General features: G+C 59.8%; 47 protein-coding genes and 4 pseudogenes. 32 read left to right on the plus strand and 19 right to left on the minus strand.

Going from position 1 to position 52,233, the window contains the following annotated elements; translation table 11 throughout:
• Nucleotides 1-168: pseudogene (locus tag GGI60_RS29535) on the plus strand (sugar ABC transporter ATP-binding protein); the annotation flags it as partial.
• Between the two features lie 28 nt (nt 169-196).
• On the opposite strand, the gene GGI60_RS29540 reads toward GGI60_RS29535, so the two are convergent.
• From GGI60_RS29540 to GGI60_RS29560, 5 genes are all read right to left on the minus strand, one after another.
• Nucleotides 197-1,024 (minus strand): glycoside hydrolase family 16 protein, encoded by an 828-nt coding sequence (locus GGI60_RS29540; RefSeq protein WP_183920019.1) that lies wholly within the window; start codon nt 1,022-1,024, stop codon nt 197-199.
• A 52-nt stretch (nt 1,025-1,076) separates the two neighbouring features.
• Nucleotides 1,077-2,558, minus strand: coding sequence for a lipopolysaccharide biosynthesis protein (locus tag GGI60_RS29545; protein WP_077994884.1), 1,482 nt, complete (start codon nt 2,556-2,558; stop codon nt 1,077-1,079).
• A gap of 78 nt (nt 2,559-2,636) precedes the next feature.
• Complete coding sequence (locus GGI60_RS29550) at nt 2,637-3,881, minus strand: glycosyltransferase family 4 protein (protein WP_183920021.1); 1,245 nt, start codon at nt 3,879-3,881, stop codon at nt 2,637-2,639.
• Nucleotides 3,878-5,224 (minus strand): glycosyltransferase family 4 protein, encoded by a 1,347-nt coding sequence (locus GGI60_RS29555; RefSeq protein WP_183920023.1) that lies wholly within the window; start codon nt 5,222-5,224, stop codon nt 3,878-3,880. The genes GGI60_RS29550 and GGI60_RS29555 overlap by 4 nt, the downstream gene beginning before the upstream one ends.
• Entirely contained in the window at nt 5,224-5,961 is a 738-nt protein-coding gene (locus tag GGI60_RS29560; RefSeq protein ID WP_183920025.1) for a Crp/Fnr family transcriptional regulator, read from the minus strand. The genes GGI60_RS29555 and GGI60_RS29560 overlap by 1 nt, the downstream gene beginning before the upstream one ends.
• A 473-nt stretch (nt 5,962-6,434) precedes the next feature.
• Between GGI60_RS29560 and GGI60_RS29565 the strand changes: the two genes are divergently transcribed.
• The 5 genes from GGI60_RS29565 (at nt 6,435) to GGI60_RS29585 (ending at nt 12,956) form a co-directional block, all read left to right on the plus strand.
• On the plus strand, nt 6,435-7,136 hold the full coding sequence (locus tag GGI60_RS29565) for a sugar transferase (RefSeq protein WP_009995030.1): 702 nt from the start codon (nt 6,435-6,437) through the stop codon (nt 7,134-7,136).
• Between the two features lie 114 nt (nt 7,137-7,250).
• On the plus strand, nt 7,251-9,017 hold the full coding sequence (locus tag GGI60_RS29570; RefSeq protein WP_183920027.1) for a tyrosine-protein kinase domain-containing protein: 1,767 nt from the start codon (nt 7,251-7,253) through the stop codon (nt 9,015-9,017).
• A complete protein-coding gene (locus GGI60_RS29575; protein WP_183920029.1) occupies nt 9,014-9,976 on the plus strand; it encodes a glycosyltransferase family 2 protein in 963 nt (320 codons plus the stop codon). The genes GGI60_RS29570 and GGI60_RS29575 overlap by 4 nt, the downstream gene beginning before the upstream one ends.
• 4 nt (nt 9,977-9,980) lie before the next feature.
• Nucleotides 9,981-11,360, plus strand: coding sequence for a polysaccharide biosynthesis/export family protein (locus GGI60_RS29580; RefSeq protein ID WP_183920031.1), 1,380 nt, complete (start codon nt 9,981-9,983; stop codon nt 11,358-11,360).
• A gap of 126 nt (nt 11,361-11,486) precedes the next feature.
• Nucleotides 11,487-12,956, plus strand: coding sequence for a hypothetical protein (locus GGI60_RS29585; protein ID WP_106796557.1), 1,470 nt, complete (start codon nt 11,487-11,489; stop codon nt 12,954-12,956).
• 188 nt (nt 12,957-13,144) lie between these two features.
• On the opposite strand, the gene GGI60_RS29590 is transcribed toward GGI60_RS29585, so the two are convergent.
• Nucleotides 13,145-13,441 (minus strand): hypothetical protein, encoded by a 297-nt coding sequence (locus tag GGI60_RS29590; protein ID WP_077994891.1) that lies wholly within the window; start codon nt 13,439-13,441, stop codon nt 13,145-13,147.
• On the minus strand, nt 13,435-13,680 hold the full coding sequence (locus GGI60_RS29595) for a hypothetical protein (RefSeq protein ID WP_183920033.1): 246 nt from the start codon (nt 13,678-13,680) through the stop codon (nt 13,435-13,437). Before GGI60_RS29595 ends, GGI60_RS29590 begins: the two co-directional genes overlap by 7 nt.
• A 69-nt stretch (nt 13,681-13,749) precedes the next feature.
• Here GGI60_RS29595 and GGI60_RS29600 point away from each other — a divergent pair, with 69 nt between their 5' ends.
• Together GGI60_RS29600 and GGI60_RS29605 are read left to right on the plus strand one after the other, a co-directional pair.
• Nucleotides 13,750-14,661 carry a glycosyltransferase gene (locus GGI60_RS29600; protein ID WP_183920034.1) on the plus strand — a complete coding sequence of 304 codons (912 nt, stop codon included), beginning with the start codon at nt 13,750-13,752 and terminating at the stop codon, nt 14,659-14,661.
• Nucleotides 14,662-14,791: 130 nt separating this feature from the next.
• Nucleotides 14,792-15,814 (plus strand): glycosyltransferase family 2 protein, encoded by a 1,023-nt coding sequence (locus GGI60_RS29605; protein WP_183920036.1) that lies wholly within the window; start codon nt 14,792-14,794, stop codon nt 15,812-15,814.
• 109 nt (nt 15,815-15,923) lie between these two features.
• On the opposite strand, the pseudogene GGI60_RS29610 reads toward GGI60_RS29605, so the two are convergent.
• Nucleotides 15,924-16,612 (minus strand): annotated as a pseudogene (locus GGI60_RS29610) (Crp/Fnr family transcriptional regulator); the annotation flags it as partial.
• Nucleotides 16,613-17,221: 609 nt separating this feature from the next.
• On the opposite strand from GGI60_RS29610, the gene GGI60_RS29615 reads away from it, so the two are divergent.
• Nucleotides 17,222-17,872 (plus strand): sugar transferase, encoded by a 651-nt coding sequence (locus tag GGI60_RS29615; RefSeq protein WP_183920038.1) that lies wholly within the window; start codon nt 17,222-17,224, stop codon nt 17,870-17,872.
• Between the two features lie 31 nt (nt 17,873-17,903).
• Here GGI60_RS29615 and GGI60_RS29620 read toward each other — a convergent pair whose 3' ends face one another.
• Together GGI60_RS29620 and GGI60_RS29625 are read right to left on the minus strand one after the other, a co-directional pair.
• A complete protein-coding gene (locus GGI60_RS29620) occupies nt 17,904-18,203 on the minus strand; it encodes a hypothetical protein (protein ID WP_183920041.1) in 300 nt (99 codons plus the stop codon).
• A gap of 370 nt (nt 18,204-18,573) precedes the next feature.
• Entirely contained in the window at nt 18,574-19,683 is a 1,110-nt protein-coding gene (locus GGI60_RS29625; protein WP_183920091.1) for an acyltransferase family protein, read from the minus strand.
• 204 nt (nt 19,684-19,887) lie between these two features.
• Here GGI60_RS29625 and GGI60_RS29630 point away from each other — a divergent pair, with 204 nt between their 5' ends.
• The 17 genes and pseudogenes from GGI60_RS29630 (at nt 19,888) to nuoG (ending at nt 37,907) form a co-directional block, all read left to right on the plus strand.
• Nucleotides 19,888-22,206, plus strand: a complete 2,319-nt coding sequence (locus GGI60_RS29630; RefSeq protein ID WP_183920043.1) for a membrane-bound PQQ-dependent dehydrogenase, glucose/quinate/shikimate family — start codon at nt 19,888-19,890, stop codon at nt 22,204-22,206.
• A gap of 57 nt (nt 22,207-22,263) precedes the next feature.
• Nucleotides 22,264-22,854, plus strand: a pseudogene (locus GGI60_RS29635) (adenylate/guanylate cyclase domain-containing protein); the annotation flags it as partial.
• A pseudogene (locus GGI60_RS29640) lies at nt 22,851-23,224 on the plus strand (TOBE domain-containing protein); the annotation flags it as partial. The pseudogenes GGI60_RS29635 and GGI60_RS29640, both read left to right, overlap by 4 nt.
• 337 nt (nt 23,225-23,561) lie before the next feature.
• Nucleotides 23,562-24,062 carry an NADH-quinone oxidoreductase subunit J gene (locus tag GGI60_RS29645; protein WP_183920045.1) on the plus strand — a complete coding sequence of 167 codons (501 nt, stop codon included), beginning with the start codon at nt 23,562-23,564 and terminating at the stop codon, nt 24,060-24,062.
• Nucleotides 24,062-24,364 carry an NADH-quinone oxidoreductase subunit NuoK gene (gene nuoK / locus GGI60_RS29650; protein WP_183920047.1) on the plus strand — a complete coding sequence of 101 codons (303 nt, stop codon included), beginning with the start codon at nt 24,062-24,064 and terminating at the stop codon, nt 24,362-24,364. The genes GGI60_RS29645 and nuoK overlap by 1 nt, the downstream gene beginning before the upstream one ends.
• 4 nt (nt 24,365-24,368) lie before the next feature.
• A complete protein-coding gene (locus GGI60_RS29655) occupies nt 24,369-25,832 on the plus strand; it encodes a monovalent cation/H+ antiporter subunit D family protein (protein WP_183920049.1) in 1,464 nt (487 codons plus the stop codon).
• Nucleotides 25,829-26,083, plus strand: a complete 255-nt coding sequence (locus GGI60_RS29660; protein ID WP_183920051.1) for a hypothetical protein — start codon at nt 25,829-25,831, stop codon at nt 26,081-26,083. Before GGI60_RS29655 ends, GGI60_RS29660 begins: the two co-directional genes overlap by 4 nt.
• Nucleotides 26,076-27,836: a Na(+)/H(+) antiporter subunit D gene (locus GGI60_RS29665; RefSeq protein ID WP_183920053.1), complete on the plus strand. Its 1,761-nt coding sequence runs from the start codon at nt 26,076-26,078 to the stop codon at nt 27,834-27,836. The genes GGI60_RS29660 and GGI60_RS29665 overlap by 8 nt, the downstream gene beginning before the upstream one ends.
• Before the next feature lie 8 nt (nt 27,837-27,844).
• Nucleotides 27,845-29,320 (plus strand): NADH-quinone oxidoreductase subunit M, encoded by a 1,476-nt coding sequence (locus tag GGI60_RS29670; RefSeq protein ID WP_183920055.1) that lies wholly within the window; start codon nt 27,845-27,847, stop codon nt 29,318-29,320.
• On the plus strand, nt 29,317-30,756 hold the full coding sequence (locus GGI60_RS29675; RefSeq protein ID WP_183920057.1) for an NADH-quinone oxidoreductase subunit N: 1,440 nt from the start codon (nt 29,317-29,319) through the stop codon (nt 30,754-30,756). Before GGI60_RS29670 ends, GGI60_RS29675 begins: the two co-directional genes overlap by 4 nt.
• Before the next feature lie 105 nt (nt 30,757-30,861).
• The gene (locus GGI60_RS29680) at nt 30,862-31,227 is read left to right on the plus strand and encodes an NADH-quinone oxidoreductase subunit A (protein WP_097582071.1); all 366 of its coding nucleotides are present in this window, start codon (nt 30,862-30,864) and stop codon (nt 31,225-31,227) included.
• Nucleotides 31,215-31,718: an NADH-quinone oxidoreductase subunit B family protein gene (locus GGI60_RS29685; RefSeq protein WP_183920059.1), complete on the plus strand. Its 504-nt coding sequence runs from the start codon at nt 31,215-31,217 to the stop codon at nt 31,716-31,718. The genes GGI60_RS29680 and GGI60_RS29685 overlap by 13 nt, the downstream gene beginning before the upstream one ends.
• Complete coding sequence (locus tag GGI60_RS29690; protein WP_183920061.1) at nt 31,715-32,251, plus strand: NADH-quinone oxidoreductase subunit C; 537 nt, start codon at nt 31,715-31,717, stop codon at nt 32,249-32,251. Before GGI60_RS29685 ends, GGI60_RS29690 begins: the two co-directional genes overlap by 4 nt.
• 29 nt (nt 32,252-32,280) lie before the next feature.
• Nucleotides 32,281-33,495, plus strand: coding sequence for an NADH dehydrogenase (quinone) subunit D (gene nuoD / locus GGI60_RS29695; protein ID WP_183920063.1), 1,215 nt, complete (start codon nt 32,281-32,283; stop codon nt 33,493-33,495).
• Between the two features lie 17 nt (nt 33,496-33,512).
• Nucleotides 33,513-34,025, plus strand: a complete 513-nt coding sequence (nuoE, locus tag GGI60_RS29700) for an NADH-quinone oxidoreductase subunit NuoE (protein WP_183920093.1) — start codon at nt 33,513-33,515, stop codon at nt 34,023-34,025.
• 4 nt (nt 34,026-34,029) lie between these two features.
• A complete protein-coding gene (gene nuoF, locus GGI60_RS29705) occupies nt 34,030-35,295 on the plus strand; it encodes an NADH-quinone oxidoreductase subunit NuoF (RefSeq protein ID WP_183920065.1) in 1,266 nt (421 codons plus the stop codon).
• 32 nt (nt 35,296-35,327) lie between these two features.
• Nucleotides 35,328-37,907 (plus strand): NADH-quinone oxidoreductase subunit NuoG, encoded by a 2,580-nt coding sequence (nuoG, locus tag GGI60_RS29710; RefSeq protein WP_183920095.1) that lies wholly within the window; start codon nt 35,328-35,330, stop codon nt 37,905-37,907.
• A gap of 186 nt (nt 37,908-38,093) precedes the next feature.
• On the opposite strand, the gene GGI60_RS29715 is transcribed toward nuoG, so the two are convergent.
• The 9 genes from GGI60_RS29715 to GGI60_RS29755 all read right to left on the minus strand — a co-directional run bounded on the left by GGI60_RS29715 (nt 38,094) and on the right by GGI60_RS29755 (nt 46,416).
• The gene (locus GGI60_RS29715) at nt 38,094-38,534 is read right to left on the minus strand and encodes a CBS domain-containing protein (protein ID WP_183920067.1); all 441 of its coding nucleotides are present in this window, start codon (nt 38,532-38,534) and stop codon (nt 38,094-38,096) included.
• A gap of 45 nt (nt 38,535-38,579) precedes the next feature.
• Nucleotides 38,580-39,146 (minus strand): NADH-quinone oxidoreductase subunit I, encoded by a 567-nt coding sequence (locus GGI60_RS29720; RefSeq protein ID WP_183920069.1) that lies wholly within the window; start codon nt 39,144-39,146, stop codon nt 38,580-38,582.
• A 10-nt stretch (nt 39,147-39,156) separates the two neighbouring features.
• A complete protein-coding gene (gene nuoH / locus GGI60_RS29725) occupies nt 39,157-40,158 on the minus strand; it encodes an NADH-quinone oxidoreductase subunit NuoH (protein WP_183920071.1) in 1,002 nt (333 codons plus the stop codon).
• Nucleotides 40,159-40,417: 259 nt separating this feature from the next.
• Nucleotides 40,418-41,191, minus strand: coding sequence for an SDR family NAD(P)-dependent oxidoreductase (locus GGI60_RS29730; protein WP_183920073.1), 774 nt, complete (start codon nt 41,189-41,191; stop codon nt 40,418-40,420).
• Nucleotides 41,192-41,202: 11 nt separating this feature from the next.
• Entirely contained in the window at nt 41,203-41,928 is a 726-nt protein-coding gene (locus tag GGI60_RS29735) for an SDR family oxidoreductase (RefSeq protein ID WP_183920075.1), read from the minus strand.
• A 30-nt stretch (nt 41,929-41,958) separates the two neighbouring features.
• The gene (locus GGI60_RS29740; protein ID WP_183920077.1) at nt 41,959-43,236 is read right to left on the minus strand and encodes a D-tagatose-bisphosphate aldolase, class II, non-catalytic subunit; all 1,278 of its coding nucleotides are present in this window, start codon (nt 43,234-43,236) and stop codon (nt 41,959-41,961) included.
• The gene (locus GGI60_RS29745; RefSeq protein ID WP_183920078.1) at nt 43,236-44,213 is read right to left on the minus strand and encodes a sugar kinase; all 978 of its coding nucleotides are present in this window, start codon (nt 44,211-44,213) and stop codon (nt 43,236-43,238) included. The genes GGI60_RS29740 and GGI60_RS29745 overlap by 1 nt, the downstream gene beginning before the upstream one ends.
• 30 nt (nt 44,214-44,243) lie before the next feature.
• Nucleotides 44,244-45,470 (minus strand): ROK family transcriptional regulator, encoded by a 1,227-nt coding sequence (locus GGI60_RS29750; RefSeq protein WP_183920080.1) that lies wholly within the window; start codon nt 45,468-45,470, stop codon nt 44,244-44,246.
• A 61-nt stretch (nt 45,471-45,531) separates the two neighbouring features.
• A complete protein-coding gene (locus GGI60_RS29755) occupies nt 45,532-46,416 on the minus strand; it encodes a sugar phosphate isomerase/epimerase family protein (protein WP_183920097.1) in 885 nt (294 codons plus the stop codon).
• Between the two features lie 296 nt (nt 46,417-46,712).
• Between GGI60_RS29755 and GGI60_RS29760 the strand changes: the two genes are divergently transcribed.
• From GGI60_RS29760 to GGI60_RS29785, 6 genes are all read left to right on the plus strand, one after another.
• The gene (locus GGI60_RS29760) at nt 46,713-48,146 is read left to right on the plus strand and encodes an extracellular solute-binding protein (protein WP_183920082.1); all 1,434 of its coding nucleotides are present in this window, start codon (nt 46,713-46,715) and stop codon (nt 48,144-48,146) included.
• A gap of 96 nt (nt 48,147-48,242) precedes the next feature.
• On the plus strand, nt 48,243-49,118 hold the full coding sequence (locus GGI60_RS29765) for a carbohydrate ABC transporter permease (RefSeq protein WP_183920084.1): 876 nt from the start codon (nt 48,243-48,245) through the stop codon (nt 49,116-49,118).
• Between the two features lie 4 nt (nt 49,119-49,122).
• Complete coding sequence (locus tag GGI60_RS29770) at nt 49,123-49,959, plus strand: carbohydrate ABC transporter permease (protein ID WP_183920086.1); 837 nt, start codon at nt 49,123-49,125, stop codon at nt 49,957-49,959.
• Nucleotides 49,960-49,963: 4 nt separating this feature from the next.
• Complete coding sequence (locus GGI60_RS29775) at nt 49,964-50,170, plus strand: DUF2160 family membrane protein (RefSeq protein ID WP_097583474.1); 207 nt, start codon at nt 49,964-49,966, stop codon at nt 50,168-50,170.
• Nucleotides 50,171-50,278: 108 nt separating this feature from the next.
• Complete coding sequence (locus GGI60_RS29780; protein WP_183920087.1) at nt 50,279-51,340, plus strand: ABC transporter ATP-binding protein; 1,062 nt, start codon at nt 50,279-50,281, stop codon at nt 51,338-51,340.
• Between the two features lie 12 nt (nt 51,341-51,352).
• Nucleotides 51,353-52,078: an SDR family oxidoreductase gene (locus GGI60_RS29785; RefSeq protein WP_183920089.1), complete on the plus strand. Its 726-nt coding sequence runs from the start codon at nt 51,353-51,355 to the stop codon at nt 52,076-52,078.
• The last annotated feature ends 155 nt before the right edge of the window (nt 52,079-52,233 follow it).

The following is a 52,233-nucleotide window of genomic DNA, read 5'->3' on the forward strand; positions in this document are numbered from 1 at the left end:
GGCCCAGAACTCGTCGTCACCGCCCTTGCCGGAAATCAGCGGCTGATGGCTTGCCTACCGCCGCGCACGCCGATCCGCGACGACGAAACGCTCACCCTCTTCTTCGACGAGGAGGCGATGCATCTCTTCGACCTGGAAACCGGTCTCAGCTGCCTCAAGGAGCAATAGGCCGACCATGGCACCCTGAGCTCCTCGTTCAATTCGCCGCGTCGGCGGGCTTTCGCTTGTAAACATGGATATAGTCGACGAGCAGAATGGAAGGATTCGGCGTTTCATCGATCGGCCATCCCGAGCCGAGCGCCAGATTGACCAGCGGATAGAACGGCATGTGGAACTCCTTCGGGGTTTCGAAGCTCCAAAGGTATTGCCGATCCAAATAGAAGGTCGTCCTGTCGGCTTGGATATCGACACCGTAGGTATGATACTCGCTGTTTAGAATTCCGTCCTCGACCGTTTTCCAATAGCCGCCGATCGAGTTCTGGCCGCCTTGGCTCTGACGCCAGATATGAAAACCCATGCTGAATTCGTAAGGCGCGCGGCCGTAATATTCCAGCACGTCGATCTCGGCTGTGTATTTCGACCGGTCGAGCCCGATGAGCCAGAAGGCCGGCCAGACGCCCTTGCCCGGCGGCAGCTTCATCCGTGCTTCGAAATAGCCGAACTGCTGCGAGAAACCTTCGCCCTTCGGGTTCACTGACGACAGCAAGCCTGAACGCCAGGTGCCATCGGCCTCCTTGCGTGCTTCGATCTTCAGAATTCCCTGATCGGTGGTAAACGGAAAGCCGGGAGCCGGATCAGTGAAACGGGCATCACCGAAATCGCCGTTCCAGGGCGTATGAGCGATCCAGCGGGAGCTTTTCTCTCCCCAGGGCGAAACGTCGAGGCTGTCGAAACTCTCGTCGAATGTCAGCTGGTATGCATCAATATTGAGCGGTTCCTGGGCCACGCTGGGCTGGCCGGGCAGCGCGCCTAGACCGAGTACGACGAGCAGACCGAGCCACTTGGCAGATATCCCGTAATGCATTGTTATTCCCTTGAAAACGCTTCAACCAAATCGTCGGGGGCATTTGCCCCGATCATGAGGTGAGAACCTCGTTCCGTCGCGGCATCAGCCTTTGAACGACGATGGCCTCAATGCCGTCGGGCCTTCCGACCATGTGCCACAGCAGTAGCGCGCCAACCCAGAAAATGCCCGCTGCCACCCCGCCGCAAAGCGCGACGCAGACGACAAGAGTGACGCCGACAGGCATGGCGACGAGCATCGGCCCCACCCAGAGCAGGAAGGCGATCATCGGCAGGCTCGCGGCCAGCGGACGGATAAAGGAATTCAGTTGCGTGGCAAAACTTGCGCCGATCAGCCGCCGTGTGATGACAAGCGATGCGCCATAGGCGACGAGGACTGCCACGATCCGCGCGCCGAGTGCCCCCGCCACCTGAAAATAGCCGATGCCCAGAATGGTGACCGGTACCCTGACGGCGAACTCGACAAACATCCTGAGAGCGACATAACGGGTATTATTCATGACCATCGCCAATGGCGGCATCATGTTTGTCGGAAGACCAAGCAGGCTGACAAGGCACAGCCACTGCAGAATTGGTGCGGCCGATGCCCACTTCTCGCCGACGAGGATGCGCACGGTCGGCTCGGCGAGAAGGGCAAGTGCAATGAGAATGGGTGCTGCGACGAAGGTGATCGCATTCGTCGCCTTCAGATAGGCGGCGATCAGGTTGCGGCGATCTTCGACCGTGGAGAAGGCCGCCATCAGCGGGCGCAGCAACGGTCCGACGAAGGTTTGATACGGAATACCGGCGATATTGTCGGCGACGCTGAAGGCGCCGAACGTCGACAGGCCGGTAAAACGCGGCAGAAGCAGCCGGTCCAGTTGCCAGTTGATCGAACTCAACACCTGCGACACCGTATTCCAGCTGATCATGTCCTGAAAATGCTTCCATTCGGAAAGGCTGAACGTCGGTCGCATCGGCGCAAGAACATAGGAGGTGATCATCGCCGCGGTCGGGCCGGCGACCGCTCCGATCGCCAGCCCCCAATAGCTGCCTGTTGCCACAGCTACCCCCACTCCGAACAGCAACGTCGATCCCTTGGCGATGAGGTCGAGCGCGAACTCGCGTTTGAAATCGAACCGCTGCATGAAAAGAACCATGCGCGGGCTGACCACGCTGCGCATCGCAGGCGCGATCGCGAGAACGGCGACAAGGGCGAAAAGCCGAGGATCGTTGTAGACCAGCGCCATTGGCCAGGAGATGATCATCATCAGCAGGCTGATGGCCAGCCCTCTCAGCAGGCTGAGGGTGAAGGCCGTGGCGAACATCTCGTCCGAAGGCGACGATTGACGCATCAGCGCCTGGGTCAACGGCAGGTCCAGGATTGCCTCGACGATAACCAGGACCGACGTCGCGATGGCGACCAGGCCGAAATCCGCAGGACTCAGCAGCCTTGCCAGGACAAGGAGGCTGACGAAATCGAGCATCCGCGCGAGGAATTTTCCACTGATCGTCCAGATGCTCGCGGTCGCCGTCCTCTGAGATACGCTTGACATGATCGGTTTATCTATTTCTCGTCGAGGGGTTGAGACGGCGGTCGGGGCTGCAAGGCGGGCTGCTGCGTTCTTTCCCCCTCAACCCGGCCGTCTTCTGAAGACGCCGGCTGCTCCGTCTCTGTGGCTGGACAGTTGTTGCTCAATGAGACCGGACAGGCGATCGCGGAATACGGCCGAGGAGAATTTCAGCGAATGCGCGCGGATTGCATGCGGATCGATATCGTCCTCGACCTCTTCGAATGCTGCCATCGTTTCCAAAAGGGCTTCCGTCGTCTGCTCAGCGAAGCGAAAGCCGACCTGCGGCGCGGATACGGTTTCCCGGGCGCCGCCCGCATCGAAGGCCAAAACCGGCCGCCCTGATGCCATCGCTTCAACCGGCAGGATGCCGAAATCCTCCGTGCCCGGAAACAACAAGGCCCTGCATCGCGACAGGTGATCGCGCAGCACGTTGAAAGGCTGATGGCCGAGAAACTGAACGGTCGGCCCGGCGATCGACTTCAGGTAAGGGAGTTGTTCGCCCTCTCCGATCACCACTAGTTTCCGGCCGGCCTCGGTGCAGGCGCGCACGGCGATATCCGGCCGCTTGTAGGTAGTTAGCTGTCCTGCATAGAGGTAGAATTCGCCTTTCCCCTTGCCCACGGCAAAATCGTCGGTCGCAACCGGCGGATGGATAACGACGGCGTCCCGATCGTAGAACCGTCGGATGCGGCTTGCGACATATTCGGAGTTGGCGACGAACACATCGACGCGTGAGGACGTCGTCACGTCCCAGGCGCGCAGCACGGGCGCGGTAATTGACATCAGGGCACGTCCCACCCAGGGCAGGCCATGGCGATAGACATGGAACTGATCCCAGATGTAGCGCATCGGCGAATGGCAGTAGCAGACATGGAGGGCGTCGGCGCGTGTGATGATGCCTTTGGCGGGGCCGGATTCGCTCGACAGCACAAGGTCGTAATCCTGCAGATCGAACTGCTCAAGCGCAAAGGGCATCAGCGGCAGCATCTTGGCGTAGTGTCGCTGAGCGCCGGGGATCTTCTGCAGGAAGGACGTGCGAATGTTGCGCGTCTTCAGAAAATCGCTGATGCGATCCCGGTTGCAGACGAGGGTGAAGATGTCGGCCTGCGGGAACATCCGGCACAGCTCTTCCAGAACCTTCTCGCCGCCGCGCATCGAAACGAGCCAGTAATGTACGATGGCGACACGAAGTTGCCCGCTCTCTTTTGAGGTTCCGGCCTCGGTGACGCCTCTTTTCGTCATAACAGGCGCATCGGTCAAAAATAGCCTCGCGTCGGGAAGAGAGGTCGCTGCTTTAAGGGTCAACTGAATACTCCTTGTATCGCCACACCGTCTGCCGGCTCGGAAACCGCATTCGTCGAAATCAGGCTGTAATATTCGGCAAGAAGCGCATCGCGCCATTCCTCGTGTGTCGTGGCGAGATCCGGCGACAGCCGGAAGGCCAGCTCGCTCATGGCGCGGACCTCTTGCGCGGGCATTTGACTGAACCGCGTCAAAGTATCGGCAAAGGCACTTTCATCGGCGGTGTCGCAGGCAAGTGCCATGCCGGCTCTTTCCATTTCTTCGGCGAGAAAGGCGCTGCGCGACATGATGACGGGCAGACCGCTTCTTGCCGCTTCGATAGCGACGAGACCGAACGGCTCGGGATAGCGCGAGGGCATCAACAGCGCACGCGCCTTGCGGATGATCGGGCCTATCTCCGCATGCGACTGCCAGCCGATTGCCCTGACATGATCTCCCGACGCTGCGACCCGCGGCATCAGCGGCCCGTCGCCGATCACGCAGAGCCTGACACCGGCTCGGCGCGTGGCGGCGACGGCGTCCTCAACGCCTTTCTCCTCGTCCAGCCGTCCGATGAACACGAACTCGTCGTTGGCTTCCGCTTCGATGCGGTTGATGGAGAGTGGAGCGACGGGATTGCGGATCGTCGTCAGCCGTTCTGGCCGATAGCCGGCGCCGACCAGAAAACTCGCCATCTTCTCATGCAGCAGGATGATCCGGCCGAATTCAGCCTGACCCTTCAGCAGCCGAAGGATATTCGAGCCGCGGGCAACCCGCCACAATTTATGCGAATAACTTCTCTTGTCGCAAGCCGTCGCAATGCAGCCTCCGCCAAGCGGGCGTTGTAGGCAGATTTCCTGCGACTGATAGTTGAAGAAGGCGCCATTGGGGCAGGCCGTGAAGAAATCATGGGCGTGAACCACGCACCGTCCGGCGACCGGCGCCAGTGCCTTGAAAATCGCGGGAGACAGGATCTGGTGCCAGCCATGCACATGGTAGACGGTGTTGACGGTATCTTTTTCGGCAATCCAGTTCGCCGCCATGCGGACGGCGGCGCCGTTGTGAATGCCGGTGACGAATGCCTTCGCACGCTCGGCGCTGAGCAGGTCGCGGCTGTTCAGCCCGAACATCGAGATCCCGAGTGCGCCAAGCTCCGCATTGGCCGCATCATCCCCGCTGATATAGGTCACGGGGATGTCGAGCCCGCGAAAAAGCTTGGCAGACAGTACCGCCAGGGCTGTCGCACCGCCTTTGGCCACCGAATAGTCGTCAATCACGACCACGCGATCGATCTTTGCTGTGCGTGGGCCGGGAAGGCGGCCAATGCTTGCGGTGGATCGAAGGCCCTCGGAAAGCGACGGGCGCATTACTTCACCAAAACCGCGCCGTTGGCACAGGCTTCAAGCGCCTTGCGGTTGAGAATGCGGATCTTGCCCTGCCCCCCGTCGATGATCTTGCCTTCCCGCAGGCGCCGAAGGGATTGATTGACCTTCTCGCGCGACGCCGGCAGCGTCGCGGCCAGGTCATTTTGGGAGATGATCAGTTCGTCCCCGCTGTTTACAACGTCTTTTCCATAAACAGCCGAAAGCCTCAGCAGTGTGCTGGCTAGCCTCGACTGCAGGCTCGACGCCGCATTCGAAATGATCCGGAGTTCAAGCTCCGAAATACGCGCCAGCGCCCTGGAAAAAACCTTTTCGCGGAAGGAGGCATCACTGGCGTACTTGTCGCGCAACAGGCGACCTTCGAAGAAATGCAGCTCGCAGTTGGAGCCGGCTCGGTATTCGAGGCTTACCGTCTGCCTGCGCAGAACCTCGAGCTCGCCGATCAGGCCTGATTTCGGAATGATCTCGACAATGAATTCCCTGCCGTCGGGCAGCATCGTACTTGCGTTAACCACCCCGGAATGCACGCGCGCGAACATATCGATAAGGACGCCGGCCCCGGCAATGACCTCGCCGCGCCGGAAACGCCGGACGCTCGACCGGCAGGAAAGAAATTCATCGTCAAGCACGATGCGGCTGCCGAGATGAATGCCGCCGCTGGCCGATATCGTCGGCTTGCCGATGCCGGCCCTGCGATCTGATGCGTGTGTCACCCCGTCCATGCGCATAACTCCAATACTCGAATAACGACAAAAATGCTGCACCGCACCATTTATATTACCTTAATATCCAAGTCAAATTACATCTCCAATAATCAACGTACATATTGAGATTACAATTAGTCGAAAAAACAAAAATACATCAATATATCGCGTTAAGAACCTCGAGAAGATCAAATAAAGCACATCTGATTGAAATTTACGCTCATCGACAAGTCTTGATGATTAAAAAATACCATTAATCCGAATGACGATATCACAAATATAGATGTATCTACGCGCCCTAACCACGATTTGGTAGTTTATATCCTGATTTAGAATCAAAATAGTTTGCCAGACGCCACGATCGGATCTCTCTTCTGCGGTTTCCTAGCATAAAGTATTTATTAAGGATTATGACTTTGGTAACAGACAACAAGAGTGCGGCGCAGCAAATTTCGAACGGTTGTTAATCGGAAAGTTTTTGGAGACCCCCAATGGCATGGGATGCACATAGTTTCGAGGCATGGTCGCGTGTCGAACGGTCTGCGAAAGACGGCGACCTCTATGCGTCCCGGCCTCGTACAGCGGGCAGATCGGTCAAGCGCGCACTCGACCTTCAGTTGGCGATCACCGCCCTGGTCCTGCTTTCCCCGCTTCTGCTGCTCGTCGCAATGATCGTGAAATTCTCCGACCGCGGCCCAGTCTTCTATTCCCATACGCGCATCGGCTTCGGCGGAGCGCCGTTCGGATGCCTCAAGTTTCGCACGATGAAGACCGATGCGAGCGCGCAGCTGTCCGAATTGCTGCAAAACAGCGCGGCTGCGCGCAGCGAATGGGAAGCGACGCGCAAGCTGAAGGATGATCCGAGGATCACCGCCGTCGGCGACATTCTGCGACGGTCGAGCCTCGACGAGCTCCCCCAGTTGTTCAATGTGCTGCGTGGCGAAATGAGCCTGGTCGGACCGCGGCCGATCACCGCCGAAGAATTGCCGCGCTACGGCGAGCACATCTGGGCCTACATGGCCGTCCGTCCTGGACTGACCGGTCACTGGCAGACCAGCGGGCGCAACGATGTCAGCTATGAACACCGGGTTTCCCTCGACGTTCACTACCTCAATAACTGGTCGCTCGGCCGGGACTTGATCATCATCGCCAAGACGATCCCAGCTCTGTTTTCGCAGCGTGGCTCGTACTGAGTATCGAAGGGGAAAGCTGCCGAACATGTCCGTCGGAAGACACGCCCCCTTCGTCCCCTCCAGGCTGCCAGTATCTCGTAACTCCGTAATCTCGCCAGTTTGGATTAGGACGACATGACCTCAAGCACAATCTTCAGCGGTGTTTCCCCGATATCCCTGCCTGCCGCCGCAGCCGCTGGCGGGAACTCGCCGCTGACCCTGCGGGACATGCTGTTTTTTCTTAAAATGCGCTGGCTATGGATCCTGGCCACGACCTTTGCCTTCCTTGTTATCGCCGGCAGCTACCTTCTCACCGCCGCGCCGACTTATGTTGCCAGCACGCAACTTGTCATCTTCCCCCAGGTGAACAGCTCCGAAGCTCAAAGAGCCTTCGCGGAAGATGCATTCATCGAAGGGCAGCTGGAGATTGCCAGATCAAGCGATGTCGTCGACGGAACGGTAAGAGCGCTCGACCTTGATAGCGATCCCGACTTTGTCGATTGGAAACCTTCGCTTCTGGACAAGTCGAAGGACTGGCTTCTGAGAATTTCTGCTCAAATGGATACGGGGCAGGAAGCGGCAGGCATGAGAGCGAGTGATACCCCATCCAGACCGCGGACGGAGCAGGAACAGCTCCACGACCTGGCAATCGCCACCCTACAGAACATGATGGCCTTACGCCGGATCGGGAATTCCACGATCATCGAGATATCAGCTGCAGCGTCGACCCCTCAGAAGGCCGTCGCCATCGCTGATACGCTCGCCAGGCAATATATCCAGAAGAATATCGCAATGAAGGCCGATTCCTCCCGCCAATACAGCGACTGGCTGGAGAAATTCGTGAGGGAGCAACAGCGTGGGCTCGCCGATGCCTCCAGCGCCCTGAACACATTCAACAGCAACCCGCGCGACCAGTTCAAGCTTGCGGAGCTGCAGAGCGCGACCGATGCCCGCCGCGCCCTTTATGAAAGCACGCTGACCCAGCTTACCGAAGCCAAGCAGCGCATAACCTACCCCGTATCCGACGCCACGATCGTCTCACGGGCCACGCTACCTCTTTCAAAGGCGAGGCCGCGCAGCACGCTCATCATTGCCTTTGCCGGGGCGGTCGGCCTTGGCGTCGGCCTGGCGCTCGCCATGGTAAGGCACGCCAGCGACCGCCGGATCGTCCGTCCTCAGCAGATCGCGGATGCCGGCGGAGTGTCCATCATCACCGTGCTGGCAAGATCGAAGCAGAACCGGAATGGGCACTCAGCCGGCGTCCTCGCCGCCGACGCGGGCAGCATGAATACGGCCGCCTATCCAGTTATTCCCGGCATGGCGGAATTGAGCGCAACCGTCGTCGGCCTTCGGCGCAAACGCCGCGTCGTCATCGGAATCGTCGCCGTCGATACCGGCAGCGGGACATCGACCATTGCATGCGAACTGGCGGTGCTGTCGTCGATGTCAGGGGCGCAGACGCTGCTCATCGATGCGGCAGCGCAGAATTCCTCGCTCAGCAAATCGATCGCGCCTCATAGTTCCAAAGGTCTCGTCGATGTTCTCGACAATGGCGAACTGATCCAGACGGCGGCGTTGCCCCTCACCCCGACCCTGAAATTCCTTCCACTCGGGAAGGTAGAAGCCGTGACGCCGGCCGTTCGTCTAAGTTCCCGCCGCACCCAGTTGAGCTTCGCCGACCTGAAAAAGGAATTCGACGCTATATTCGTCGATATTTCCCCCTTCTCGACTTCCCCCGACGCCAATGCGATCGCGCCGGAGCTGGATGGCGTCCTCGTCGTCACCTCGCATGGGCGCACTTCGATCGACGATACCGTGCGCGTTATCGAGACCATGCGCAATGTCGGCGCCGAGATCCTCGGCGCGGTCATCAACCATGCACCGAAGAGAATAGAGTCATGATCTCACCTCCGACAGGAACAGCAGGACAGGGCCGTCCATTGCGAATTGCCTTGGGGATCGCCTCGGCGGGCCGCCCTTCGATATTGCGGGAGACCATCGATTATCTCACCGGCCTGCCGGACCAGGCGGAACGGCTCATCGTCTGCGTGCCCGTGATCGAGGATGCGGCCGGGCTTGCCGACCGCCGCGACGTGGACGTCATCGTCGGCAGCCGCGGCCTGACCGCCCAGCGCAATAGGATCATCCAGGCCGCCGCGGCTGATACGGACGTTCTGATCTTCCTCGATGACGACTTCATTCCCGCCGCGACTTTCCTATCGCGCATGGCGGCCGTCTTTGCAACAATGCCGGACGTGGCAATCGCCACCGGCGAGGTGCTGGCCGACGGCGTGCTCGACGGGGGCCTCAGCATGGCGAAGGCCTTGGAGGTTCTCTATACGGCAGGCGAAGGCGCCGAGCACGTGGCGGATGTCTATAACGCCTATGGATGCAACATGGCGGTTCGCCTTGCGCCCGTCGTCGAGCACGCCCTGACCTTCGACGAGCAGTTGCCGCTTTACGGCTGGCTCGAAGATGTCGATTTCAGCAGGTCCGTCGCCCGCCACGGCCGGTCCGTCTATGTCGAAGGCGCCCGCGGCGTGCATCTCGGCGTCAGATCCGGACGCCAGCCCGGCCGAAGGCTCGGCTATTCGCAGGTCGCCAATCCTTTCTACCTGATCCGCAAGGGCACGATGTCGAAAGGCCGTGCAATCGCGCAGATCGGCCGCAATATCCTGGCTAATATGTCGGGCGTCCTGTTGAAGGACCGGCTGATCGATCGGTGGGGACGTTTGAACGGTAATTTGCTGGCGCTGACCGATCTTGTCGTCGGTCGTGCCTCTCCGTCCCGCATTCTCGAATTCGGCACTTCCTCGCCGCACGAAATGCCTTCACCGTCGATCGCAACGGAGCGGAGATAGACCAATGCAGCCAGCATCCCTGTTCCATCGACTCGTTTCCGCGACGCTCGCCTTGCTGGCATTCGCCTGCCTGACCGGCTGGAGCGTCGCCCATGCGCAAACATTCACTCTCGTGCCGGAAGACAAGGTCAGGCTGCGCGTCGTCGAATGGCGGTCGTCGGATTCCCGCTATGCCAGCTGGGAGGCCCTCGATGGCGTCTATACCATCGACGATGCCGGCAACCTGTCGATCCCGATCGCTGGCCACCTGCAGGCGAATGGAAAGACGACCGAGCAGCTTGCCGATGCCATTGCCAGTGCGCTGGCCGAAAAATCCGCACTTCCGGGCAAGCCGTATATCGCCCTGGAGATTGCCGAGCACGCACCGATTTTCGTGACCGGAACCGTGCAAACCCCCGGCCGCTATCCGTTTGAACCCAACATGACGGTGATGAAGGCCGTCAGCATCGCCGGCGGCTTCCTCAGAGAACGCGAGGACAACACCTATTTCGAGCGCGACCGGATCCAGGCTGCCGGCGCCTACCGGACGGCCGTTATCAACCGGCGCGATCTCCTGATGCGACAGGCGCGGCTGCGCGCCGAGATCGCCGGCCAACAGAGTTTCGAGATCCCCGACGAACTGGTGGGAACGCCCGACGTCGACAAGTTGAAGGCACAGGAATTGAACCTAATGCGGTTGCGGCGCGTCGATATCGACAGCCGGATCGAAGCGGCGAATGACCTGACCCGCCTCTATGGCCAACAGGTCGAATCGCTCACGGCCAAGATCAGTTCGCAAAAACGGCAGATCGACCTTGCCCAGAAGGAACTGGACAATGTCAACAGCCTGGTGAGCAAAGGCCTCGTCAGCAATTCCCGCCAGGTCTCTGTCGACCGCTGGGTGGCGGATGCGCAAGGCACCTTGATCGATCTCGAAGTCGCCCTGACCACGGCTCGCCAAGGCCTCAGCGAAGCCGACCGTTCCAAGATCAACATCGTCAACAGGCAGAACAGCGAAAACCAAGACCTGCTGAACCAGGTCAATCTCGCGATCGGCAGGGCAGCGATCGATATCCAGGTAGCCCAGCTCCTCGGCGAACAGGCCGGCTACGACGCTCAGCTCGCCCAGATCAACACGGACGCGCCGGGGCTCGGCCGGGCAAAAAAGAACTACAGGATCGTGCGTCGCAATGATGACGGAACCTCCCACGACATCGTGGCGGACGAGCAAACCGCATTGCTACCGCATGACCTCGTCGAGGTCGGTCTTGACACGGCCCCTCAAGCGCCATCCTCATCGCCGCAGACAGCACCGCAGAAACAGAGCTTGACGGTCCCGTCATCCGATGTGGCCCGAGACAATCGCTCCGCTCCCGGCTGGATATCCCAGACCGGATCGAATTAGGAGGCGATTGTGATCATCGACGACAGCCGGCGGGCTTTCGCCTCGCACATCCTGCCGAAAGCTGGATGCGACTTTTCGGCAAATGCCAGGCCTCGGCCGCTCATTCTTCTGCTTGGGATCTGAAGCATGTCGATAGAGCCGATCGGTTTCGTGGTTCTGCTGCTTGGCGCGCTCAGCATGCTGAACGGCGCGCGTTTTGCCGTCACCGCCCTTTGCCTTTCGACGCTGCTCGGTGCCGCAGCGGCTCTGCAGTTGCCGGCGCTCGGCGGCAGCAGCATCCAGCCGAGCCATCTTCTGGTGCTCTTTCTGGTCATGACGGTCTTGCTGCGCCCGGTTCAGATGCAAGCGACGCTCGCCAGCATCGCCTATCCCGGCCCCGGCTTCTGGTTTGCCTGCTACATCCTGTTCTCCGTGGTGTCGTCCTTCTTCCTGCCCCGTATTTTTGCCGGCGCGACCCTCGTTTACTCCTCCGCCAGAGACCCCTCGGGGATGATGTCGACGGTAGCGGCTCCACTGGCTCCGGGTTCATCCAATATCAGCCAGTCCGTCTATCTTCTCGGCGACCTCGCCTGCTTCGCCGTCGTCGCCGGACTTGCCCGGTTGGGATATGGCCGGTTCATCGCGCGGCAGCTGATCGTCGCATCGATAGCGTGTTTTGCCTTCGCGCTGATCGACCTCGCAACGTTCCAGATCGGCCAGGCCCAGCTGCTCGATATCATCAGGAATGCGAATTATACGATGCACACGGCCGAGACCATCCACGGTTTCAAGCGCATCGTCGGCCCCTTTCCCGAAGCAAGTGCTTATGGCGCCGTTGCATTGGCCTATTTCGCCTTCACACTCATGTTATGGCTGGAGCGCGTCCAAAGCCGCATGGCTGGGTTGGCAACTCTTCTGATCGGCCCGACCATCGTGCTCTGCACCTCGACAACCGCCTATGTCGCGGGCGTCTTTCTTGTCTGCATGTTCGTGTTGTTCTGCCTGAAACGACTGATCGGCGGTTCCGCCACGACCCCGCACGTGACTTTCCTTGCGATCACGCTGTTCTTCATCCCCTGCGCCATCACCGCGCTCAGCCTTGTCCCCGATGCGTGGAATTCCATCGCCGGTCTCCTGACCACCACCGTATCGGACAAACTGCAATCGCAGTCCGGCGAAGAGCGCACCGCCTGGAACACCCTGGCATTGATCGCATTTGTCGATACCGCCACTTTCGGCGCCGGACTGGGCACGGTTCGAGCTTCCAGCTTCATCGCGGCGTTGCTGTCCAATGTCGGATTGACCGGCACCGCGCTGTTCGCCGTCTTCGTGTACAGTCTGATGAGGGCAGCCGGCCGGCACAAATCCGGCGACCGGCAAACCCACGCGATCGGAACCGCCGCCGTAATGGCATCCATCGCACAGATCGGCTCCGCAGCGATATCAGGAAGCGGCACGGATCTCGGCTTACTGTTCAGCACTTCGGCGGGGCTGGCCGCGGGCTGCCTGGCCGAAGCTTATGTGCCGCGGCATCGGGCGCCCTCATCGCCTGCGAACCGGCGTCCTATAGAGGCATCGGCATCTCCTTTGAGAGCGCCGATGTTTTCAACGCCATGACGCCCGCTCGGGACTTTCGCGATTGCGCCGAATGGCGGCCTGGCGCAGCCGGACACGGGCGAACACAGGTTCGGGGCCGCTCGGCGACGCCGCACCCTCCAGGGATTCCCGGTGAAATCAGGCTGCCGTTCGCAAGCGATGCCAAACCACGATCCAGGAAGGGATATGCCGCTGCTTCCGTCCCAATATCAGCTCTGCTGACGCTCGCTGGCGGCAGAGACACTGTCGGGGGAATTGCTCTGCCGCAGTCTGGCATTGCGCCGCAGGACACCCGACAGGAAGACGCCCGACAGATAGCCAATCTCCATCAGCACGAGGATCGCGATACCGGATCCGATCGCCGCTACACTGGAGGACTCATCCACGAAGGCCACGCCGCCGAAGCCGATTGCCACAAGCAATGCGAAGATTGCGAAAGCCCAAGCGCGGATGCAAGCACCGGCAGCTATCGAAATCACGGCGGCGATGAGCGCGGTAATCAGCATTCAAATACCTTTTCTCGCTGCGGCCCGACATGCGCCCCGGCCCCCATTGTCGTGCCGGGGGAGAAGATATCCAAACGCAGCGTCGTCGCAGGCAGGGCATTCTTCATGGTGAATATCTCAACAATGAAACACACGAAAACCGCCAGCAGCCGGACGCCGACCAGCCAACGACCGAGGCTGTGTCGCGGCAATGTATACCGGACCGGGCTTTCATACGACAGCCCCTTCCGCTCAATCAATAACTGTTCCCTCGACTTGGAAGGCGACAGCGATTCTGTGCTGTTAAAAACGATCGGAAAGGTGAAGACATGAACAATCAGTGCGTCGTCTACGTCACGGATGTCGAATATTCATTTCCGACAATTCTCTCAGCGCTGCAGGCTCGCAAATTCGCGAGCCCCGCGACCGATGTCTGTGTCCTCATGTCGGAACATCTCGATAATTTCGACGAACTCAAAGCCCTACTGGCTACGAGCGGGGTCGACTTGATCGATGCGACCGAAGCGCTGCAGGACTCGCTCGGCAAGCTCGATGGATCGCACTTCCAGGGACGTATCAGCGTCAGCACCATGGCCAAGCTGGTCCTGTGCGAGATCCTGCCTGCCAACTATACCCAGATCATCTACCTCGATGGCGACACCCAGATAGTCAGCGATCTCGGCGGACTCGAAAATGCGGTTGTGCCCGAGGGCAGGTTTTTTGCGGCGCGCGATTACACGGCGATCCATGACTTCCTCGACACCGGAAAGAACAGCCACTATTTCAACGCGGGGGTCTTGAAATTCCACCGCAAAGGGTGGATCGGGCAGGAGGCGCTTGAGCTTTTTGCTAGAAATCCCGAGGCCTGCGAGGGCAAACATGATCAGGGCGCATTGAATTATGTCTGCGGGTCATCGCTCATCCTCGTATCGAACCGCTGGAACTTTCCTAAACAGTTCCTTCATCTGGTCAACATGTCCGCCCTGTCGATCGTCCATTATATGGCGCATCCGAAGCCTTGGCATGGCACCTTCTTTCCCTGGACCGATCGGGAAAGCCAAGTCTATGTCCACTTGCGCAAAGCACATCCGATTTATAACTCGCTGTATCGCGGAATAAGCTTCGATCGTAAGGCCCTGTATAAGTACCGGTCGATGCGGGCGCGCATCAAACACGCAATCGAGGCGAACGGACCCAATCCGCGGGTCCAGAGCCTGCTGGTTGGCGATTACGCCGTGTGATGCATTGAGGTCCGCCTGGGGGTGAATAGCCGCGGGACTGATCTCGGCATCGCGGTCGACCCTTGGGTTGCAGGCGGACGCGCAACTATTCATCTATTCATTGCAGGATGGATAATGGTCAGGACAGAATATGAGTTATAGGGCTTCCGCCACCAGTATCTCGCATTACGCAAAAGCCCGCCTGCGCCGCTCGCTCAAGGCTCGGCAGGTTCGCTACGACCTGCTGCGCAACGGGCTCAAGCAGGCGCGTCACGTCGTCATCTGCGTCATCCGCGACGAAGGGCACCGGCTGGCATTTTTCCTCCAGTATTATCGCGATCTCGGCTTCGAGCACTTCATCTGCATCGACAACGGCTCGACAGACGGCACAGCCGAATTGCTGTCCGGCTTCGACGATGTCTCCCTTCTTTCTGCTCACGGATCCTACAAGGCGGCGAGATTTGGAAACGACTGGATCAACGAAGTCATCAACCGGCACTGCCAGCAGAAATGGGTCCTCTATGTCGACGCCGATGAGTTCCTGGTCTATCCGCATTGCGACACACGACCAATCGATCAACTGACCGCCTATATCGATTCCACCGGCGGTCATTCGCTGCGCTCGGTTATGATCGACATGTACAGCCGGCATCCCGTTCTCGAAAACATATGCGAACCCGGCCGCAATCCGCTCGAGGTCTGCAATCTCTTCGACCGGTCCGGCTATGTCGCGCATTTCGACGAACGCACCTGGACGATATGGATCAAGGGCGGCGTCCGCGGCCGGGTCTATTTCCATGACCGGCTCTGGGATGGTCCCGCGCTCAACAAGATCCCTCTCGTCTATATCGAAGGTGAACGTCTTTTTCTCAAATCATCGCACCAGGTCTGGCCGCTCTCCCTGAATTTGGGCGACATGCGCGGAGCGCTCGGCGTATCCGGCGCCCTTCTGCATTTCAAATTCCTGTCGACCTTCGTTCACAAGGTTGCCGATGCCGCGCACCGCTCCCAGCACACGGAGGAATATGCGGTATATTCCTCGAGCAAGGACAAGGATGATTTCGTCTACGACGATACGGGCACCTACCGCAGCTGGAAGGATCTCTCCGATCACGGGCTTATTCAGGGTGAAGGCTGGAAATACTGGAAGAATGCCTCCGAAAGCGACGTCTAACCACTATTATCGGGAAGCCGCTTCAACCGCCGTCAAACACAAGCCCCGCCGAGGCGGGTTTTGTCGAGGCTTTCGCTGCCGCATTCGTCGAGGCGCCCTCAAGCGATGTGGACGCCACACCATCGGCGTAGGCTTCCAGCGCCTTCCGATTGAGAATACGGACTTTGCCCTGCATGCCGTCGACCACTTTGCTTTCGCGCAAATGCCGCAGGCATTGATTGACCTTTTCGCGCGACGCCGGCAGCGTCGCCGCCAGGTCATGTTGGGAGATGATCAGCTCATCGCCGCTATGTTGTGCATCCACTTTGTACACGGCAGAAAGGCGCAGCAGCGTCCGGGCCAATCTCTGCCTCAGGTTCGATCCAGCGTTGCAAATGATCCGCAGTTCGAGTTCGGAAACACGCGCCAGCGCCTTCGACAGGAGCTTCACCTGAAATTGCGGATCGTTCGCACACAAATCCCGCAGCAAACGACCATCGAAGTAATGCAGTTCGCAGTCCGATGAGGCGCGATATTCCAGGCTGAGGGATTGCTTGCGCAACACCTTCAATTCGCCGATCAAGCCGTCTTTTGGGATCATCTCCACGATGAACTCCCGTCCATCGGCAGCGGCGTGCTTGCGCTCACCATTCCGCGCTGGACGCAGGCGAACATGTCGATGGCGTCCCCGGCGCAGCCAATCACCTCACCCCGTCGAAACTATCGAACACTCGAACGGCAAAACGGGAACTCGTGATCCAGATCACCACGGCCGCCGTATATGATATCTGCAGGCCCTGAAGTAACCGCTTCGCCTATTCGCGCCGCGCATGCACCAGTCTTGTTATCTCTTATGACGGGAACTCGTGATCCAGATCACCACGGCCGCCGTATATGATATCTGCAGGCCCTGAAGTAACCGCTTCGCCTATTCGCGCCGCGCATGCACCAGTCTTGTTATCTCTTATGTTAATCGCTCCGTCCATACGACGAAACTCCATGCAGAATATTTTAGCTATTGCTATTCGGCGACATTCATAATTCATTAAATTGTAAAGTAAAATTATAATAATATAAAGTCTTCATCTTGATTTATACACAAATAGTGACTAATGCTCACATTAATATACAATATGATGCAAATTTAATTCTAACTCATCGATCATCTTAAGCCAAGACCGAATTTTTATACGATTTATGACAATCACTAAACGAAAAATTAGATTTATAGAATAATATCGTCCACTTTCATTAATTAATAATATTTTGTTTATATATCCAAAAAGCAAACAGTATCTTAAAGCTTTAAAAGAAGAACTTTGGGAAATAAAGAATTTATTCACCATTATGACCTCGGTCACAGACGTCAAACTTGTATTGAAGCAAGCTTCGGATGGTATTTCTGGGATTCGCCCAACGGAGACGCGGATGGCGGGAAAAAATCAGGGCATCAACCCAGCTGACCTTTGGCGGCGTAGCACCGGGGTGCGGAAGGAAGGGCGTCTCTTCAATTCGTCAAAATCCCATACAATCAGCAGAATTTTGAAGCGCGCGTTAGACTTTGTCATTGCGGCATCTCTTTTATTTCTTCTGTCGCCGCTCCTTCTGTCGGGAGCAGTCATTATAATGCTCAGCGATCGGGGTGCCGTTTTCAAATCCCATCGGCTTATCGGCTATAGGGGAAAAGAGTTCGGTTGCCTTAAGTTTCGGACGACACGATCAGACGCAACGCCCAGCCTGCATGCGGCTATCGTCGGCGACATCCTGACGCGATCGAGCCTCGACAAGCTTCCGCAACTGATCAACGTGCTGCTTGGGCAGATGAGCCTCGTCGGACCTCGCGCCATTGCCAAAGAGGAGCTGCCCCGTTACGGCGAACACGCCTATGCCTACGTCGCAGTCCGTCCTGGCCTGACCGGTCATTGGCAGATCAGCGAACACGTCAGTTATCAGAATAGAGTTTTCCTCGACGTCGAGTATCTGCGCAATTGGACACTCACGTTGGATTTCATGATAATGGCAAAGACTATGGCGGCCCTGCTTTCCAGGCACGCTTTACTGCCCAAGACGGACCTGTAGGGTCGTTCGGTTTTCCCTCATACTCGTAGCATTATCCGTGGGGGCGCTTGCCGGTCATAGGATCGCGCTCGGCAACAGAGTTCCTTTTCCGGCGCTTTTGCATATGCTCCCACAACGAGTAGGCGAATAGACCCGCCAGATAGCTCACTTCCATCAAGACAAGCGCTTGGAGGCAGTAGGCGATCGCATCCGAGAAGGAGGAACCTTTCAGCAGGATCACAGCACCCAAGGCAACGACCAGCAGAAATGCAAAGGTTGCAAAGGCCCAGGCGCGAATGGTCGCTCCAGCAGCGATGGAGATGGCAACCACGACAAGCGCGCTCTTCAGCATTAACCCGCTCCTCTCTTCACATCTCCTTTAAACCGCCGGCTGCCTCAATGACATGGCAAAAGCTCAAAGTCGAAGCGAAGTTCGATTAAAGTATTTTATCTATTATTGTTAAAATATTCCTAAAACACGCTCAGTAAGCCGACCGAACCAAGCGCAGAATATTCGGCTATTCATCCGACAGGGCCACTCTATCGTCCGAAACCAAGAGATGTTTGCGGCATGCAGCAAGATTAATGCACGTCATCATGTGCAGTAAGCCTCCTCCTTACCACGACAGAGTGATGATCCTCCCCCGACAATCGACCACGGTTCAACGAAACAGGGCTCGCCGGTGAATGGCGAGCCCTGCTGATGTCCTGCATCGATAAGGCTATTTCGAGACTGCGGCGGCCAATTGCCGTTTTGCGCCGCGCTGGAGGCTGAAATTTTCAAGCCAAGTAACTTGTTTCCTCAATTTCAACGCCGGCTTTTCGATGAATCTCCACGAGAAGGCGGCAAAGCAGGTCGCAATGATGCTACAGACAATGCCATTCAACCACCAGTTATGCGCCCAAGATCCGAGCGCTACGAACGCCTGTTGAATGGGATAGCCGTAGAGAAAAACGCCATAGGAATAGTCGGCCCCACTGAGAATGCCAAGCTTGCGGGGCGAGGTCAGGCCGAGGAAGACCGTGACATATCCGATTGCCGGAATGGCAATGAAATCTCCAAAGGAAGTGAACCAATAGGCCCATAATATGATTGTTGCCGAAGCAAGGAAAATTCTCACATCCCAGAGAACCTTGTCCTTGTAGAGATAGAAGGTCACCCCCATGAGAAACGCGCAGATGAGCAGATTGCCCGACGCGGTCGTGGGCATGGTTGCCCAATCGCTCTCATGTTTCCAATACCTTGCGATACCGAAGCTGATGATCAAAGCCGGCGTTGCGATAAGGGCGATCACCCGCCGCCTGACCACGCCGAGCAGAAACAGGGCGGCGATCGCGGCATAGCACTCAAGCTCGAAGGGCACCGTCCAGAGCTGCCCATTGACCATTGCGGCGTCGGGATTATCCAGGAATACACCAGGGAGATTGAAGTGGATGTGGCCTGTGACATTCAGCAGATAAGTAAAGAACTGAGGATCGGTGAAATAGTCACTTAGGTCATACTCTGTATAGATCGCTCCGAGTATAAAGGCTGCCAGCAATACCTCCACCGCAAGGGCAGGGTAGATCCGGATAAATCGGTTGCCGAGAAAGGAGATCAATGTCTTCGACCGTTCAAGACTGCCAGCCACTAGGAATCCGCTCAAGACGAAGAACATCGGCAGCACTGATTTGATGACAGGACGGAAAGGCGACTCCCAGAGAAACAGGTCATCGCCGTATGTGACGCGGGCCGTATGTATCCAAAGTACTGAAAAAGCTAACAGTAATCGCATATAATCGAATCCTGTCGGTCGCCCTTTCGCTAGATCAAGCTTTTCGCCGAGAAACATCTGTGGCCCTTTCAGAAGTATTGACTCGATTTGGATTGGCAAGCTGTCGCCGCAGCGCAGCGGCGGCATGATTGCCGGGTCGGGACCGCGTGTCAGTGACCAGAGCTACATTAGGAAAAATTGAAGGAGAGAGCGCCCCTCTCCCGAAGACGAGGCAACTGACCACAACCAGGCGATCGGGCAGCGAATTCAAATGAGGAAACCATGAAATTTCTGGCCAGGCTGTTTTTGATTGTTCTCGCCTTTATCGGATTGGGCCTGATAGGAGGCGGCGCCCTGCTGCTCAGCCTCGGTGGCTCGCCCTATTACGCGATCGGCGGGGTTGCCTATCTGGCTGCCGCGCTTCTGCTGTGGCGCCGGCAGATGTCTGGCGCCCTCATTGTCCTGCTTGTCGCAGCTCTCACCCTTCCCTGGGCACTATGGGAGTCGGGTTTCAATTTTTGGGCGCTCTTTCCGCGTTTGATGTCCCCCATCGCACTGGCGGGCTTTGCACTTCTCTTTGCGCCGTCGCTGTCGCCAACCGCCAACCGGAAGCTCTTTTACGGTGGCACTTTGCTTGCGGCGATCCTGCTCGCGGCGGGGTTCAGCCTTGCTTTCACGCCGCATGGGCTGATCCGCCCTTCCGCCGATATCCCCGCCTATAAGACTGCCAAGGGCAACAACTCCCCCTCCGACTGGACATCCTATGGCCGCAGCACGGCCGGGGATCGCTACTCCCCATTCGATCAGATCAACCGCGGCAATGTTGCCAAGCTCGATCTTGCCTGGACATATCGCACCGGGAAAAGCGATGGCGCCGACCAGAACACGCCGCTGCAGATCGGCGACACGATCTACACCTGCACGCCGACGGACGTGATCGCAGCGCTTGACGCAGATACGGGCAAACCGCGCTGGACCTTCGATCCGAAGGCGGCGGCGCCGTACTGGCAGCGCTGCCGCGGCCTCGGTTACTACAAGATGCCATCGGAGGCCCAATCAGCCGACGGTTTTTGCAATGAGCGTCTGGTGCAGACGACGATCGATGCCCGCCTCCTGGAGATCGACAGCAAGACCGGCGCGTTCTGCAAGGGCTTCGGAGACAATGGCACCGTGCGGCTTTCCCAGGGCATGGGTGAAGTCAAGTCAGGTTACTATTTCCAGACATCGGCCCCGCTGATTGCCCGTAATCTGATCGTCGTCGGAGGCTGGGTCATCGACAATCAGGAGGTTGGAGAACCCTCGGGCGTCATCCGCGCCTTCAATGTCGTCACCGGCGAACTCGAATGGGCATGGGATCTCGGCAATCCCGAGATCACCAAACTCCCGCCGGAGGGCCAGACCTATACGCGGGCCACGCCGAACATGTGGACGACTGCGGCATTCGACGACAAGCTCGGCCTCATCTATGCACCGCTCGGCAATACCACCCCGGATTATTACGGCGTCAATCGCCCGGCTTTCGCCGATCAATACAATGCCACTTTGGTGGCGCTCGATGTCACGACGGGACGGGAGAGATGGAAGTTCCAGACCGTGCATCACGATATCTGGGACTATGACCTGCCGGCCCAGCCGGTTCTGCTCGACCTGCCCGATGGCAATGGCGCCACCGTGCCGGCTCTCCTACAGACCACCAAACGCGGGCAGCTTTTCCTGCTCAACCGTCAGAGCGGTGTACCCCTTGCCGAGGTTCAGGAGAGACCAGTGCCGCAGGAAGGCGGCGCACCGGAAGAGAAGCTGTCTCCGACGCAGCCCTATTCCGTCGGCATGCCGACGATCGGTGCGGAACGGGTGACGGAGCAGACGGCTTGGGGACTGACGATGTTCGATCAGTTGGCATGCCGCATCGCCTTTCGAAAAATGCGCTACGACGGCGATTTCACCCCGATCGGCCCGCAATATGCGATCCAGCAGCCGGGAAATCTTGGCGGCCTCAATTGGGGGAGCGTGTCGGTCGACCTGCCCAACAACCGGGTCTTCCTGAACGATATCCGCGTGCCCAGCCTCTTCGCACTCATTCCCCGCGGGGAGTATGTCGATTTTGCCCTAACCACGACCGCTCACGGCCCCTCCGCCCCGCAGCGCGGCACGCCTTACGGCATGGCCACCGAAATGTGGACCTCGAGACTCCGCGTTCCCTGCACGCAGCCGCCCTTCGGCACCGTCACAGCCGTGGATCTGAACACACGCAAGATCGCATGGCAGGTCCCGGCCGGGACCGCCGAACAGCTCGGGCCGTTTAAGATCAAAACCAATCTGCCGATGCCAATGGGCCTGCCGAGTTATGCCGGCACGTCGGCGACCGCCGGCGGCGTCGTCTTCTTTGCCGGCTTCCAGGATTATTACATCCGCGCCTACGACGCCGAGAACGGCGATGAGCTCTGGAAATATCCCCTACCGGTCGGCTCGAGCGCCACGCCCATGACCTACGTCTCGCCGAAAACCGGCAGGCAATATGTGGTGATCTCGGTTGGCGGAGCGCCATATTCCAAGGACAACGGCGATTACGTGTTCGCCTTTTCTCTAAAAGACGAAGATTAGCGCCGCTGCCGGTCACACTGTGCTATTTTGGTCCGATGAGGAACTGAGGCTACGAGCGTGACGCGAAAACTGGCGGCGATCCTGGTCGCGGATGTAGTCGGCTAAAGCCGTCTCGCCGGTGCGGACGAGGATCGCATCCTGGCGCGGCTGAGAACCCTGCGCAGCGACCTGATCGATCCGACGATCGCGGTGCACAATGGCCGTATCGTCAAGCCCACCGGCGATCGAAGCCTCATCGAGTTTCGCAGCGCCGTCGACGCCGTGCGCTGCGCGATCGAGGTGCCGACGGCGATGGTCGAGCGCAATATCGGCGTGCTTCCGGAGCATCGCATCGAGTTCCGGGTCGGGATCCATCTGGGAGATGTTGTCGAGGAGAACGACGGCGACCTGATGGGCGACGGCGTCAACATCGCCGCGCGATTGGAGGGAGTTGCTCAGCCCGGCGCCATCTGCCTCTCCGAAGATGTCTACCGCCAGGTGAGAGCGCGGCTTGAATGTGCCGTGACTGATCTCGGCAAAGTCCCTCTCACCCTGGACACGCTTTGCGATGTCACCGGAATTGCCGAACCAGAAGTCAATCTTGGTCTAATCGGCGGCACCGGGACCAGCAAGAATCGCTGTAGCGAGAAGGGCGCCGGCGGCGCGGCGCTCCGCCGATGAACCTGCTGAAGGCGACAGTGCGCGATGGCCGGCTGGCGATTGCAGGTTCCGATGCCAGCCTGCCCCTGCTGGCCCGCTTCGCCGAAGCCGCCGTCAATGGCCGCGAACTCGTCCTCGGCATCCGCCCCGAGGCCCTTCGCACGGACGGCGCCGGCCCGTCGCTCAAGGCAACCCTTGAGGTCGCCGAGCTGGCCCAGAACTCGTCGTCACCGCCCTTGCCGGAAATCAGCGGCTGATGGCTTGCCTACCGCCGCGCACGCCGATCCGCGACGACGAAACGCTCACCCTCTTCTTCGACGAGGAGGCGATGCATCTCTTCGATCCGCAAACCGGCCTCAGCTGTCTTCGCGAGGGATAAGGACGATACGTACTTCGCGGACGCACCAAGCTGCAGGACGCTATTGCCTACACAAGGAAATAGCACGACACGTCCGATCGATGCCTCTCGGTCGGCCGGGACCGCCTGGTTCTCGCGGCTACGCTAGATCGCCCGCTCGCTATGGCGCTATCGAACGCGCGCGTCGCGAGTGGTCTTCGCCACATCGGGCTGGCCCGGTTTCGCTCCGCCGATGACAATAACCTTGTGAAAAAGCTCATACTAGGGCACAATTTATGAACGCATCTGAAGTTGCGGCACGATCTCATAGCCGGCCGTCTCGCGCCGAGTGACAGTTCGCGCCGGAGGGGCGGCGTCGATGGATCAGGGGTTCTTTCTTCTGTTCGCTACGGTGTCCGTGATCACCGCTCTGACGGTGGTCCTGGCGCGGAATCCGGTTCACAGCGCATTGGCGTTGATGGCGTGTTTCCTTAGTATCTCGGCCATCTTCGTCTTGCTCGAGGCGCCGTTCCTCGCGGTCATCCAGATCTTTGTCTATGTCGGCGCGATCATGGTCCTGTTCCTGTTCGTGATCATGATGATCGATGTGCGCGAAGCGGTGTTGCAGCGGTTCTTGCCGGGCGGCAACCTTCCGGCTCTGGTGCTGGTCGTTCTGCTTGGCGTCGAGATGCTTGTGCTGGTGCTCTGGAGTGACCGCTTTTCGGTCATCGAATCTGTCGCCATACCCGGCGGCGATCAGATCAGACAGCTCAGCACGACGCTTTTCGCCGACTATCTCCTGCCGTTCGAAATCGCCTCCGTGATCCTTTTGGCGGCCCTGGTCGGCGCCATCGTGCTGGCGCGGAAGGAGCCGGAGTGATGGTTCCGCTCTGGTGGTATATTGTGCTTGGAGTGGTCCTGTTCGTGATCGGAGCGGCGGGCGTACTGATCCGGCGCAACATTCTGGTGGTGCTCATGTCGCTGGAGCTGTTGCTCAACTCGGTCAACATCAACTTCATCGCTTTCGGGCATTACTACGCCGATTTTCGCGGGCAGATCTTCGCGATCTTCGTCATCGCAATCACCGCGGCGGAGGTTGCGGTCGCCCTCGGTATCCTGGTCGCCCTCGTGAGGAACAAGTCCACCCTCAAGGTCGACGACGTGACCATGATGAAAGGATAGCGGTTTGGACCCGGTGATATCGATCCGGCCGCTGCTTGCCGTTGCCGTCGCAGGTCTGGCGGCCCTTGCGATTCTCCTTCTGGACAACCGTGAGAAACTCCGCGATGTCGTCTCCCCGTTGGCCGCAATCGCCATGTTCGCGATTGTCGCCTCGATGGCGCCCACCGTGCTGGCGGGCCGGACGATCGATTTGCGCCTGTTCGAGATCCTGCCGGGGATTGACTTCGCTTTTCGGGTCGACTCGCTCGGCATGGTGTTTGCCACCGTCTCGTCGCTGCTGTGGATCGTGGCTGCGATTTATTCCATCGGCTACATGCGGCACTTGCACGAGCACGCGCAGACCCGGTTCTTCGCCTGCTTCGCCAGCAGTCTGGCCGCCGCCGCAGGGGGCGCCTTCGCCGCCAATTTGTTTACGCTGGTGATCTTCTACGAGGTGCTCAGTCTCGTTACCTATCCCCTCGTGTACCACCACGAGGACGAGCAAGGATGGACGAGCAGCCGCAAGTACCTCGTCTATCTGATGGGCGCGTCGAAAAGCGTGCTGCTCGCCGCGTTGGCGCTGACCTACCACATTGCCGGGTCGCTCGACTTTGTGACGGGCGGGCTGCTGGCGGGAGCTGATGCCTCCGCGCTGCTGCTGACGGTCGTGTATTTCTGCTATCTCTTTGGCTTCGCCAAGGCCGCGGTAATGCCGATGCACGCCTGGCTGCCTGCCGCGATGGTGGCTCCGACACCGGTCAGCGCGCTCCTGCATGCGGTGGCCGTGGTCAAGATGGGCGTGTTCTGCGTGCTGCGAGTGGTCTTCCATGTTTTCGGCGTCGAACTGGTGGGGAAGCTGGGCCTCGGTATCGCCACGGCCTATCTGGTTTCGTTCACGATCCTCATGGCGTCGGTCTACGCCCTCACGCGGGACGACCTGAAGGCGAGGCTCGCCTATTCGACCGTCAGCCAACTCTCCTACATCGTGCTGGGCGCGGTTCTGTTGTCGCCGGTCGCGATGGTCGGCGGCATCATTCACATCGCGGCGCATGCGTTCTCCAAAATCACACTCTTTTTCTGCGCGGGTTCAATCTATTGCGCATCTGGCAAGCGCAACATCAGCGATATGGCTGGGATCGGCCGAAGGCTGCCCTGGACGATGGGGGCATTCTTCGTCGGTTCGCTCAGCATGATCGGGGTGCCGCTGACCGCGGGCTTCGTCAGCAAGTGGTATCTGGTACGGGGTTCGGTGGAGGCGGGGGAAATCCCATTCCTGATCGTGCTCCTCATAAGTTCGGTCCTGAATGCCGCCTATTTCCTGCCAATCAGCTATCTCGCCTTTTTCGGGACTGAGGCACAGGAGAGCCCCGCGACGGTTCGGGAAATTCCGATGGTCACGATCCCGCTGGTCGCAACCGCCATCCTGTCGGTGCTGATGGGCATCTTCCCTGGCTATTTTCTCACCTTGGCGGACGGAGTGGTCAGATGATCAAGCGCGTGGTCGATTTCTTCGGCGCCGAAGAATATGCGCATCAGCGGCGCCGGCTGTTCTATCTGGCGCTCGTTCTTATCGTCATCGCCGACTTTCTAGTTCCCCGCGAACACGCCGAATACCTGTGGGACCACCTGCCGGGCTGGTCGGCTGTCTACGGCTTCGGCTCCTGCGTGCTTCTCATCTTCGTTTCCAAGTTTCTCGGCCATCGGGCTGGGCTGATGCGGCGCGAGGACTACTATGACTGAATTCATCCATCCGGCCCTGCTCTTCATTCTCGGCGCTCTGCCGATCCCATTCCTCAGAGGATCGATCCGCAAGGCTTATCTGCTGCTGATCCCGGCGTTGGCGATCCTCGCCGTGGTCACGATGCAGCCGGACAACTACGGCGCGGCGTCGTTCCTGGGGCAGCAAATTCAGATCGCGAAGGTCGACAAGCTGAGCAGCGTCTTTGCCACGGTTTTCACCATCATGGCTCTGATCGGAACGGTCTACGCGCTGCACTTGCCTCGCCCCGGCCAGCACGTCGCTGCGTTCGTCTACGTCGGGAGCGCGCTCGGCGTGGTATTCGCCGGCGACTACCTGACGCTATACCTGTTCTGGGAAGGCATGGCGTTTGCCTCTGCCTATCTAGTCTTCGCACAGGGCGGCCGGCAAGCGATCAGCGCCGGGTTTCGGTATCTCATGGTTCATATCACCGGCGGCGTCGTCCTGCTTGGCGGAATCATTCTCTACGGGCTTTCAACAGGCTCGCTACTCCTAGGCCCGATCGAGGGGGGGATGGGCGCCGGCGCCTACCTGATCCTTGCCGGGTTCCTTCTGAACGCCGCCGTGCCGCCGCTCAACGCCTGGCTGACCGACGCTTACCCTGAGGCAACAGTCACCGGGGCGGTATTCATGAGCGCCTTCACCACCAAGACCGCCGTGTATGTGCTGGCGCGCGCGTTTCCGGGAACCGAGCTTCTCGTTTGGCTCGGCACCGCGATGGCGCTTTACGGCGTCATCTATGCAGTACTGGAGAACGACTGCCGGCGCCTGTTGGCCTATCACATCGTCAGCCAGGTGGGGTATATGGTGGCGGGCGTCGGCATCGGGACCGAGATGGCTGTCAACGGCGCCACCAGCCATGCCTTCGCGCATATCCTCTACAAGGCGCTTCTGTTTATGGGTGCTGGGGCGGTGATCTACGTCACCGGCCGTCGCAAGCTCACAGAGCTTGGCGGGCTCTACAAGACCATGCCGCTGACAGTGGCGCTCTACATGGTCGGCGCCTTCGCGATCTCGGCATTTCCCTTCTTCTCCGGCTTCGTCACCAAATCGATGGTGATCGCCGCTGCCGGACAGGATCATCGGGCGCTGGTGGTGCTGGCGCTGACAATGGCATCGTCGGGGACCTTCCTGCACACGGGCTTGAAGCTGCCGTATTACATGTTTTTCGGCACGGACCCGAAACTGGAGGCGCGGGAGCCGCCGCGCAACATGCTGGTCGCGATGGGAATGGCGGCGGTGCTTTGCATTGCGATCGGAGTGTTCCCGCAGCCGCTTTATGCGCTTCTCCCCTATCCGGTCGACTTCGAACCTTACACTGGCCTCCATGTCACGGAGAGCCTCGGCGTGCTGATGTTCACTGCCTTCGGGTTCGTGCTGTTCCTGCGGGCGCTCGACCCGGAGAACACCATCAGCATCGACACCGACTGGTTCTATCGCAAGGGCGCGCGGGTCTTCATGTGGCTCGCCGAACGACCGCTGGCGCGCTACGAGAAGGCGGTGAGCGACGTGTCCGAAACCGGGGCGCTGCCGCTGCTGTATGGAGCGGCACGGGCGGGACTGCGGATCGATCTCACCGGGGTGGACGCTGTCGTGAACGGCGTTGCCCGCTCGATCCTGCGCGGCGGCGGGCGGCTCCGGCGACTCCAGACCGGCGTCGTGACCCATTACGTGCTGGCGATGATCGTCGGTGTGATCGCGGCCACCGCCATCTTCGCCGTGGCGTGGCGGTAGGGGGTCACATGGGGTTACCGCTACTCAGCCTCATCGTATTCACACCCGCCGCCGGGGCAGCGGTTCTGATGGTTCTGCGCAGCGACGCTGCGGTGCGATGGATGGCGCTGGGTGTCACCGTCCTCGACCTCGCTCTCTGCATCGCTATGTTGGCCGGTTTTGACACTACGACCCACGCGATGCAGTTCACCGAGACGCGCCCGTGGGTTCCTGCGCTCGGGATCACCTATGCGCTTGGAATTGACGGAATCAGTGCCCTCTTCGTTTTCTTGACCGCGCTGCTGGGCTCGACCTGCGTGCTAGCCTCGTGGGTCGCGATCGATCGCAACGTGAAGGAATTCATGGTCAGTTTGCTGGCCATGGAGGCGCTGATGCTGGGGGTTTTCTGCGCACTCGACCTGTTCTTGTTTTACGTCTTCTGGGAGGCGATGCTGATCCCGATGTACCTGATCATCGGCGTCTGGGGCGGCGACGGCCGGGTCTATGCGGCCTTCAAGTTCTTCCTTTACACGCTGGCAGGCAGCGTCCTGTTCCTGGTCGGCGTCATCGTGCTCTATTTCAACGGCGGCGAGACCTTCGACATTCTCGCTCTGACAGCACAGGATTTGCCGTTCCGGGTCCAGTCGTGGCTGTTTTTCGCTTTCCTGGTCGCCTTCGCAGTCAAGGTGCCGATGGTGCCGGTCCATACCTGGCTGCCGGACGCCCATGTGCAGGCGCCGACAGCGGGCAGCATCATCCTCGCCGGAGTGCTGCTGAAGATGGGCGCCTACGGCTTCCTGCGGTTCTCGCTGCCGATGCTGCCGGAGGCGTCGGTGTATTATTCAACCCTGATGCTTTCGCTTTCGGCACTTGCGATCGTCTATGGCGGGTTGCTTGCGCTGGCGCAGGATGACCTCAAGAAGCTGGTGGCCTATTCCAGCATCAGCCACATGGGCTTCGTGACGATGGGGATTTTCGCGCTGAACCTCCGCGGGCTCGAGGGCGGCATCCTGCAAATGTTCAATCATGGCGTGACGACGGGCGCGTTGTTCCTGTTTGTCGGCCTGATCTACGAGCGGACCCACACCCGCAGCATCGCCGATTATGGTGGGCTGATGAAGGCAGCACCAGTCTATACCGCGTTTCTTGCCTTGTTCATCCTGTCGTCGATGGCGCTGCCGGGAACGAATTCGTTCGTGGGTGAGTTGCTCGTGCTATCTGGCGGGTTTGCGGCCAACCAGGCCGTCGGCGCGGCCGCCGTTCTGGGCGCATTGCTGGGCGCGGCCTATCTGCTCGGCATGTATGGGAAGGTCGCGCTTGGTCCGGCGAGTGTCAGTGCCCGATTTAAGATACGTGACGTAAACGCCCGCGAGATCGCTGCGATCCTGTCGCTGAGCGTCTTCGTGCTCTGGGTCGGGCTCTATCCAAAACCTTTTCTCAACATCATCGATGCCTCGGCGAAACATCTGCTCGCGCAGGTGCACGGTGAGGAGAGTGGCCAATGACCGCCGCTGCTCTTCTCCAGTCGGTCCTTGCGAGCCTGCCCGAGATCATCGTGGTCACGGGGGCCTGCATCCTGCTGATTCTGGGACAGTTTGTGCAAAAGAGACAGGAACATTTCCTTGTCTGGGCTTCCGTTGCCATCGTACTGATTGCCGCCTTGGCGACACTCATGCTGGCGGGCGAGGTGCGGCCGGCCTACACGGGCATGTTCGTCGCCGACCGCTTCGCGGTCTTCTTTAAGTTCGTGTTCTATTTAGCCACCGTCCTGACATTCCTCCTCTCAAGAAAATATGCGGATATCGAAGGGATCGGCAGCAGCGAATACTATGTCCTGCTGCTCTTCGCGCTTTCGGGAATGATGATCATGGCGTCGGCCACCGATCTCATGTCGATCTATGTGGGCCTCGAACTGGTGGTGCTCTGTACCTATGTGCTGACCGGCTTCCTGCGGCGAGAGCGGCGGTCGAACGAAGCGGCGCTGAAATATGTGATCCTTGGCGCGGTCTCGACCGGGATTTTCCTTTACGGCGTTTCGCTGGTCTACGGGCTGACCGGCACCACCCAACTGGACGCGATGGCTGCAGCGGTAACCGGCAATCCGCGCGATCCCGGATTGCTGCTAGCGGTAGTCTTCATTGTCGCGGGGTTGGTCTTCAAGGTCGGCGCGGTGCCGTTCCATATGTGGGTTCCGGACGTCTACGAAGGCGCGCCGACGACGATCACCGCGTTCATGTCGGTCGGCCCCAAGGCGGCGGGGTTCGCGGTCATCCTGCGGGTGTTCCTCAACCCCCTGGTCGCAGCTTCAGACGTCTGGATCATCGTCGCGGTCATTGCGGTGGTGACGATGGCGCTTGGCAGCTTCGTGGCGCTGGTCCAGGACAATTTCAAGCGCCTCCTGGCCTACTCCAGCATCGCCCATGCCGGCTTCGCCATTTTCGGCGTGGCCGCTGGCGGCGCCGATGGGATCGCCAGCGTGATGCTCTATCTCCTGATCTACGCGTTCATGAATCTCGGCATTTTCGGCACCGTCATCATGATGCGGAACGGCGATTTTTCGGGCGAGGTCATCGACGACTATGCGGGTTTCGCCAAGTCACATCCGGGGCTGGCGCTCCTAATGCTGCTCTATCTCTTCTCGCTGGCCGGTATTCCGCCGACGGCCGGGTTCTTCGCCAAGTTTTACGTGCTGGTCGCCCTCGTCGAGCGTGGTTTCGTCATGCTGGCTGTTATCGCAGTACTGCTCAGTGCCGTCGCCGCCTATTTCTACATCCGCATCGTGATGGTGATCTACATGCGCGAGCCGAAGAGGGCGTTCGCCCCGGCGCTGACCCCTTTGGTGAGCGCGACACTCGCCGTCACCGCTGCCGGCACCATCGGCATCGGCCTATTTCCGTCGTGGTTTCTAAAGCTTGCCCAAGATTCGGTCTTTGGCGGGTGAGCGATTGGATTTGCAATGATCACACCGACGGAATAGACTTGAAGGCAGAGGAAGGATTGCCCAAGTCGCGCCGCGGCGTGGTCGATGGGCGACCGGTGCAGTGATATGACTGCAATGGAATTTTTGCCGGTTCTTTTCATGGTCGCCGGAGTCGTTCTGGTGGCGGGGGTGACGTTGTTCGTCTCCTCGCTGCTGCGCCCATCCAATCCTTATCCCGCCAAGAACATGCCCTATGAATGCGGCATGGACGCAGCGGGCGAGGCGGCGGCGGGCCGCTTCAGGGTGCCGTTCTTTATCCTCGCGATCCTGCTGGTCGTTTTCGATGTCGAAGCGATGTTTCTCTTTCCCTGGGCCGTCGTCCTGAAAGAGATCGGCCTGGTCGGCTATATCGAGATGTTCGTCTTCATATTGCTGCTTCTCGTGGGTTTCGCCTACGCCTGGCTGAAAGGAGCGCTTGAATGGGAGGCGTAAACAACGCGATCCGCGACAGCGTGCTGTTCACTACGGCCGACAGCATCATTGGTTGGAGCCGAAGATCGGCGCTGTGGCCGGAGACCTTCGGCATTGCCTGCTGCGCCATCGAGATGATCTCCGCCGGTTGCGCCCGCTACGATCTCGACCGGTTCGGCGTGGTGTTCCGCCCTTCGCCGAGACAATCCGACGTCATGATCATCGCCGGCACAGTGACCCGGAAATTCGCGCCCGTCGTGCGGCGGCTCTATGACCAGATGCCGGAACCGCGCTGGGTGATCGCCATGGGCACCTGCGCTATTTCGGGCGGGGTCTACAACACCTACGCCGTGGTGCAGGGATCGGAGACCTTCGTGCCCGTCGATGTGCATGTGCCTGGCTGTCCGCCCCGGCCTGAGGCGCTGATGCATGGCTTCCTCCTGCTTCAAGAAAAGATCAAGAGGTCGCGGGCGCTCGCCGGAACACCTCTGGATCGGGTTATAGCGTCATGAGTGCGGAGCCGTCCCTCAATCGCGCTCCGATCATCGAGCGCTTCGGAGAAACCATCGAGGACCTCGGCACTGCGCACGGCATCGACGCCTTTGCCGTTCCCCCCGAGAGGATCGTCGAGTTCTGCCGGCTCCTGAAAGAGCATCCGGCGCTGCAATTCAATTTCCTCTCGGACATTTGCGGGGTCGATCATTATCCCGAAACGCCGCGGTTCGAGGCGGTCTACCATCTCTATTCGCTGCCCAATAGGTGGCGGGTCCGCATCAAGTGCCGCCTTGGCGATCCTCCTGAAGTGCCTTCGGTCACGGGAGTTTGGCGCACCGCCAACTGGCATGAGCGTGAGGCCTGGGACATGTATGGCATCAGCTTCGCGGGACATCCCGATCTGCGCCGGATCTATATGTGGGAAGGCTTCGAGGGCTTTCCCCAGCGCAAGGATTTCCCCCTCAGGGGCTATAAGGACAAGTTGAACCCCTTCGGTGCCGAAGGTCCGCCGCCAACGCAGCCCGACCTTGCCACCAGGGACATTCCGTAAGGGAGGCCGTTCTACGCCGGAACGATGAGATGACCGAAGTCACCGAGCTCAGCAGGCCTGAGGGCGAAGCGCTCAATACCAGGGAAGTGCTTCTCAATCTCGGTCCGCAGCACCCCAGCACCCATGGGGTTCTTCGGCTCGTCCTCGAACTGGACGGCGAGTTCGTCGAGCGCGTCGATCCGCATATCGGCTACCTCCATCGCGGCACCGAAAAACTGGCGGAGAGCTTCACCTATACCCAGATTTTCCCGCTGACGGACCGGCTCGACTATCTCTGTCCGCCCTCGAACAACCTCGCTTTCGCGCTGGCGGTGGAGAAACTCCTCGGCATAGAAGCACCGATCCGGGCGCAATATATCCGCGTGATGATGGCCGAGCTGGCACGGATCTCCGGTCACCTCCTGATCACGGGCGCTTTGCCGATGGATCTCGGCGCCATGACCGCGTTGCTTTACGTCATGCGCGAACGTGAAATGATCATGGACCTCCTGGAAATGATCACCGGCGCGCGCATGCACACCTCGTTCTGCCGGGTCGGCGGAGTGCGCGAGGACCTGCCTGACGGATTCTTCCCCAAGATCCGGGAGTTTTGCGACATCTTTCCGAACCGGATTCGCGACTATGAGCGACTGCTCGAAGATAACCGGGTGTTTCTCAATCGCACGAAGGGGATCGGCGTGATCTCCGCCGAGGATGCCGTCGATCTCGGCCTCAGCGGCCCGAACCTGCGTGCTTCCGGTGTCGACTGGGACATCCGGCGCGATGAGCCCTACGAGATCTACGACCGGCTCGATTTCAACGTCATCACCCGTCATGAGGGCGATTGCTATGCACGCTGGCGATGCCGCGTCGACGAGATGCGCGAAAGCATAGGGATCATCGAACAATGCATCGACCAGATGCCTGAGGGGCCGTTCCAGATCGATATGCCGACAATCGCCTTCCCACTGGATAAGGATCGGGTGCACTGCTCGATGGAGGCGCTGATCCAGCATTTTGACCTGTCGGCCTACGGCTTCAAGGTGCCGAAGGGCGAGGTCTATTCGGCGATCGAGGCCCCAAAGGGCGAGCTTGGCTTTTACATCATCAGTGACGGCTCGCCAAAACCGTTCCGCATGAAGGTGCGGGCACCCTCGTTCGTCAATCTTCAGGCCCTCTTCGGGGTCAGCAACGCCCGCTATCTGGCGGACATGATCGCCGTGCTCGGCAGCCTCGACCCCGTAATGGCGGAGGTGGACAAGTAGCAGAGGATTTGGACGTGATGACCCTGCGCGAAAAGATCGAAGAGGCGGCGGCGCGGTATCCAGACCAGCGCTCGGCGATCATGCCCGCGCTTCGGATCGCGCAGACGGAGCATGGCCATTTGCCTGGTCCGGTGCTGGAGGAGGTCGCCAACATTCTCGGAGTCGAGCGGATCTGGGTCTACGAGCTGGCGACCTTCTACACGCTCTTCCATACCGAACCGGTGGGCATGTTCCATCTGCAGCTTTGCGACAACGTCTCCTGCATGCTGTGCAGCTCCGAGGACCTGCTGAGGCATCTGGAGGAGGTCCTCGGGATCAAGAAGGGCGAAACCACCCCAGACCTGCTGTTCACGCTTTCGACCGTCGAATGCCTCGGCGCCTGCGAGATGGCTCCAGTGATGCAGGTTGGTGATGACTATCACGGCGACCTCGACATCGCGCGCATCGACGCGCTTCTCGACAGGTTGCGAACGGAGGCGGGGAAAGCGACTGGTGCCGATCTCGCCTCAGCAGCACCGCCGGGAGAATAGCGTCATGTTCGAACCGATCCTCCTCAAGAATGTCGATGTTCGGGATGGCCATCTGCTCTCCACCTTCGAGGCCGGCGGAGGCTACCAGGCTCTGGCCAAGGTGCTGTGCGAAAACACGCCTGACGAGGTTATCGACCTCGTCAAGCGGTCCAATCTACGCGGTCGCGGCGGTGCCGGATTCCCAACGGGCATGAAATGGGGTTTCGTGCCGAAGCGGACCGGCAAGCCGACATATCTGTGCTGCAACGCCGATGAGGGCGAGCCGGGCACGTTCAAGGATCGGATCATCATGGAGCGCGACCCGCATCAACTGATCGAGGGGTTGGCGGTAAGTGCATACGCGATTGGGGCCGAAACCGCCTATGTCTACATTCGCGGAGAATATGTGACGGCGATCCGTCGTCTGGAGCAGGCGATCGCCGAGGCCCAAGCAAAGGGTTATCTCGGAAAGCGCATTCTGGGCTCGGATTTCAATTTCACCATACACATCCACTGCGGCGCCGGCGCCTATATCTGCGGCGAAGAGACTGCGATGCTCGAGTCGCTCGAGGGCAAACGGGCGCAGCCGCGATTGAAGCCGCCATTTCCGGCCGTGGCTGGGCTCTACGCAAGCCCGACAGTGATCAACAACGTCGAAACGCTCGCTTGCGTGCCGCATATCGTTACGCGGGGGTCGGACTGGTTTCGGGGCATCGGTCCGGACAAGAGCCCCGGGCCGAAGCTCTACTGCCTCAGTGGGCAGGTGCGCAAACCCGGCCTCTATGAGTTGCCGATGGGCATACCGCTGCGCGAACTGGTCGAGAACCACGCCGGCGGCGTGCTGCCGGGCCGCAAAATCAAGGCGGTCATCCCGGGCGGGGTCTCAGCGCCGGTCATACCGGAGCACGGGCTGGAGGTCGGGATGGATTTCGACTCGCTGGCCGCCGCCGGCTCGATGCTCGGCTCGGCTGGCGTTATTGTGATCGACGACTCGACCTGCATGGTCAAGGTCGCGACCCGGATCATCGAATTCTTCCATCATGAGTCCTGCGGCAAGTGCACGCCATGCCGGGAAGGATTGAACTGGGTCGTGAAGGTCCTGCGCCGGGTCGAGGCCGGCGAAGGTGCTGCCGGCGATCTGGAGCAGCTGGAGATGCTCTGCAAGGGCATTTTCGGCAATACGTTTTGTGCCTTGGGTGACGGGGCGGCGATGGGATTGCGGGCTGCACTCGCGCATTTTCGCGCTGAGTTCGTCGCCCATATCGAGGAGCACAGGTGCCCCTTTCACTGAAGGCCTGCGCCGCGACAGGAGTGCGAGGAAGTATGGTTAGCATTACGATCGATGGACAAACGCTGGACGTGGAGGCTGGCTCGACGGTGCTGCAGGCCGCCCGGCGTTTGGGCATCGATATCCCAACCTTCTGCTATCTGAAGCGTCTGCCGCCGCTGGCCTCCTGTCGCATGTGCCTGGTGGAGATCGAGGGGCAGCGGCGGCTGCAGCCGTCCTGCGCCACCGCCGTCACCGAGGGTATGGTGGTGCGGTCGAACACAGCTCTGATCGAGGAAACGCGCGCTTCCATGCTCGATATGTTGCTCGCCAACCACCCCCTCGACTGTCCGATCTGCGACAAGGGCGGCGAATGCGAGCTTCAGAACATGGTGATGGCCTATGGGCCTCGCAAAAGCGAGTTTCACGATCCAAAACGTGTATTCCATTCCGAGGACATCCGTCTCAGCCCGGTCATCATCATGAACGTCAACCGCTGCATCCAGTGTCAACGCTGCGTCCGGATGTGTGAGGAGGTCGTCGGCGCGGTCGCCCTGGGTACCGTTGAAAAAGGCATGGATACCGCCGTCACCGGCTTCGAGGGCAGTCTCGCAAGCTGCGATCAGTGCGGCAATTGCGTCGAGGTCTGCCCGGTCGGCGCGCTGATGAGCTTCCCCTATCGCTACAAGGCGCGGCCCTGGGATCTGGTCGAGACCGATACGGTCTGCCCGCATTGTGGCACCGGTTGTCAGTTGACGGTGGGCACGCGCAAGGGCGAGTTCATGCGGGTGCGCTCGAAGTGGGACGAGGGGCTTAACCGCGAAGTGCTCTGCGTTCGGGGACGCTTCGGCCTGGATTTCGTCGCGAACCGGGACCGGATCAAGCGACCGATGATCCGTCGTGATGGCACCCTGGTTCCGGTTTCCTGGGACGAAGCGGGGGACTATCTGCGCCAGCGGCTGTCGGCCGTCGAGGGCAAGGCTGCCGGCGGGCTGGCCTCGCCTCGCCTACCCAACGAGATACTCTATCAGTTTCAGAAGCTGATGAGGACCGCGTTCCGGACCAACAGCATTGATTGCTCGTCACGCTGGTCCGCGCCCTTCGATACGCTCGGCCCGCTAATGGCAGCCTTCAACAGCCGCGCACCGCTGGACGAAGTGATCGGCAACGACTGCGTGCTCATCGTCGGCGGCAACGTCACCGAGGAGAACCCGGTCACCGAATACCTGCTGCGGGATGGCGTGCGGCGACGGCAGACCGGATTGCTCATGCTCTCGGCGCGGCCATCCCGTCTGGATGCCCATGCCAGGGTGGTGGTTCGCGTGCCGCCGGGCGGAGAAGCGGCGAGCCTTGCGGCGGTGGTGGCCGGTCTCGTAGCGGCAGTTGGTGAGGCCTTACCGGGCAACGTTCTCGCGGGCATTGGCGCGACAATCGGCAAGCCAGCGGCGGAAACCGGCATTGACGGGCCGGATCGTCTGGCCGCGGCGCTTAAGGAAGGCCGCAGCGTCACCGTACTAGTCAGCGTCGACCTCCTGAGATCACCCGAAGCCAGCGCGACGCTGCAGCAGATCAATAATCTGCTGCAGGCTCTGCGCCTGCTCGGCAAGGACCTGGCGATGCAGTTCCTCTTCGACCGTGCCAACCAGATGGGCGCTTGGGACATGGGAGTTCTGCCGGCGGCTCTGCCGGGGTTGCAGGCGATAACCGACGACGTAGCGCGCGCAACGCTTGCGCGGAACTGGGGCGCCGAAATCCCGTCTGACCCCGGCGCGGATCTCGACGCCATGCTGGAACTCTGCGTTGGCGGGCGGATGGGCGCTCTCTACATCGTCGCAACCGACCCTCTGATTGCCTATCCCGACAGGGATTTCGTGACGCGGGCGCTTGGCGCCGCCGATCTCCTGATTGTGCAGGACGCCTTCCTCACGGATACGGCGGGCCTTGCCGACGTCGTCCTACCCGCGGCAGGTTACGGCGAGGAAACCGGCACGTTCACCAATAACGAGGGCCGGATCCAGAAGATCCGCAAATTTCGCGAACCCGCCTTCGAGGCGCGGAGCAATCTGGCGATCTTCGACTTCGTCGCGGCGCTTCGCAACCAGGCACTGCGGCCGTCGACGCAAGGCGAAATTTTCGACGAGGTTGCGCGGCTTGTTCCCGCCTACCAGGGATTGACACAGGATGGACTTGGCGCCGACGGCGCATTCACCAAGGCAGCGCCGACGGCACCTGTGGCCACGTTCTTTTCGCCGCCGCCCGTCCCGCCAGCAGCCGACCGGCTCATGCTGATCACCGGTGACTGCCTGTTCCACAACGGATATCTTTCCGAACGGTCGGACATCCTGAACACGGTCGCCAATGATCCCTATGTCGCGATGAGCGCGCAGGATGCTGTACAGCTTGGCCTTTCGGATGGCGATCAGGTCATTGTGCGGTCCGCCCAGGGCGAACTGGCGGCGCAGTTGAAGATCGACCCCCGGTTTCCCAGGGGCCTCGTCTTCGTTCCGGAAAACTACAGAGCCTTGCGTCTCAACGGCTTGATGCGGCGGGGTGAGTACCCATGCCCGGTGGAAGTCCAGAAGGTGCACGCCACTCTTGAGGCCGACCGCACGAGCCGGATCTGGCGTGGGGTCTGAAGATTTGGAGTCGGGCCGCCGCGCGTCCGCAAGCTGCCCTGCCCCAGCGTCCTCACAATCAAGCTAGAGCATGATGCCGAAAAGTGTGAGCGGTTTTCGGGCGACATCATTGCTCTAACTGTTTAATTTAGAACAGGATTCAGATTTTAGGCCGACCAGGCCTAAAATCATCCTGTTCTAGCGACGTCAGTGATACCTGGTCCCGCAGATGTAATCCTGCAGATCCTGCTCTGTGCGCTGCGCTTCGTCGAGCCTATGTTTAACCACGTCGCCGATACTGACCACGCCGACAACGTCGCCTCCATCCAGGACCAGCACATGACGCGTACGCCGCTGGGTCATGATCCCCATCACGGAGGGGAGCAAATCCCGTGTCGAACAGGTCGCCACATTGCGGTTCATGACATCCCCGACCCGCATCATCGCCGCCTCGGCCCCGTATTCCGCCACCGCATTGCAGCAATCCCGCTCCGATAGCGAACCCAGGTATTCGTCGTTCGATTGGCTGACGACGACGAAGCCGATATTGTTGTCGCGAAACAGCCTCAAGACTTCCAACATCGTCTGATCGGGCGCGACCGCGATGACACCGACACCCTTGTTCTTCATGATTTCGCCGACAAGCATCTGAGCCTCCTGTCTGCGCGCTCCGGCTTGACGGATGGCGCGCGTTCACGTTCGCCGGATATTCCGCCACCAGTTATAGCCCTGCATCTCTTTCGTCTCGACGAGCACGTCCTTCTTGGTATTCAGGCGTGCGGTAACCACGCCGCCGCCGGTTGCCGCCTTGCCCGGCTTGGCGAGCAGGTCGTCGCGCCCGATCACCAGGTCACGCGAGGAAAAACTCGAAAATTCGTACTGCTGGCCAAGGGCGATTGCATCCGCTGGACAGGCGTCCTCGCACAGCCCGCAGAACAGGCAGCGAGCCGTGTCGATCTCGAATTTGGCCGGGTGCCGGTTGCCCTTCTCGTCCTCGTAGGGGACGACTTCGATACAGTCGCAGGGACAGATCCGCGCGCAGAGTTCGCAGGCCACGCACTTGATCTCGCCCTCTTCATCGCGCGTAAGGAAGTGATGCCCTCGATAGCGTGAATACGGGAGCCATTTTTCCTTGTCCGGATATTGCATGGTTACGGTTCTGGAGAACAGGTAGCCGAAGGTCAGAACCAACGCATTCGCCAGATCGGCGAAGAACGCCCAACCAATCCATGTTCCAACTTTGTCCTGCGCGCGCGACATCGCCGCCTCGCTACGGAGCCGCCATGGCCCCTAAAAGTACGCCGGTTATAATTATGTTCGCCATCGACAGAGGAAGCAAGACTTTCCATCCGATCGCCATCAGTTGGTCGTAGCGGTAGCGGGGGAAAGTGAAGCGGAACCAGATGAACACATAGACGAAGAATGCGACCTTGAGCACAAACCAGAGCAGTGGTGGCAAGGGGATGAGGATGCCGTTCCAGCCGCCGAAAAACAGGATCACCACCAGAACCGACACCAGCAACACGATGGCATATTCGCTGACCATGAAAAACGCAAAGCGGATACCGCTGTATTCTGTATGGAAGCCGGCGCCCAGATCGCCTTCCGCTTCCGAAAGGTCGAAAGGTATACGCTGCGCCTCGGCCAATCCGGCAACGAAGAACACGAAGAAGCCGACCGGTTGGTAGACGATATTCCAGACATTGGTTTGGGCCCGCACGATGTCGAGCAGGCTCATGGATTGCGCCAACATAACCACCCCGATCACGGCGAACCCCATCGGAATCTCGTAGCTGATCATCTGCGCACAGGTCCTGAGGCTGCCGAGGACCGCGTATTTGCTGTTCGCGGCCCAACCACCGAAGATGACGCCATAGACCTCGATCCCGATCACCGCAAAGACGAAGAGTAATGCCACATTCATGTTGGAGACGTAGAGCGTGATCTCGGCGCCGAGGACCGAGATGCTTTCGCCGAAGGGGATCGCGACGAACACCACAAAGGGCGGGGCGAGCGCCAATATTGGCGCCAGTTTGAACAGGAAGCGATCGGCCTCGGCCGGGATGTGGTCCTCTTTGGTTAAGAGCTTGATTCCGTCCGCCACCGGCTGCAGAAGCCCGTGCCACCCCACGCGCATCGGTCCCATCCGCTGCTGAATGTGCCCTGCGATCTTGCGTTCCAGCCAGGTCAGCGGCAAGGGCAGCAGCAGCAAGAGCGCAATCAGAAACGCGACCTTGAAGACGATCAGGCCAAGGGCGACGATAAGTTCCATGATCCGCGACTACTTATTCATCGGGTTGAAACGCTCAACCGGACTTCGGCTCCGGCTATACACTAAGCACTTGTGCACTTTGTCAGGCTACATGGTATAACGGTGACGCACCTCTTACAATGACATTACAGTTATGTCGTCGCTGGTTGCTCTGATGTGTTCTGGAATCAAAAAAGCCCGCACGAGGCGGGCTTTTGTGTATTTGGTTGCGGGGGCATGATCGCACAGAGATTTGCAAAACTGGCTGAGAAGACTGGAGTTACCAGCAGGTGAACCCTGCATCGACGTTGACTATTGCGCCGGTCATCAGGCTGGCGGCGCCCGATGCGAGGAAGAGGACCGCGCTTGCAACCTCCTCCGGCGTTCCCATCCTTCCCATCGGCGTGTCGGCGAGCCAGAGCGGAATCCGCTCGCGATTGGCTTCGACGGCCACCACCATCGGTGTCTCGATATAGGTGGGCGCGACGGCGTTTACCCTGATGCCGTGATGCGCCCACTCGGCGGCCAACGAACGCGTGAGATGATGGACCGCCGCCTTGGAGACATTATAGGCCGTCTGGGGTTGAGGCCGGTTGCAGATATGTCCCGACATCGAGCCGAGGTTGACGATGGCGCCGCGTTTCAGCGAAATCATGGGACGACCGAAGGCGCGCGAGCACCAGAAGACGCCGTTGAGATTGACGTCCATCATGCGCAGCCAGTCTGCATCGGTGAGCTCCTCCGCCGGGATGCCACTCTGGCCAATTCCAGCATTGTTGACGAGGATCGTCGCCGGCCGACCTTGGTCGGCAAGTTCGGTCGCAATCGCATCCATGCGGGCCGCATCGGTGACGTCGCCCACCTGGACTTCGACGTCGTAGCCCTTGTCGCGCAGCGCAAGCGCTTGCTGGGCGTCGGCCTCGCCGCGTTCGATAACGACGACGGCGGCACCCGCCTCCGCCAGCGCCTCGGTGCAGCAAAGGCCGATCGCACGCCCTCCGCCTGTGACCACCGCACGTTCGCCGTCGAGGCGAAATTTCTCCTGGTAGCTCATGCTCGGCTCCTTCAGATATCGAATGCGCTGGGAAGCACCACGATATCGCGGATGGTGACGTTGCGCGGCCGGGTCAGCATGAAGATGATCGCATCGGCGACTTCCTTGGGCTCGATCAAAGCCCCAGCTTCCTTGGCCTTGCGAAGGTTTTCCTCCGGCCAATCTGCGAGCAAAGCGCTGATCACCGGCCCTGGAGAAACCGACCCCACACGAATGCCATTTTTAAGAAGTTGGCGTCGCATCGTCTGGACGAAGCACGTCATCGCCCACTTCGATGACGAATAGACCGGTTCCCACGGAACCGCAGAATGTCCCGCGACCGAGCTGGTGACGACGATGTCGCCAGTGCCACGTTCGATCATGTGAGGAATGACATTTCGAACGTTCTTCATGACGACGTTCACGTTGAGATTGAGCATCCGATCGATGGCATCGAGGTCGGTTTCCATGAGGTCGCCGCCGATATAGGTGCCCGCATTGGCATGCAGGATGTCGAGTTTGCCGGTCTTCGACAGGACGCCTTCGAGCAGTCCCGCACACCGGTCCGGATCCAGCAAGTTGATGACCAGCGGAATAGCGCGCTCGCCAAGCCGGGCGCAAATCGTCTCAAGGGCCTTCTCATCCCGGTCCACCAGCACGACGGTCGCACCGGCGGCGAGCATCGCCTCGGTCGAGGCCAATCCTATGCCTGACGCTGCACCCGTGACCGCCGCGATCTTCCCATTCAATTCGTTCATCGCTTTTTCCTCCTGTCTTGATCCTGACTGCTAATTTTTCTCGATGCCGCAGGCTGCGTGATAGTCCGAAAGACTTTTCGTCACTCTCCAGATCAAAACCTGTTCCGGATCGAGCGGCGCATCCGCGAAATCTTCTGCGGCCGGCATATGCTGCCAGAACAACGGCAGCGGTACGGATTGCCCTCGAAGCGCCTCGCACAGGCGACCGACGGCATCTTGCGCTTCAGCGGACGCCCAGTAATAGCGGATGCGGTCTGACAGCGAGTAGTGGCGTAGCCAGCGCATCTCGGCATTTTTCCCGTGGTAGTGGCGCCTCCAATTGCCTGGCTGCTCGAGCATCAGCGCTTCCATCGCCGCATAGAGCGGACGCTGGCCGTAATCGGGCAAGAGGTCCGACGCGACCGCATCCAGCGCATAGAGCGCCTCGCGCAGGACGAAGGTCAGCTCGGGACCGACCTTCAGGATGGAAAACCCGTCCTCCACCAGCGCGGACAACGGTCGGCTTCCCTGATAATCCGTCGAGTGAGCCTCGAACACGAATTGCGGCTGCGTGATGAGCACTGATTTCAGCGTGTCTATCTTGTTGCGCTCATACAGGATCACGTTGTGATTGCCGAACTCGACGCCCGGCTGAACGACCAGCCCGATGGCGCGTCCAAACGCTTGCCCGAGTCCTGCCTCCGCAAAGATCCGACGATGGACATCGATCGTCTTCAGTGCCGCTGCCGCATCCGTCGGTTCGATTGTTGTCAGGGCATGATCAGCCCCGCCCGGCGGCGGCACTTCGGTTCCGATGACGTAAACCGGCATTGCGCCGCCGACCTTCTTCGCTGCAGCTTCGGCGACTGCTGCCAGCCGGGCGGCGCGACGGGCCGTGGTTTCATCATCAAGCCCCACCGGCTCGCCCTTGCAGCCCATCGAGGCGTCGAGGTGAATCTTTCGGAAACCGGCCGCGACATAGGCGGCAATCATCTTCTCAGCCTCGACCATGGCCTCTTCCGCCGGGCGGTCGCGCCAGGGATTGGGGCCGAGATGGTCACCGCCGAGAAGGATGAGTTTTTCGGGGCACCCTTCTTCGGCGGCCACCTTCACGACGAGGGACGCGAAATCGTTTGGCGTCATTCCGGTGTAGCCGCCAAGGTGGTTGACCTGGTTGCAGGTAGCCTCGATGAGGACGGTGCTTCCCTGTTGCCGCCCGTGCCGGAGCGCGGCGCGGAGCACGATCGGATGGGCGGAGCATACGGAGGTCACGCCTGTCGGACGGCCTTCAATCCGCAGCCTGGCCAGTTCGTTGAGATGCACCTGCATCACCGCCGCCTTTCCGTTGAAGCGATGAACGCGTCCAGTTCCTGCCGAGTGCCGGCACCTTCCATCGGACCCAGGACCGTCACGTTGCGGGCGCCGGCGGCCGAGGCATAGGTCAACGCTTGCTTCTGAGACATTCCGAGCCGCCGGCAAGTGAGATAGGCTCCGCCGAAGCAGTCGCCGGCGCCGGTGGGGTCGACCTCCTGAACGACAAATGCCGGAGCGTCGATGCGGTCTCCTTGCCTGCCGAAATAGGTCGCCCCGTCGACGCCGCGCTTCAGCACGATCTCCTTGACGCCCATCTCGAACAAGCGACGGATCGCTTCTGCCTCGCCTTCGACACCTGCGGCACGCTCGAGCTCCTCTCCGGTCGGCAGAACGAGATCGGCGGCGGCCACAAGCTTGGAAAACCGGCGCTCGGTGTCCTCGTCCAGCTTCAATTCCTTGCGAATGTTCGGATCCACCGAGAGCGTTCCCCCGCGCGCCTTTACGATGTCGACCGCCTTGTCGATCACTTCGCGCGCACTGGGGACCGACAGAGCCGAGCCCATCACGTGAAGATGTCCACTTCGATCGATGAGATCGCCGACCGTTTGAGACCAGCCGAAGCGGGCCGCCGCGGATGTGGCGATGTTGTATACGAAATTTCTGGAGCCATCCGCGCGATAGCGAACAAACGCGCTTCCCGTGGGATAGTCCGCATCGATCGAAATCGCCGAAACATCGACGCCGTCGCGCTTCAGGCGGTCCGTATTGACACGGCCGAAATCGTCATCGCCGACGGCGCCGACCATGGCCGCCTTGCCGCCCAGGCGACCGCATTGCGAGATGAAGATCGCCGGCGCCCCGCTCGCGAACGGACCGACGAGCGGCTGGGCTTCGAGAAACCCGTCTCCGACGGTCGTGGCGACGATCTCCACAAGGATCTCGCCCACGCAGACCGTAGGACCAAGCGCATCCGGGGCCAGTGCTGAAGCCATGTGCAATCCTGCTTTCGAAAGTTCTTGTCATCAACCCGGCGCCGATTGGGCCGGCGCACCATCCTCGCTGCCGAACTCCTCGCTTTCCAATGATAGAAAGCGCTGGTGCAGCATGCATGCCGCCCCGAAGGCGGAACCGAACTCCGCCTCATCGTCCACGACGATCTCAGGCGTGGGGAAAGGGATGTTCTGGCCCTCCGACATGTGGACCGCCACCCGTGCGGCCACCATTGGGTAGAGCGATGCCACGGAGCCGCCCAGTACGATCCTGTCCGGATCGAGCAGACGACAGGCTTGCAGCAATGCGTATGCGAGATGCCGCGACCAGCTTTCGGCGATATTGACGGCAGCCGGGACACGGTCACGAACGTCGCCGAGGAATTCCTGCAGATCCGCTTCCTGGCGTCCGACAGCCTCGCGATACTGTCTGATGAGCACCTCGCGACCGATCAGCTGTTCAAACTTCTGACCGCCGCTTCCCGGCACCAGGGTGTGGCCGATTTCTCCCGCCAGACCGTGGCCGCCGCGGAACAGCTTGCCGTCAATCATGATGCCGCCGCCGACGCCCGTTTCCATGAGCAGAAACAGGGTCACACCTGCGGCGCCATGACGATAGCTGTCACCGATCGCAAAGGCGTTGGCGTCGTTTTCGACCGCGATGGGCACGGCGGCTGGGAAGGCGGCCAAGAAGGCGGATTGGCCAATCTCCTTCAACGGTACGTCTCGCCAGCCAATGATGGGTGCGAGGGTGACAAATCCATCCGGCCGGATATGGGCCGGCGTCGATATGCCGAGACCTTTGCACTTTCCGATCATCCTCTTTGCCATCGCACTGACAATAAGCTCGACACCCTGCGCCATGGCTTCCTCCACCGTGGAGGACGGCGTATCGAAGGCCATTTTCCGACATGCCCGGACTTCGGCGGAAAGATCGATAACGACCGCTGATATATGCTCGACGCCAATCTCGATCCCCACGAAGAATGCGGCATCGGGAACCAGTTCGAGCATGATGCCCGGGCGCCCAGCACGGGAATGCTCCAGCCGCTGCTTTGCACCCTCGTCCGACTCCTGAACGAACCCGCCTTCCGTCAGTTCAGCGACGATCTCTCCCGAGGATGAGCGATTCATGCCGAGCTTGCGGGCGAGATCCGCCCGGCTGAGGCTCCCGTGGGCGTAGATCGTCTGCAAGGCGGCGACGATATTGTTCTGCCGGATCCGGCGCGGCGAACTTCCAATGGAGACGGTGTCGTTCATCTTGCAATTCCCTTCAGTCGCCCAACCCTTACACGATTGGAACAGGCTGTCAGAAGGATGATCAGGGCCGCGCGTTTGTGGCGCGGCGGCGCTTGGCCTCGTCATATTTAAGCTCGATGTAGCGCTTCGCGTGCGCCGCGAGCGGATCATTATCCTCCCAGGTATCGCGCCAGATCGCGCAGGCGAGCGACAGGCCTTCGTCGACAACCGTCGTCGAGAAGCTTTCGAACACGATGTCGCGCTTGTAGTCGATGTCGAGCAGCGCGTCGAAGATCAGATCGAAGTTGATCACGCCGTCGCCGAGGTAACCGCGATTGCTCTCGCCGATGTGAAAGTAGCCGATCTTGTCGCCGGCGAGACGGATCGCGGCGGCCGGGTTGGCTTCCTCGATGTTCATGTGGAAGGTGTCGAGATGGAGACGGACATGCTCCGATCCCGTCTCGGCGATGAACTTGAGTCCCTGCGCCGTCGTATTCAGCAGGTTCGTCTCGAACCGGTTGACGATCTCAAGGACGAGGTCGACATTTGCCTGTGTGGCGATTTCCCCGGTCGCAGCGATCGCAGCGACGCTGTTGTCCCAGCCCTTCTTCGTCGGCTGGCGATTGTACTTGGTGTGCGCGGAATACAGAATCCCGCCGAGCTTGTTGCCGCCGATATCGCGCACCGCGCGAATGGCGTCGGCCAACGTCTGCTTGCCAGCGGAGACAACGGATATGTCCTCGCTCGATACATCTTTGTCGAGCGGAAGACCCATCGTTACGCCAATCTCGACGTCAAGGGACTGGGCAAGCTTGGCCAATCGATCGAGGTTGAATTTCTCAGGGCGCAGATAGGCAAATTCGATCGTGCGATATCCGTGTTCAGCCGTTTTGTTGAGGGCCATCTCCAGCCCTTCCTGCGTTTGGCCGCCTGTCCATACAAATGAGTGGATACCCAATCGACGCATGGTCTTTTCCTCCACGAAATGCCTTTGATTACGGACAGTGCTAGGGCATTTAGTTTGGCTAGGCAACAAATAATTTTCGTGGCATGTTTTTTGCTGCTTTGCAAAAATTGCTTGCATCGCAACATTTTATCTCGGACCGAGAATACTGGGGCTTCCCGTAAAGATTAGTTTCCGCGAAAATCAATAGGATAGACAGAGCATTTGCATGTCTTGACAACAAATGTTGCGCTGCCGGTTTTTTTGGCCTACACAAAGCACCGGCGAAATGATCTCGCTGCACTCTGGGAGGATTGGAAATGAACTATGCTTTGAAGGCTAGCGCACTCGCGCTGACGCTCAGCCTCGCCGCCGCTGCTTCACCGGCCTGGGCCGACTTCTGGTCCGACGCCGGTGCTAAATTCAAGGGCGTCACCCTACACGGCGTCACCGAAAGCACCCCGCCGTCGAACTACATCAAGAACGTGCTTGCTCCGGAATTCGAAAAGAAGACCGGCATCAAGGTCGACATCGAGACGACGTCCTGGGATCAGATGTACGACAAGGCCATCAAGGATATGGAATCCAAGACCGGCATCTATGACATGGTCTACATCGAACAGGACATCATCTACTCCTATCTCGCCAGGAATTTCCTCATCGACATCACGAAGACGCTGAAAGACCAGCCGGATCTGAAAGCCCCCACCTACGACGATGCGAACTTCACCAGCTTTGCCGACTACTTCAAGGACACGAGCGGCGATCTCTTCGGCGTTCCGATGGAAGCCTTCCTGAAGACCTATCTCTATCGCAAGGACCTCTTCGACGATCCGAAGATCAAGGAAGCCTTCAAGAAGGAAACTGGCAAGGACCTGAAGCCGGCGACCACCCACGAGGAATACACCCAGATCGCCGAATTCTTCACGAAATACGGCAAGGACAATGGCATGGAACTCTGGGGCACGACTGCTCAGGCACATACAGGCCATGCGGCGTCGTGGTATGAATTCTTCGAGTCCATCGTGCCAACCTTCGGCGTCTATAATTGGGGCATCGACGCCAAGAACAATTATGCGGCAACGGTCGAACATGGCGGCGCGATGAACGGCGACAAGGCGAAGGCCGCGTTGAAATATTGGCTGCACCTGCGCGACATCGCCCCGCCGGAATCGACGCAGTCAACCTGGACGGAAACAGCAACGACGTTCGCCGCGGGCCGCGTCGCCCAGGGATTGATCTACGGTGAGAACGCCGCGTGGATCGCCAGCGATCCAGCGCAGTCGAAGGTGGTCGGCCAGGTCGGGTTTGCTCTGCCGCCGCTCGAGCCGGGCGTGCTGGAAGATGCGAAAGCCGGAAAAGGCTATATCGGCTACTACGATGGCGGCGCCTTCGGCGTGCCGGTCACGTCCAAGAACAAGGAAGCATCGCTGCTCTTCCTCGAATTCATCGGTCAGAACGAAGTGCAGCCCGACTGGGCCATCGCCGCACCGCGCATCACGAACACGGCGACGTTCGACGATCCAAAGGTGAAGGAGATGGACGTCAAGCTCGGCGGCTTCTACACGATGCTGAAGGACCAGGGCAAGCTCTTCGCCGGTGCTCCTCCCTACCCCTTCCATGCTCAGGTGCGTGAAGCGACCGCTCCGATCTTCTACGACATCCTGACGGGCAAGATCGGTCCCGATGAAGGCCTCGACCAGATGGCGGCCAAGGCTGAAGAGGAGCTCACCTCGCTCGGCTATCGCAAATAAAACATCCTCCCCAACTGACGGGTCGTTCCGACGACCCGTCATCTTGCGCTCCGGAATGGAGCGGACGTCCACATAACGTTCAATGGGGGATAGGCGATGCATTCGCAGAAGCTCGGGTGGCTGTTGCTGTCACCGACCATAGTGATCCTCGGATTGTTCGGGATCTTTCCGTTCATCTATGTCCTCTGGGTCTCTTTCCATTCATGGAACCCGTTCGCGGCCAATCCGGGCATGATCTTCAACTGGGCTGAAAACTATCGGCGGCTCGTCTTCGACCCGCAGTTCCTGGCATCGCTCGGCATAACCCTGGCATTCGTCTTGTTCGCCGTCGTGTCGGAGCTGGTTCTCGGCTACATCCTCGCCCAGGCGCTGCTCAAGGACTTTCCCGGAAAAGCAGTGTTTCGCACGATCCATACCCTACCGCTGATCATGGCGCCAATCATCGTCGGCTCCGTCTGGAAGCTGATGACCACACCGTCGATCGGCATCATTCCCTATCTTTTGAGGAACTGGTTCGGGTACGATCTGAATATCGGCCAGAGTGCTGTCGCGGCCTTCACCGTGACGGTGATCATGGACATCTGGCACTGGACGCCGCTCGTCACCCTGTCGCTGATCGCCGCTCTCGTCTCGCTTCCGTCAGACCCCTTCGAACAGGCGCAGATCGACGGCGCGGGCAAGAGCCAGATCTTCTGGCACATTACGCTCCCTCTGATCCGCCCGGCTCTGCTCGCCACGGTGTTCATCCGGCTGATGGATGCACTCCGTACCGTCGACGAAGTCCTGATGCTGACCGGAGGCGGCCCGGGTTCATCGACCCGCTACATTGGCGTCCATATCTTCCGGGAAGTCTTCCCCAAGACGAATTACGGCTATGGTTCGGCAATCTCCGTCACCGTCCTCTACCTCACTATCGTCGTCTGCTGGCTGCTCTACGTCGGCCTGATTGCGCCCCGCGTAAAGAGAGGTTGAAGCGATGAAGAAGCAGATCCCCTGGCTTCCGGCCGTCCTGTGGACCCTGATAAGCTTTGTGACCCTTTTCCCGATCTACTGGCTGTTCGTCATTTCGGTGAAACAGCCCTTCGACCTGTTCTCGACGCCCGATGTCATTCTCCGGAGCTTCTTCTGGAAGAATTACCAGGATGTGCTGACCAATCCGACCTTGCGCGGATACATGCTCAACTCGATGATCATTTCGTCGGGCAACGCGCTCCTCGTGACGACGCTCGGTTTTTTTGCCTGCTACGCCCTGACGCGCTTCGACCTCGCCGGCAAGGAAAGCATCTTCTTCTGGACGATCACCAACCGCATGGCGCCGCCGGCGGTCTTCCTCCTGCCACTCTTCCTGCTGCTGACGCAGGTCTACAAGATCGGCGACTTCTCGCTCGCAGATTCCCGGCTGGGCATGATTCTGGTCTATTGCTCCTTCAATCTTCCCTTCGCCATCTGGACGCTGCGCCCGACCGTGGAAGGCATTCCGAAGGAGTTGGATGAGGCCGCCTATATGGACGGCGCCAGCCCATGGGTCGTTCTCTACGACATCGTCTTTCCCTTGGCGCGGCCAGGACTTGCGGTGACGCTGATCCTGACCTGGGTGTTTGCTTGGAACGAATACCTGCTTGCGGCGACGCTCACCAACTTCAATGCGCGGACGCTGACCACCGGCCTGTCGGAATACGTGACCACGACGGGAACGGCCTGGGGCATCATGGCGGCAATCTCAATGCTGACACTGGTTCCGGCGCTCATCGTCTTTTCGGTGGTGCAGCGTCACATCGTTGCCGGCCTGACTTTCGGTGCCGTGAAAGGATGAAGCCATGACGTCTCCATCAGGAAATGACGAACGCAAGCCAGGGTTTCTCCCGATCGAAACGAACTGGTTCGACCGGCTCTTCATCTCGGTGGTGATCTGGGTCGCGCTCTCGCTGTTCTGGATGCGGTTCATCGAGCCGTTCGGGCTTTCGGTATGGTTTGCGGCAGCAATCTCGGCGGCCCTCGGCGCCTATCTCGTCTGGAAGGGATGAGCCGATGAATTCCGTCAACACCATCACGACACGACAGAGTAGCGCGTCTTCCAAGACGCGCAAAGGACGCTGTGGCGCTTCAAATTACTGCTTTAGGGAGGCACGACATTGGCAAACGTACAGGTGAGCGACGTCACCAAGAAATATGGCGCGCTTCAGGTCATGCACGGCGTCAGCGTCGACATCGAGGACGGCGAATTCGTCGTGCTGGTCGGTCCATCCGGATGCGGCAAGTCCACGCTGCTGCGCATGATCGCCGGTCTCGAGACCGTCAGCGGCGGCGACATCCGGATCGGCGGCCGTGTTGTCACAAACGCTCCTCCGAAGGAGCGCGACATCGCGATGGTGTTCCAGAGCTACGCACTCTATCCGCACAAGACGGTCGCCGAGAACATGGGCTTTCCGCTGAAGATGGCCAAGCGCCCCAAGGCGGAGATCGACGAGAAGGTCGGCAGGGCAGCCGAGATTCTCGACCTGACGCCCTATCTCGACCGTTATCCGAAGCAACTGTCGGGTGGGCAGCGTCAGCGCGTGGCGATGGGCCGCGCGATCGTCCGCGATCCGAAGGTCTTCCTGTTCGACGAGCCGTTGTCGAACCTCGACGCCAAGCTTCGCGTCACCATGCGAGTCGAGATCAAGGAGCTTCACCAGCGGTTGAAGACCACCACCGTCTACGTCACGCACGATCAGATCGAGGCCATGACAATGGCCAACAAGATCGTGGTGATGCGCGACGGCAGGGTCGAGCAGATCGGTAAGCCTCTCGATCTCTACGACTTCCCGGTCAACCTCTTCGTCGCCGGCTTTATCGGCAGCCCGTCGATGAACTTCCTGCAGGGCCGCATCGCGACCCGCGACGGCAGAAAGGTCGTCGTCACCGACCAGGGTGTCGCCCTTCCCCTGGGAAATACAAATGCGGACGAAGGACGAGCCGTTACTTACGGCATCCGGCCGGAGCATATCACGATCGGCGAGGATGGCGTTCCGGTCGAAGTCTCGGTGTTCGAGCCCACGGGTTCGGAGACATTGATCTTCGGCCGCACCGGAGGCGTACCCATCGACGCCCTCATCCGCGAACGCATCGAGATCGATCCCGGACGGACGATGTATTTCCACATCGATCCCCGGCGTGCGCATATCTTTGATCGGGAAACAGGCCAGAGGCTGTAAGGGAGACGACCTATGGAGTTCAAAGGAAAGACGGTCATCGTGACCGGCGCCGGAAAAGGCATTGGACGAGAAATCGCGAAAATGCTGGTCGAAAGGGGCGCGCATGTCGTCGCCCTGACCCGGAGTGCCGCCGATGTCGAAGCGCTGCGTGGGGAATCCGGCTGCCGGGCCATACAGGTCGATCTCGCGGACGCCGATGCGACGAGAGAGGCGGCGATCGCCGCCCTTCCGGCCGATTTCCTCGTCAACTGCGCCGGCACGACCGAGCTCCAGCCGTTCCTGGAGACAACAGTCGAAGCATTTGACCGTCTTGTCGCGGTCAACACGCGTGCTCCGATGATCGTCGGCCAGGAATACGCCCGTTCGCTGATCAAGGACGGTCGCCAAGGCGCCATCGTCAATGTCTCGTCGGTCGCCTCCTTCATCGGCATCCCCGACCACGCGGCCTATTGTGCCTCAAAGGGAGGATTGGATGGCTTGACCCGGGTCATGGCAAAGGAGCTTGCGCCTCATGGTATACGCGCGAACGGCGTCCACCCAACGGTCACGATGACGCCGATGGCGGTAAAGGCATGGAGCGACCCCGAGAAGGCCGCGGGGATGATGAAGCGAATTCCTGTCGGTCGCTTCGCTGAGCCAGCGGACATTGCCGAAGTTGTCCTTTTTCTCCTCTCTGACGAGGCTGCCATGGTAAACGGCATATCGATGCCGGTGGACGGGGGCTATATGATCGCCTGAGGCATTCTGGATTCGCAAATCAGCTCATCGCTCATCGCTGACTGCTAGCATTGACGTCTCTAGGAATCAAAAAGCCCGCCGGATTTGCGGGCTATTTTTGTATATGGTTGCGGGGGCAGGATTTGAACCTGCGGCCTTCAGGTTATGAGCCTGAC

It is taken from the genome of Rhizobium lentis (assembly GCF_014200175.1).
In the GTDB taxonomy this organism is placed as follows: Bacteria; Pseudomonadota; Alphaproteobacteria; order Rhizobiales; family Rhizobiaceae; genus Rhizobium; species Rhizobium mulingense.

What these genes read in the sequence shown, in the direction of transcription:
- GGI60_RS29540 (WP_183920019.1), bottom strand. Translation starts at nt 1,024, where the DNA reads ATGCATTACGGGATATCTGCCAAGTGGCTCGGTCTGCTCGTCGTACTC.
- GGI60_RS29545 (WP_077994884.1), bottom strand. Translation starts at nt 2,558, where the DNA reads ATGTCAAGCGTATCTCAGAGGACGGCGACCGCGAGCATCTGGACGATC.
- GGI60_RS29555 (WP_183920023.1), bottom strand. Translation starts at nt 5,224, where the DNA reads ATGCGCCCGTCGCTTTCCGAGGGCCTTCGATCCACCGCAAGCATTGGC.
- GGI60_RS29560 (WP_183920025.1), bottom strand. Translation starts at nt 5,961, where the DNA reads ATGGACGGGGTGACACACGCATCAGATCGCAGGGCCGGCATCGGCAAG.
- GGI60_RS29565 (WP_009995030.1), top strand. Translation starts at nt 6,435, where the DNA reads ATGGCATGGGATGCACATAGTTTCGAGGCATGGTCGCGTGTCGAACGG.
- GGI60_RS29570 (WP_183920027.1), top strand. Translation starts at nt 7,251, where the DNA reads ATGACCTCAAGCACAATCTTCAGCGGTGTTTCCCCGATATCCCTGCCT.
- GGI60_RS29575 (WP_183920029.1), top strand. Translation starts at nt 9,014, where the DNA reads ATGATCTCACCTCCGACAGGAACAGCAGGACAGGGCCGTCCATTGCGA.
- GGI60_RS29580 (WP_183920031.1), top strand. Translation starts at nt 9,981, where the DNA reads ATGCAGCCAGCATCCCTGTTCCATCGACTCGTTTCCGCGACGCTCGCC.
- GGI60_RS29585 (WP_106796557.1), top strand. Translation starts at nt 11,487, where the DNA reads ATGTCGATAGAGCCGATCGGTTTCGTGGTTCTGCTGCTTGGCGCGCTC.
- GGI60_RS29590 (WP_077994891.1), bottom strand. Translation starts at nt 13,441, where the DNA reads ATGCTGATTACCGCGCTCATCGCCGCCGTGATTTCGATAGCTGCCGGT.
- GGI60_RS29600 (WP_183920034.1), top strand. Translation starts at nt 13,750, where the DNA reads ATGAACAATCAGTGCGTCGTCTACGTCACGGATGTCGAATATTCATTT.
- GGI60_RS29605 (WP_183920036.1), top strand. Translation starts at nt 14,792, where the DNA reads ATGAGTTATAGGGCTTCCGCCACCAGTATCTCGCATTACGCAAAAGCC.
- GGI60_RS29615 (WP_183920038.1), top strand. Translation starts at nt 17,222, where the DNA reads ATGGCGGGAAAAAATCAGGGCATCAACCCAGCTGACCTTTGGCGGCGT.
- GGI60_RS29620 (WP_183920041.1), bottom strand. Translation starts at nt 18,203, where the DNA reads ATGCTGAAGAGCGCGCTTGTCGTGGTTGCCATCTCCATCGCTGCTGGA.
- GGI60_RS29625 (WP_183920091.1), bottom strand. Translation starts at nt 19,683, where the DNA reads ATGTTTCTCGGCGAAAAGCTTGATCTAGCGAAAGGGCGACCGACAGGA.
- GGI60_RS29630 (WP_183920043.1), top strand. Translation starts at nt 19,888, where the DNA reads ATGAAATTTCTGGCCAGGCTGTTTTTGATTGTTCTCGCCTTTATCGGA.
- GGI60_RS29645 (WP_183920045.1), top strand. Translation starts at nt 23,562, where the DNA reads ATGGATCAGGGGTTCTTTCTTCTGTTCGCTACGGTGTCCGTGATCACC.
- nuoK (WP_183920047.1), top strand. Translation starts at nt 24,062, where the DNA reads ATGGTTCCGCTCTGGTGGTATATTGTGCTTGGAGTGGTCCTGTTCGTG.
- GGI60_RS29660 (WP_183920051.1), top strand. Translation starts at nt 25,829, where the DNA reads ATGATCAAGCGCGTGGTCGATTTCTTCGGCGCCGAAGAATATGCGCAT.
- GGI60_RS29665 (WP_183920053.1), top strand. Translation starts at nt 26,076, where the DNA reads ATGACTGAATTCATCCATCCGGCCCTGCTCTTCATTCTCGGCGCTCTG.
- GGI60_RS29670 (WP_183920055.1), top strand. Translation starts at nt 27,845, where the DNA reads ATGGGGTTACCGCTACTCAGCCTCATCGTATTCACACCCGCCGCCGGG.
- GGI60_RS29675 (WP_183920057.1), top strand. Translation starts at nt 29,317, where the DNA reads ATGACCGCCGCTGCTCTTCTCCAGTCGGTCCTTGCGAGCCTGCCCGAG.
- GGI60_RS29680 (WP_097582071.1), top strand. Translation starts at nt 30,862, where the DNA reads ATGACTGCAATGGAATTTTTGCCGGTTCTTTTCATGGTCGCCGGAGTC.
- GGI60_RS29685 (WP_183920059.1), top strand. Translation starts at nt 31,215, where the DNA reads ATGGGAGGCGTAAACAACGCGATCCGCGACAGCGTGCTGTTCACTACG.
- GGI60_RS29690 (WP_183920061.1), top strand. Translation starts at nt 31,715, where the DNA reads ATGAGTGCGGAGCCGTCCCTCAATCGCGCTCCGATCATCGAGCGCTTC.
- nuoD (WP_183920063.1), top strand. Translation starts at nt 32,281, where the DNA reads ATGACCGAAGTCACCGAGCTCAGCAGGCCTGAGGGCGAAGCGCTCAAT.
- nuoE (WP_183920093.1), top strand. Translation starts at nt 33,513, where the DNA reads ATGACCCTGCGCGAAAAGATCGAAGAGGCGGCGGCGCGGTATCCAGAC.
- nuoF (WP_183920065.1), top strand. Translation starts at nt 34,030, where the DNA reads ATGTTCGAACCGATCCTCCTCAAGAATGTCGATGTTCGGGATGGCCAT.
- nuoG (WP_183920095.1), top strand. Translation starts at nt 35,328, where the DNA reads ATGGTTAGCATTACGATCGATGGACAAACGCTGGACGTGGAGGCTGGC.
- GGI60_RS29715 (WP_183920067.1), bottom strand. Translation starts at nt 38,534, where the DNA reads ATGCTTGTCGGCGAAATCATGAAGAACAAGGGTGTCGGTGTCATCGCG.
- GGI60_RS29720 (WP_183920069.1), bottom strand. Translation starts at nt 39,146, where the DNA reads ATGTCGCGCGCGCAGGACAAAGTTGGAACATGGATTGGTTGGGCGTTC.
- nuoH (WP_183920071.1), bottom strand. Translation starts at nt 40,158, where the DNA reads ATGGAACTTATCGTCGCCCTTGGCCTGATCGTCTTCAAGGTCGCGTTT.
- GGI60_RS29730 (WP_183920073.1), bottom strand. Translation starts at nt 41,191, where the DNA reads ATGAGCTACCAGGAGAAATTTCGCCTCGACGGCGAACGTGCGGTGGTC.
- GGI60_RS29735 (WP_183920075.1), bottom strand. Translation starts at nt 41,928, where the DNA reads ATGAACGAATTGAATGGGAAGATCGCGGCGGTCACGGGTGCAGCGTCA.
- GGI60_RS29740 (WP_183920077.1), bottom strand. Translation starts at nt 43,236, where the DNA reads ATGCAGGTGCATCTCAACGAACTGGCCAGGCTGCGGATTGAAGGCCGT.
- GGI60_RS29745 (WP_183920078.1), bottom strand. Translation starts at nt 44,213, where the DNA reads ATGGCTTCAGCACTGGCCCCGGATGCGCTTGGTCCTACGGTCTGCGTG.
- GGI60_RS29750 (WP_183920080.1), bottom strand. Translation starts at nt 45,470, where the DNA reads ATGAACGACACCGTCTCCATTGGAAGTTCGCCGCGCCGGATCCGGCAG.
- GGI60_RS29755 (WP_183920097.1), bottom strand. Translation starts at nt 46,416, where the DNA reads ATGCGTCGATTGGGTATCCACTCATTTGTATGGACAGGCGGCCAAACG.
- GGI60_RS29760 (WP_183920082.1), top strand. Translation starts at nt 46,713, where the DNA reads ATGAACTATGCTTTGAAGGCTAGCGCACTCGCGCTGACGCTCAGCCTC.
- GGI60_RS29765 (WP_183920084.1), top strand. Translation starts at nt 48,243, where the DNA reads ATGCATTCGCAGAAGCTCGGGTGGCTGTTGCTGTCACCGACCATAGTG.
- GGI60_RS29770 (WP_183920086.1), top strand. Translation starts at nt 49,123, where the DNA reads ATGAAGAAGCAGATCCCCTGGCTTCCGGCCGTCCTGTGGACCCTGATA.
- GGI60_RS29775 (WP_097583474.1), top strand. Translation starts at nt 49,964, where the DNA reads ATGACGTCTCCATCAGGAAATGACGAACGCAAGCCAGGGTTTCTCCCG.
- GGI60_RS29785 (WP_183920089.1), top strand. Translation starts at nt 51,353, where the DNA reads ATGGAGTTCAAAGGAAAGACGGTCATCGTGACCGGCGCCGGAAAAGGC.